Annotated in this window: 58 protein-coding genes, 2 pseudogenes and 1 riboswitch (1 of these 61 only partly in view); of the genes and pseudogenes, 35 read left to right on the top strand and 25 right to left on the bottom strand. The window is 71.1% G+C overall.

Going from position 1 to position 53,415, the window contains the following annotated elements:
• From dhaL to ACIPJI_RS12575, 6 genes are all read left to right on the top strand, one after another.
• Nucleotides 1-510, top strand: partial view of a dihydroxyacetone kinase subunit DhaL gene (gene dhaL, locus ACIPJI_RS12600; protein ID WP_402246052.1) — the 3' portion only. The gene continues 117 nt to the left of window position 1, outside the view; 510 of the gene's 627 nt are visible here — the last part of the coding sequence; its start codon lies off the left edge, out of view; the stop codon is at nt 508-510.
• A complete protein-coding gene (locus tag ACIPJI_RS12595; protein ID WP_402246050.1) occupies nt 507-914 on the top strand; it encodes a PTS-dependent dihydroxyacetone kinase phosphotransferase subunit DhaM in 408 nt (135 codons plus the stop codon). Before dhaL ends, ACIPJI_RS12595 begins: the two co-directional genes overlap by 4 nt.
• A 94-nt stretch (nt 915-1,008) precedes the next feature.
• A riboswitch (cobalamin riboswitch) is annotated at nt 1,009-1,205 on the top strand.
• Between the two features lie 29 nt (nt 1,206-1,234).
• Nucleotides 1,235-1,924, top strand: coding sequence for an energy-coupling factor ABC transporter permease (locus tag ACIPJI_RS12590; protein ID WP_307710240.1), 690 nt, complete (start codon nt 1,235-1,237; stop codon nt 1,922-1,924).
• Nucleotides 1,921-2,328, top strand: a complete 408-nt coding sequence (locus tag ACIPJI_RS12585; RefSeq protein ID WP_307704724.1) for an energy-coupling factor ABC transporter substrate-binding protein — start codon at nt 1,921-1,923, stop codon at nt 2,326-2,328. Before ACIPJI_RS12590 ends, ACIPJI_RS12585 begins: the two co-directional genes overlap by 4 nt.
• Before the next feature lie 5 nt (nt 2,329-2,333).
• Nucleotides 2,334-3,083, top strand: a complete 750-nt coding sequence (gene cbiQ, locus ACIPJI_RS12580) for a cobalt ECF transporter T component CbiQ (protein WP_356624625.1) — start codon at nt 2,334-2,336, stop codon at nt 3,081-3,083.
• Complete coding sequence (locus ACIPJI_RS12575; protein WP_356624626.1) at nt 3,080-3,955, top strand: ATP-binding cassette domain-containing protein; 876 nt, start codon at nt 3,080-3,082, stop codon at nt 3,953-3,955. The genes cbiQ and ACIPJI_RS12575 overlap by 4 nt, the downstream gene beginning before the upstream one ends.
• A gap of 76 nt (nt 3,956-4,031) precedes the next feature.
• Here ACIPJI_RS12575 and ACIPJI_RS12570 read toward each other — a convergent pair whose 3' ends face one another.
• Complete coding sequence (locus ACIPJI_RS12570) at nt 4,032-5,210, bottom strand: Cmx/CmrA family chloramphenicol efflux MFS transporter (protein WP_402246048.1); 1,179 nt, start codon at nt 5,208-5,210, stop codon at nt 4,032-4,034.
• A 310-nt stretch (nt 5,211-5,520) separates the two neighbouring features.
• Here ACIPJI_RS12570 and ACIPJI_RS12565 point away from each other — a divergent pair, with 310 nt between their 5' ends.
• The 5 genes from ACIPJI_RS12565 (at nt 5,521) to ACIPJI_RS12545 (ending at nt 10,410) form a co-directional block, all read left to right on the top strand.
• Nucleotides 5,521-6,549 carry an aminoglycoside phosphotransferase family protein gene (locus ACIPJI_RS12565; RefSeq protein WP_402246046.1) on the top strand — a complete coding sequence of 343 codons (1,029 nt, stop codon included), beginning with the start codon at nt 5,521-5,523 and terminating at the stop codon, nt 6,547-6,549.
• A 105-nt stretch (nt 6,550-6,654) separates the two neighbouring features.
• A complete protein-coding gene (locus ACIPJI_RS12560) occupies nt 6,655-6,939 on the top strand; it encodes an antibiotic biosynthesis monooxygenase (protein ID WP_402246044.1) in 285 nt (94 codons plus the stop codon).
• Between the two features lie 286 nt (nt 6,940-7,225).
• Complete coding sequence (locus tag ACIPJI_RS12555) at nt 7,226-8,920, top strand: multicopper oxidase family protein (protein WP_402246042.1); 1,695 nt, start codon at nt 7,226-7,228, stop codon at nt 8,918-8,920.
• 268 nt (nt 8,921-9,188) lie between these two features.
• Nucleotides 9,189-9,626: a nitroreductase/quinone reductase family protein gene (locus tag ACIPJI_RS12550; protein ID WP_402246040.1), complete on the top strand. Its 438-nt coding sequence runs from the start codon at nt 9,189-9,191 to the stop codon at nt 9,624-9,626.
• A 238-nt stretch (nt 9,627-9,864) separates the two neighbouring features.
• Complete coding sequence (locus ACIPJI_RS12545) at nt 9,865-10,410, top strand: DUF6328 family protein (protein ID WP_356624632.1); 546 nt, start codon at nt 9,865-9,867, stop codon at nt 10,408-10,410.
• A gap of 132 nt (nt 10,411-10,542) precedes the next feature.
• Here the strand turns inward: ACIPJI_RS12545 and ACIPJI_RS12540 are convergent, their stop codons facing one another.
• A complete protein-coding gene (locus ACIPJI_RS12540) occupies nt 10,543-11,274 on the bottom strand; it encodes a TetR/AcrR family transcriptional regulator (RefSeq protein WP_402246038.1) in 732 nt (243 codons plus the stop codon).
• A 111-nt stretch (nt 11,275-11,385) separates the two neighbouring features.
• On the opposite strand from ACIPJI_RS12540, the gene ACIPJI_RS12535 reads away from it, so the two are divergent.
• Nucleotides 11,386-12,597, top strand: coding sequence for a saccharopine dehydrogenase family protein (locus tag ACIPJI_RS12535; protein ID WP_402246035.1), 1,212 nt, complete (start codon nt 11,386-11,388; stop codon nt 12,595-12,597).
• Between the two features lie 22 nt (nt 12,598-12,619).
• Here ACIPJI_RS12535 and ACIPJI_RS12530 read toward each other — a convergent pair whose 3' ends face one another.
• The 3 genes from ACIPJI_RS12530 to ACIPJI_RS12520 form a co-directional block, all read right to left on the bottom strand.
• Nucleotides 12,620-13,012: a VOC family protein gene (locus ACIPJI_RS12530; protein WP_307704735.1), complete on the bottom strand. Its 393-nt coding sequence runs from the start codon at nt 13,010-13,012 to the stop codon at nt 12,620-12,622.
• Nucleotides 13,009-13,311, bottom strand: a complete 303-nt coding sequence (locus ACIPJI_RS12525; RefSeq protein ID WP_307704736.1) for a helix-turn-helix transcriptional regulator — start codon at nt 13,309-13,311, stop codon at nt 13,009-13,011. The genes ACIPJI_RS12530 and ACIPJI_RS12525 overlap by 4 nt, the downstream gene beginning before the upstream one ends.
• Nucleotides 13,312-13,396: 85 nt before the next feature.
• A complete protein-coding gene (locus tag ACIPJI_RS12520) occupies nt 13,397-14,320 on the bottom strand; it encodes a helix-turn-helix transcriptional regulator (protein WP_402246033.1) in 924 nt (307 codons plus the stop codon).
• Nucleotides 14,321-14,492: 172 nt separating this feature from the next.
• Here ACIPJI_RS12520 and ACIPJI_RS12515 point away from each other — a divergent pair.
• Nucleotides 14,493-15,515, top strand: a pseudogene (locus tag ACIPJI_RS12515) (zinc-dependent alcohol dehydrogenase family protein).
• 212 nt (nt 15,516-15,727) lie between these two features.
• Complete coding sequence (locus ACIPJI_RS12510) at nt 15,728-16,120, top strand: VOC family protein (RefSeq protein ID WP_356624639.1); 393 nt, start codon at nt 15,728-15,730, stop codon at nt 16,118-16,120.
• A gap of 141 nt (nt 16,121-16,261) precedes the next feature.
• On the opposite strand, the gene ACIPJI_RS12505 is transcribed toward ACIPJI_RS12510, so the two are convergent.
• The 3 genes from ACIPJI_RS12505 to ACIPJI_RS12495 all read right to left on the bottom strand — a co-directional run bounded on the left by ACIPJI_RS12505 (nt 16,262) and on the right by ACIPJI_RS12495 (nt 18,544).
• Entirely contained in the window at nt 16,262-17,542 is a 1,281-nt protein-coding gene (locus tag ACIPJI_RS12505) for a wax ester/triacylglycerol synthase domain-containing protein (RefSeq protein ID WP_402246031.1), read from the bottom strand.
• 173 nt (nt 17,543-17,715) lie between these two features.
• Nucleotides 17,716-18,174, bottom strand: a complete 459-nt coding sequence (locus ACIPJI_RS12500) for a LysR substrate-binding domain-containing protein (RefSeq protein WP_402246029.1) — start codon at nt 18,172-18,174, stop codon at nt 17,716-17,718.
• Nucleotides 18,110-18,544: a VOC family protein gene (locus ACIPJI_RS12495; protein WP_356624644.1), complete on the bottom strand. Its 435-nt coding sequence runs from the start codon at nt 18,542-18,544 to the stop codon at nt 18,110-18,112. The genes ACIPJI_RS12500 and ACIPJI_RS12495 overlap by 65 nt, the downstream gene beginning before the upstream one ends.
• 241 nt (nt 18,545-18,785) lie before the next feature.
• Between ACIPJI_RS12495 and ACIPJI_RS12490 the strand changes: the two genes are divergently transcribed.
• The gene (locus ACIPJI_RS12490) at nt 18,786-19,181 is read left to right on the top strand and encodes a hypothetical protein (RefSeq protein WP_402246027.1); all 396 of its coding nucleotides are present in this window, start codon (nt 18,786-18,788) and stop codon (nt 19,179-19,181) included.
• Between the two features lie 199 nt (nt 19,182-19,380).
• Here the strand turns inward: ACIPJI_RS12490 and ACIPJI_RS12485 are convergent, their stop codons facing one another.
• The 7 genes and pseudogenes from ACIPJI_RS12485 to ACIPJI_RS12455 form a co-directional block, all read right to left on the bottom strand.
• A complete protein-coding gene (locus ACIPJI_RS12485) occupies nt 19,381-19,578 on the bottom strand; it encodes a DUF1272 domain-containing protein (protein ID WP_356624646.1) in 198 nt (65 codons plus the stop codon).
• A gap of 335 nt (nt 19,579-19,913) precedes the next feature.
• Nucleotides 19,914-20,173, bottom strand: a pseudogene (locus tag ACIPJI_RS12480) (ABC transporter permease); the annotation flags it as partial.
• Between the two features lie 70 nt (nt 20,174-20,243).
• Nucleotides 20,244-21,284 carry an SPFH domain-containing protein gene (locus tag ACIPJI_RS12475; protein ID WP_402246025.1) on the bottom strand — a complete coding sequence of 347 codons (1,041 nt, stop codon included), beginning with the start codon at nt 21,282-21,284 and terminating at the stop codon, nt 20,244-20,246.
• A gap of 3 nt (nt 21,285-21,287) precedes the next feature.
• Nucleotides 21,288-21,719 carry an NfeD family protein gene (locus ACIPJI_RS12470; RefSeq protein ID WP_356624648.1) on the bottom strand — a complete coding sequence of 144 codons (432 nt, stop codon included), beginning with the start codon at nt 21,717-21,719 and terminating at the stop codon, nt 21,288-21,290.
• Nucleotides 21,720-21,987: 268 nt separating this feature from the next.
• Nucleotides 21,988-22,395 carry a hypothetical protein gene (locus ACIPJI_RS12465; RefSeq protein ID WP_402246023.1) on the bottom strand — a complete coding sequence of 136 codons (408 nt, stop codon included), beginning with the start codon at nt 22,393-22,395 and terminating at the stop codon, nt 21,988-21,990.
• Nucleotides 22,396-22,641: 246 nt separating this feature from the next.
• Nucleotides 22,642-23,556 carry an SDR family oxidoreductase gene (locus ACIPJI_RS12460; protein WP_402246022.1) on the bottom strand — a complete coding sequence of 305 codons (915 nt, stop codon included), beginning with the start codon at nt 23,554-23,556 and terminating at the stop codon, nt 22,642-22,644.
• Nucleotides 23,557-23,668: 112 nt separating this feature from the next.
• Nucleotides 23,669-24,445, bottom strand: coding sequence for an SDR family oxidoreductase (locus ACIPJI_RS12455; RefSeq protein ID WP_307704753.1), 777 nt, complete (start codon nt 24,443-24,445; stop codon nt 23,669-23,671).
• Nucleotides 24,446-24,520: 75 nt separating this feature from the next.
• Here ACIPJI_RS12455 and ACIPJI_RS12450 point away from each other — a divergent pair, with 75 nt between their 5' ends.
• The 4 genes from ACIPJI_RS12450 to ACIPJI_RS12435 are packed head-to-tail and all read left to right on the top strand — an operon-like array spanning nt 24,521 to nt 27,964.
• A complete protein-coding gene (locus tag ACIPJI_RS12450; RefSeq protein WP_402246019.1) occupies nt 24,521-25,276 on the top strand; it encodes an enoyl-CoA hydratase family protein in 756 nt (251 codons plus the stop codon).
• A complete protein-coding gene (locus ACIPJI_RS12445; RefSeq protein WP_307704755.1) occupies nt 25,273-26,136 on the top strand; it encodes a CoA transferase subunit A in 864 nt (287 codons plus the stop codon). The genes ACIPJI_RS12450 and ACIPJI_RS12445 overlap by 4 nt, the downstream gene beginning before the upstream one ends.
• Entirely contained in the window at nt 26,133-26,903 is a 771-nt protein-coding gene (locus tag ACIPJI_RS12440; protein ID WP_356624658.1) for a CoA-transferase, read from the top strand. The genes ACIPJI_RS12445 and ACIPJI_RS12440 overlap by 4 nt, the downstream gene beginning before the upstream one ends.
• Nucleotides 26,900-27,964, top strand: a complete 1,065-nt coding sequence (locus ACIPJI_RS12435) for an NAD(P)H-dependent flavin oxidoreductase (RefSeq protein WP_402246017.1) — start codon at nt 26,900-26,902, stop codon at nt 27,962-27,964. The genes ACIPJI_RS12440 and ACIPJI_RS12435 overlap by 4 nt, the downstream gene beginning before the upstream one ends.
• 202 nt (nt 27,965-28,166) lie before the next feature.
• Here ACIPJI_RS12435 and ACIPJI_RS12430 read toward each other — a convergent pair whose 3' ends face one another.
• The 4 genes from ACIPJI_RS12430 to ACIPJI_RS12415 are packed head-to-tail and all read right to left on the bottom strand — an operon-like array spanning nt 28,167 to nt 31,938.
• Nucleotides 28,167-29,324, bottom strand: a complete 1,158-nt coding sequence (locus ACIPJI_RS12430; RefSeq protein WP_356624661.1) for an acetyl-CoA C-acetyltransferase — start codon at nt 29,322-29,324, stop codon at nt 28,167-28,169.
• Between the two features lie 29 nt (nt 29,325-29,353).
• Nucleotides 29,354-29,941: a TetR/AcrR family transcriptional regulator gene (locus ACIPJI_RS12425; protein WP_307704759.1), complete on the bottom strand. Its 588-nt coding sequence runs from the start codon at nt 29,939-29,941 to the stop codon at nt 29,354-29,356.
• A 42-nt stretch (nt 29,942-29,983) separates the two neighbouring features.
• Entirely contained in the window at nt 29,984-30,775 is a 792-nt protein-coding gene (locus ACIPJI_RS12420; protein ID WP_402246014.1) for an SDR family oxidoreductase, read from the bottom strand.
• A complete protein-coding gene (locus tag ACIPJI_RS12415) occupies nt 30,772-31,938 on the bottom strand; it encodes an acyl-CoA dehydrogenase family protein (RefSeq protein ID WP_402246012.1) in 1,167 nt (388 codons plus the stop codon). The genes ACIPJI_RS12420 and ACIPJI_RS12415 overlap by 4 nt, the downstream gene beginning before the upstream one ends.
• A 101-nt stretch (nt 31,939-32,039) precedes the next feature.
• On the opposite strand from ACIPJI_RS12415, the gene ACIPJI_RS12410 reads away from it, so the two are divergent.
• From ACIPJI_RS12410 to ACIPJI_RS12395, 4 genes are read left to right on the top strand one after another with little or no spacing between them, the layout of a single operon-like run.
• On the top strand, nt 32,040-32,897 hold the full coding sequence (locus ACIPJI_RS12410) for an enoyl-CoA hydratase (protein ID WP_402246010.1): 858 nt from the start codon (nt 32,040-32,042) through the stop codon (nt 32,895-32,897).
• Nucleotides 32,897-34,075: an acyl-CoA dehydrogenase family protein gene (locus tag ACIPJI_RS12405; RefSeq protein WP_402246008.1), complete on the top strand. Its 1,179-nt coding sequence runs from the start codon at nt 32,897-32,899 to the stop codon at nt 34,073-34,075. The genes ACIPJI_RS12410 and ACIPJI_RS12405 overlap by 1 nt, the downstream gene beginning before the upstream one ends.
• Entirely contained in the window at nt 34,075-35,064 is a 990-nt protein-coding gene (locus ACIPJI_RS12400; RefSeq protein ID WP_402246589.1) for an acyl-CoA dehydrogenase family protein, read from the top strand. Before ACIPJI_RS12405 ends, ACIPJI_RS12400 begins: the two co-directional genes overlap by 1 nt.
• 39 nt (nt 35,065-35,103) lie before the next feature.
• Nucleotides 35,104-36,177 (top strand): acyl-CoA dehydrogenase family protein, encoded by a 1,074-nt coding sequence (locus ACIPJI_RS12395; RefSeq protein WP_402246006.1) that lies wholly within the window; start codon nt 35,104-35,106, stop codon nt 36,175-36,177.
• A gap of 132 nt (nt 36,178-36,309) precedes the next feature.
• Here ACIPJI_RS12395 and ACIPJI_RS12390 read toward each other — a convergent pair whose 3' ends face one another.
• The 5 genes from ACIPJI_RS12390 to ACIPJI_RS12370 form a co-directional block, all read right to left on the bottom strand.
• Nucleotides 36,310-36,783 (bottom strand): hypothetical protein, encoded by a 474-nt coding sequence (locus tag ACIPJI_RS12390; RefSeq protein WP_356624673.1) that lies wholly within the window; start codon nt 36,781-36,783, stop codon nt 36,310-36,312.
• On the bottom strand, nt 36,780-38,633 hold the full coding sequence (locus tag ACIPJI_RS12385; RefSeq protein WP_402246004.1) for a glycoside hydrolase family 15 protein: 1,854 nt from the start codon (nt 38,631-38,633) through the stop codon (nt 36,780-36,782). Before ACIPJI_RS12385 ends, ACIPJI_RS12390 begins: the two co-directional genes overlap by 4 nt.
• Nucleotides 38,634-38,658: 25 nt before the next feature.
• Nucleotides 38,659-39,909 (bottom strand): FAD-dependent oxidoreductase, encoded by a 1,251-nt coding sequence (locus ACIPJI_RS12380; RefSeq protein ID WP_356624677.1) that lies wholly within the window; start codon nt 39,907-39,909, stop codon nt 38,659-38,661.
• A gap of 206 nt (nt 39,910-40,115) precedes the next feature.
• Nucleotides 40,116-40,238: a hypothetical protein gene (locus tag ACIPJI_RS12375; RefSeq protein ID WP_402246002.1), complete on the bottom strand. Its 123-nt coding sequence runs from the start codon at nt 40,236-40,238 to the stop codon at nt 40,116-40,118.
• Between the two features lie 182 nt (nt 40,239-40,420).
• Nucleotides 40,421-41,236: a helix-turn-helix transcriptional regulator gene (locus ACIPJI_RS12370; RefSeq protein ID WP_402246000.1), complete on the bottom strand. Its 816-nt coding sequence runs from the start codon at nt 41,234-41,236 to the stop codon at nt 40,421-40,423.
• Nucleotides 41,237-41,361: 125 nt separating this feature from the next.
• Here ACIPJI_RS12370 and ACIPJI_RS12365 point away from each other — a divergent pair, with 125 nt between their 5' ends.
• The 5 genes from ACIPJI_RS12365 (at nt 41,362) to ACIPJI_RS12345 (ending at nt 46,508) form a co-directional block, all read left to right on the top strand.
• Nucleotides 41,362-41,502 (top strand): hypothetical protein, encoded by a 141-nt coding sequence (locus ACIPJI_RS12365; RefSeq protein WP_402245998.1) that lies wholly within the window; start codon nt 41,362-41,364, stop codon nt 41,500-41,502.
• A gap of 31 nt (nt 41,503-41,533) precedes the next feature.
• On the top strand, nt 41,534-42,163 hold the full coding sequence (folE, locus tag ACIPJI_RS12360) for a GTP cyclohydrolase I FolE (RefSeq protein WP_402246587.1): 630 nt from the start codon (nt 41,534-41,536) through the stop codon (nt 42,161-42,163).
• A gap of 173 nt (nt 42,164-42,336) precedes the next feature.
• Nucleotides 42,337-42,948 (top strand): hypothetical protein, encoded by a 612-nt coding sequence (locus ACIPJI_RS12355; RefSeq protein ID WP_402245996.1) that lies wholly within the window; start codon nt 42,337-42,339, stop codon nt 42,946-42,948.
• A gap of 108 nt (nt 42,949-43,056) precedes the next feature.
• Complete coding sequence (locus tag ACIPJI_RS12350; RefSeq protein WP_402245994.1) at nt 43,057-44,373, top strand: acetyl-CoA carboxylase biotin carboxylase subunit family protein; 1,317 nt, start codon at nt 43,057-43,059, stop codon at nt 44,371-44,373.
• A gap of 107 nt (nt 44,374-44,480) precedes the next feature.
• On the top strand, nt 44,481-46,508 hold the full coding sequence (locus ACIPJI_RS12345; protein ID WP_356624687.1) for a CocE/NonD family hydrolase: 2,028 nt from the start codon (nt 44,481-44,483) through the stop codon (nt 46,506-46,508).
• A gap of 229 nt (nt 46,509-46,737) precedes the next feature.
• Here ACIPJI_RS12345 and ACIPJI_RS12340 read toward each other — a convergent pair whose 3' ends face one another.
• Nucleotides 46,738-48,723, bottom strand: coding sequence for a heavy metal translocating P-type ATPase (locus ACIPJI_RS12340; protein WP_402245992.1), 1,986 nt, complete (start codon nt 48,721-48,723; stop codon nt 46,738-46,740).
• 121 nt (nt 48,724-48,844) lie between these two features.
• On the opposite strand from ACIPJI_RS12340, the gene ACIPJI_RS12335 reads away from it, so the two are divergent.
• The 7 genes from ACIPJI_RS12335 to ACIPJI_RS12305 all read left to right on the top strand — a co-directional run bounded on the left by ACIPJI_RS12335 (nt 48,845) and on the right by ACIPJI_RS12305 (nt 53,265).
• Nucleotides 48,845-49,213 (top strand): metalloregulator ArsR/SmtB family transcription factor, encoded by a 369-nt coding sequence (locus ACIPJI_RS12335; RefSeq protein WP_356624690.1) that lies wholly within the window; start codon nt 48,845-48,847, stop codon nt 49,211-49,213.
• A 194-nt stretch (nt 49,214-49,407) separates the two neighbouring features.
• The gene (locus ACIPJI_RS12330) at nt 49,408-49,923 is read left to right on the top strand and encodes a hypothetical protein (protein ID WP_402245991.1); all 516 of its coding nucleotides are present in this window, start codon (nt 49,408-49,410) and stop codon (nt 49,921-49,923) included.
• Between the two features lie 14 nt (nt 49,924-49,937).
• Entirely contained in the window at nt 49,938-50,636 is a 699-nt protein-coding gene (locus ACIPJI_RS12325; RefSeq protein ID WP_402245990.1) for a class F sortase, read from the top strand.
• A 226-nt stretch (nt 50,637-50,862) separates the two neighbouring features.
• Nucleotides 50,863-51,270: a phage holin family protein gene (locus ACIPJI_RS12320; RefSeq protein WP_402245989.1), complete on the top strand. Its 408-nt coding sequence runs from the start codon at nt 50,863-50,865 to the stop codon at nt 51,268-51,270.
• Nucleotides 51,267-51,656, top strand: coding sequence for a DUF3618 domain-containing protein (locus ACIPJI_RS12315; protein ID WP_402245988.1), 390 nt, complete (start codon nt 51,267-51,269; stop codon nt 51,654-51,656). Before ACIPJI_RS12320 ends, ACIPJI_RS12315 begins: the two co-directional genes overlap by 4 nt.
• Nucleotides 51,653-51,919, top strand: a complete 267-nt coding sequence (locus ACIPJI_RS12310; protein WP_307704780.1) for a DUF4235 domain-containing protein — start codon at nt 51,653-51,655, stop codon at nt 51,917-51,919. Before ACIPJI_RS12315 ends, ACIPJI_RS12310 begins: the two co-directional genes overlap by 4 nt.
• Nucleotides 51,920-52,182: 263 nt before the next feature.
• Entirely contained in the window at nt 52,183-53,265 is a 1,083-nt protein-coding gene (locus ACIPJI_RS12305) for a YihY/virulence factor BrkB family protein (RefSeq protein ID WP_402245987.1), read from the top strand.
• The last annotated feature ends 150 nt before the right edge of the window (nt 53,266-53,415 follow it).

Raw genomic sequence — 53,415 nt, 5'->3', positions numbered from 1 at the left:
AACCTCAGGCGGGGGTTCACAGCCGTCGTGGAGGTCCTGGAGAAGGAGGCCCCGGCGACGCCGGGCGCCGTGCTCATGCTGGCCGGACGGCAGCTGGTGTCGACGGTCGGCGGGGCGTCGGGCCCGCTGTACGGGACGCTTCTGCGGCGCACCGGCAAGGCGCTGGGAGACGACGCCGAGGTGACACCGGGGCAGTTGGCCGAAGCGCTGCAGGCAGGCGTCGCCGCTGTGGCCCAGCTCGGCGGGGCGAAGGCCGGTGACAAGACGATGCTGGACGCCCTCGAGCCGGCGGTGGCGGCGCTCGGCGACTCCACCCGGACGTTCGCGGCGGCCCGTGAGGCTGCGGAGAGTGGGGCGACGGCCACGGTGCCGTTGCAGGCGCGCAAGGGCAGGGCGAGCTATCTCGGTGAACGGAGCATCGGCCACCAGGACCCGGGCGCCACATCGTCGGCATTGCTGCTGGCGGCGCTCGCCGAGACGGCGGACGCGGCGGAGAGGGCGGCCGGATGAGCGGCGGCAAGCAGGTGGGCATCGTGCTGGTCTCGCACAGCGGGGACGTCGCCACCGCGGTCGCCGAACTGGCCAAGGGGCTCGCCGGCGGCGGTACGGCCCCGGTGGCCGCGGCGGGCGGCACGCCCGACGGGGGCCTCGGCACCAGCTCCGAACTGATCACGGCCGCGGCGGAGCAGGTCGACGGCGGCGCGGGCGTCGCCGTCCTCGTCGACCTGGGCAGCGCCGTCCTGACGGTCAAGGCGCTGCTGGCCGAGGGCGACGAACTTCCGGCCGGTACCCGCCTGGTGGACGCGCCGTTCGTGGAGGGCGCTGTCGCGGCCGTGGTGACGGCCTCCGCCGGTGCCGACCTGGACGCGGTGGAGGCCGCGGCGTCGGAGGCGTACGGCTACCGCAAGCAGTGACGGACGGGCGGTGCGGCGGCGGGTGTGGCGAACGGCTCACCCGGCCGCCCGCCGGTGCGCCCGTGCGCGGCTTGTGATGTCGCTGGTCGGCGCATTACTGTCACGGGGCCTTGGTGTTCGGGAAACCGGTGCGGTACCGGTGCGGCCCTCGCCACTGTGATCGGGAAGTCCGGCTCCACCCCCTCACGGGGAGCCACTGGGACACCGCGTGAACGCGCGGTGCCCGGGAAGGCGGAGTCCGGGCGGCATGACCCGTCAGCCAGGAGACCGGCCAGGGTGCGTTGTCCATCCACGAGGTGCTGGAGAGGGTCTCCCACATCATGCATATAGCCGAGGGGTATCTGCCCCCGCTGCACGCGGTCGCCTGGGGCGTCGCGTCGGCCCCGTTCGTCGTCCACGGCGTACGGGCCCTGGACCGCGAGGTCAGGTCCAATCCGGAATCGACGTTGCTGCTCGGCGCGTCCGGGGCGTTCACGTTCGTCCTGTCGGCGCTGAAGATCCCGTCGGTGACGGGCAGCTGCTCGCACCCGACCGGCACGGGCCTCGGGGCCATTCTGTTCAGACCGCCGATCATGGCGGTGCTCGGCACCATCACCCTGCTGTTCCAGGCACTGTTGCTGGCCCACGGCGGGCTCACCACGCTGGGCGCGAACGTCTTCTCCATGGCGGTCGTCGGACCGTGGGCGGGATACGGGGTGTACCGGCTGCTGCGCCGCTTCGACGTGCCGCTGATGGTGAGCGTGTTCTTCGGCGCCTTCGTCGCCGACCTGTCCACGTACTGCGTCACCAGCGTGCAGTTGGCGCTGGCCTTCCCCGACCCGGGCAGCGGCATCCCGGGCTCGCTGGCGAAGTTCGGCGGCATCTTCGCCGTCACGCAGCTTCCGCTGGCGGTCAGCGAGGGGCTGCTCACCGTGCTGGTGATGCGGCTGCTCAGCCGGTCCAGCAAGGGCGAACTGACCAGGCTCGGTGTGCTGGGCACGGCTGCGAAGAAGGAGGCGTCGGCCCGATGAGCCGTAACGCGAGGATCAACACCCTGCTGCTGCTCGTCGTCGCGGCGCTGGCCGTACTGCCGCTCGTCCTGGGGCTCGGGGACCACAAGGAGGAGCCGTTCACCGGCGCCGACGGCGAGGCGGAGGCGGCGATCACGGAACTCGAGCCGGACTACGAGCCGTGGTTCACCCCGTTGTACGAGCCGCCGTCCGGCGAGATCGAGTCGGCGCTGTTCTCCCTCCAGGCGGCGCTCGGCGCCGGCGTCCTGGCGTACTACTTCGGGCTGCGCAAGGGCCGCCGGCAGGGCGAGGAGCGGGCGGCGGCCGAGCGGGCCGGTGACAGGGAACCGGACGACCCGGCACCCGACCCCTCGGTCACCGGCTCGCGGAGCGAGGGCACCGACGCCACCACGACGGCGCCCTAGCGCCGATGCTGCCGATCGACGCGGCGGCGCACAGCAGTCGCTGGCGCCGCCGCCACCCCTGCGAAAAGGCCGTCCTCGGCCTCGGTCTGACCGTCACCGCCGTCTGTCTGCCGCCCTGGCCGGGCGCCGTCCTCGTCGCCGCCGCGACGGTCGCGATCCTGCTCGGCCCGGCCGGCGTGGCACCGCGCCAACTGTGGCGGGCGTTCCGCATCCCGCTCGGGTTCTGTGTCACCGGAGCCGTACCGTTGCTGTTCTCGGTGGGAGGTCCGGACGGCTTGGTGGCCTTCGCACCCGACGGGCCCGGGGACGCCGCGCGGCTGCTGCTGCGCACCTCCGCCGCGTCGCTCGGCGTGCTGCTGTTCGCCTTCACGACACCCGTGTCGGACGTGCTGCCCCGGCTGGTACGCGCGGGAGTGCCGCCGGCCGTGGTCGACGTGGCGCTCGTGATGTACCGGATCAGCTTTCTGCTGCTGGACGCCGTCGCCAACATCCGCCAGGCGCAGGCCGCCCGTCTCGGCCATGCGAGCAGGGCGGCCGCCTGGCGGTCGCTGGCCGGCCTCGGCGCGACCGCTTTCGTGCGCGCCTTCGACCGGGCCGGCCGGCTGCAGGACGGGCTCGCCGGCCGCGGATACGACGGCACGCTGCGGGTGCTGGTGCCGCCGGCGACGGTGTCGCGACCGTTCCTCGCCATGGTCGCCGCGCTGCTGTCCGGGATCGTCGCCCTCACTCTCGTGCTCGAAAGGTCTCTGCCATGAACCACTCCCCCGGCCCCGCCGTCGTGGAGCTCGTCGACGCGGGTTACGCGTACGAGGACGGGCCCGCCGTGCTCAGCGGCATCGGTCTCGGCCTCGCGGAGGGCCGTTCCACCGCACTGCTGGGGCGCAACGGCAGCGGCAAGACGACCCTGCTGCGGCTCCTGAGCGGCGGGCTGCGGCCCGCGACCGGCCGGCTGCGCCTGCACGGTGAGCCGGTGACCTACGACCGGGCCGGTCTGACCCGGCTCCGTACGACGGTGCAGCTGGTCGTGCAGGACCCGGACGACCAGCTCTTCGCGGCGTCGGTCGAGCAGGACGTGTCGTTCGGTCCGATGAACCTCGGGCTCTCCGAGGACGCGGTACGGGCCCGGGTGGACGAGGCGCTGGCCGCGATGGACATCGTGGCGCTGCGCGACCGGCCTACACATCTCCTCTCGTACGGCCAGCGCAAACGGGCCGCGATCGCGGGCGCCGTGGCGATGCGGCCGAGGGTGCTCATCCTGGACGAACCGACCGCCGGACTCGACCCGCACGGCCAGGAGCGGCTGCTCGAGGTCCTCGGCCGGCTGCGGGCCTCCGGGACGACGGTCGTGATGGCGACGCACGACGTCGACCTGGCGCTGCGCTGGGCCGACGACGCGGCCGTGCTCTCACCGGACGGCCTGCGCACCGGTCCGGTCGGGGAACTCCTTGCCGATCAGGCCCTGCTGGACTCGGCACGGCTGCGCAGACCGTGGGGCACGGCGGTCTCGGAGGTGCTCCGCGCCCATGGACTGCTGGGCCCCTCCGACGAGGGGCCGCGCACGCCGGAGGCCCTGGCGGCGTGGACACGGCGGGCCACGACGCCGGGGCACGACGGGGTGCAGGTCTGATCGAGGTCTGATGCGGAAGCCATGGAGTCGCCTCCATGGCGGCATACTCCCTGATGCTCAGGGGGTTTCGCGTGTGTCAGTGGAGCACCTCGCCGCTCCCGGCGGCTGCGATCACACCGCGCAGGGGGAACGCGACGAGCAGCGCGACCAGGACGAGGAATCCGCTCACCCACAGCGGCCCGAGGTCCCCGGCCGCCGTACTGAGGGCGGCCGCGGCGACCAGGGGGCCCGCGGCAGCGCCGACGTTGAGTGCGGCGGTCGCGTAGGAGCCGGCCATGGTGGGGGCTCCCGCGGCCTCGTACAGGACCCGCGTGATCAGCGTGCTGCCCAGCGCGAACGACAGCGCGCCCTGGACGAACACGAGGGTGAGCAGAGCGACCGGCTTGTCGGCGAGCACGGCCAGGGCCGGCCAGCCGATGAGCAGCAACGGACCGCCGACCGCGACGACCGGTCCGGGGTGATGGTCGGACAGCCGTCCGGCGACGGTGACCCCGGCGAACGCGCCGGCGCCGAAGAGCACCAGGACGACGGAGACCCACAGCTTTCCCAGCCGGGCGGTGTCGGTGACGACGGGGGCGAGGAAGGTGAAGCTTGCGAAGGTTGCCGCGTTGACCAGCGCGCCGAGCAGCATGACCAGGAGCAGCCGCGGACTGCTCAGCTGCGCGAGCTCCGATCGCAGGGCCGGCCCGCCGGCCGCGCCCTTGCGCACACGGCGCGCCGGGATCCTTGTGAGGATGCCGATGGCTGCGGGGAGGCAAAGAGCGGCGACGGCCCAGAAGGTGGCCCGCCAGCCGAGCAGTGTGCCGAGCACCGATCCGCCTGGGACACCGGCGATCGTGGCGACCGTGGAGCCCGACAACAGCACCGCGAGTGCGCGCCCCTTCTTGTCGGGAGACACCAACGTCGCCGCGGTGGTCAGAGCCACGGCGAGGAACCCGGCGTTCGCGAGCGCCGCCACCAACCGGGTCGCGAACAGGACCGGGAAGCTGGAGGTGGCAGCGCCCACCGCGTGGGCTGCGGAGAACACGAGGAGGAACCCGAGAAGACCGGACCGTGCGGGCCGGTTGCGGGCGAGTGAGGCCATGAGCGGGGCCCCGACGACCATTCCGATCGCGAAAGCCGTGGTGAGGGTGCCTGCTGCCCCGACGGTGACGCCGAGGTCCGAGGCGATGTCCGGCAGGAGGCCGGCGAGCATGAACTCCGAGGTGCCCATGGCGAAGGCGGCCATGGCAAGCAGGTACAACGGGAGAGGCATCGAGTGGCTCCGAGGTGAGGAGAAGCACGAGAAGGTCGTCTCGTCACCGCGGTCAGCACCCAAGGGCGCACTCGTCCGGCAGCGGAACGCGGCGGGACGGCATGACTACGGACTCAGTGGCTCAGGGGGCTGACGGCGTGACCGAAAGCCCCCACCTCGGCCGACTCAGGGCTCGACATGGCCCGCACGGTACCCGACCGATACCTGTCGAGGCACTTCGATTTCACAGCTGACGGCGCCTGCCACCCACGTCGGAACGGCCGGTGCGCAGTAGCCGCATGCTCGTTCGCCTGCGTGGAAGGATGAGCCCATGTGGTCGCGACTGCCGTTCGGGGACGAGTTACGGGCCGAGCTGGGATCGCCCGGACGCTCTCGCAGGCTGGACAGCAGCCCTCGTTCGCGCGTGTGGCGCGTCGAGTTGCCGGCGGCGACGGCGGTGGTGAAGCAGATCGTCGACGGCCCTGACGCCGACGAGCGATACGCCCGCGAGGTGGCCGCCCTGCGGCTCGCCACCCGGGCCGAACCTCCCGTGGTGCCCGCTTTGCTGGCCACCGATCCCGGTGCGCGGGTCCTGGTGCTCGAGCATCTGGACCACCGGCGCCCGGCCGGCGACTGGATCGTCGGCTACGCAGCCGCCTTGGCACGGCTGCACGCCACCGCCCGTGCGGAGGACGTCGGGGTACTCCCCCGGTGGCAGGGCCCGGGCCAGGCCGACATCGCGTCCTTCCTAGGGCTGGCCGAGGCGCTGGAGGTCCCTGTCACGCCTGGCGTGTCCGGCGAACTCGACGACCTCGTGAACCGGCTCGACCAGGCATCCGGGCACGCCCTTCTCCACGGGGATCCCTGTCCCGGTAATGATCTCCACACTCCCGCGGGGGTCAGATTCATCGACTTCGAGCAGGCGTCCCTGGGCAGCGGCTTGATGGAACTCGCCTACCTGCGCATCGGCTTCCCGACCTGCTGGTGCGTCACTTCTGCGGCGGAACCGCTGCTGGAACGGGCGGAGGGCGCGTACCGCGAGGAGTGGCGCGCCGCGACCGGCTCCGAAACCCAGGACGGGCTCGTCGACGCGTGCGCCGGCTGGCTGCTCCGCGGCGACGCGCTGGTCGAGCGGGCACACCGTGACAGCACCGATCACCTGGCCCGCGTTCCGCACCAGGACTGGACGTGGGGCACCGCTACCGCCCGGCAACGACTCGTCCACCGGCTCGGGGTCGTCAGCCGGATGACGGCCGGCCACCGGTCTCTCAGCGGCGTGAGCAGCCTCTGTACCGCCATGCGCCGACGAATGCTCGCTCGGTGGCCCGCCCTTGGGCCCGTACCGGCAAAGCGCCCATAGGACACGCCGGCGTCGTCCGGCGAGGCCGCCGTCGTCGGGCGAGGCCGGCCGAGGCATTGTCGTCCGGTCCGCCGGTGTGCCACTCTGCCGGTCATGATCGTCAGGGTGAGTGAGGCACACGTACGTCCTGAACGCTTCGAAGCATTCCGCGACATGATCGTGTCCGCGGTGCGCGAGTTCCCCGGCCGCTACCCTGGGCTGGTGGACCACGAGGTACTGCTCGCGCCGCCTGGCTCACTGCTGTACGTCAGTCGCTGGCGCAGCGAGGACGACTTGGTCGCCTACGCGGGCGAGCACTGGCGTGACCGGCCCGTGGTCCTGCCGGGCGAGGACGAGTACCTGGTTGCACCGCTTCAGGTGCGGCACTTCACGCTTGCGTCTTTGAGCTGACTCCTGCCGCGAGAACCGCGGCTGGTGGCACCTGCCACAGCCACCCGGCCCGAAGGCGCGCCCCCGGGTCCTCGCCGGTGACGCCACGCACGTGCGCCGACCGTCCGCGGTGCGGCCCGCCGCCACCAGCGGTATTCCGGCAGCACCACAGAGACGACATACACGGACTTACCGCATGTTTTCGGCATGATGCTCCATGCTGGTTCGTGCCGCGTCAGGCCCCGCCCGGGGCGCCGCCCCCCTCGGCCGGGGCGGGACCCCTCGCGGATCCGACCGACGGAGGACCATGTTCAGCCAGGACCACACCCGTCCGGCCTCTCCCACCCGGCGTGCCGTGCTCGGCGCCGGGATCGCCGCGGCGGGTTCCGCGCTGTCCACTGCCTGTTCGGGCAGCGGCGCGGACCACGCGGGCGGCGCCGGACGGGAGGCCACGAACGTCGGCGCCGAAGGCTCCGTCGCCGACGGCAAGAAGCTCCGGCCCACATGGACACCCAGCCCCGAGGGCAAGCTCCGCGGTCTCACTCTCACGGCCACACCGGCCACGGTCGGGATCGGCGGCGGACGCACCGTCAGGACCTCGACGTACGACGGCGAACTGCCGGGCAAAGAGGTGCGCATCACCGCCGGCGACACACTCGAGCTGACGCTCGCCAACCATCTGCCGGAACCCACCACGGTGCACTGGCACGGGATCGCCCTGCGCAACGACATGGACGGCGTGCCCGAGGTGACGCAGCCGCCCATCAAGCCGGGCGGCTCGTTCACCTACCGCTTCCGGACGCCGCACCCCGGCACGTACTGGTTCCACCCGCACCTGGGCCTGCAGATCGACCGCGGGATGTACGCGCCGCTGATCGTGGACGACCCCAACGAGCCTCTCGCATACGACGTGGAATGGATCGTCCTGCTGGACGACTGGATCGACGGGGTCGGCGGCTCCAGCCCCGAGGACGTCTTCGACCAGCTCCGCAAGGGCAAGCCCGCCATGGGGCACGGCTCCGCCCACAAGCGTGGGGGCGGCCACGGAGCCGGGCCCGTATCGTCCAAACCCTCAGGGGGAATTGCGGCCGGGTACGGTCCGCCGGCGGCCCGCGTGCCGGAGCGGGACGACGCGTCACCCGCCCCGAAGCGCGGGAAGGGACCCGGCCGGCTGATGACGGGTGCCAACAGCCCGCTGCTCGGGGGCCACGCCGGCGACGTCGCCTACCCGCACTACCTGATCAACGGACGCACACCCGACGACCCGGCCCAGTTCAGGGCCAGAGCCGGCGACCGGATCCGGCTGCGCATCATCAACGCGGGCGCCGAGACGCCGTTCCGTGTGGCCCTCGGCGGCCACCGGATGACGATCACCCACAGCGACGGCTTCCCGGTGCGCCACCACCGGACCGACTCCCTGCTCCTCGGCATGGGCGAACGGTACGACGTACTGATCACCGCGAAGGACGGCGTCTTCCCGCTGACCGCACTCGCGGAAGGCAAGAACGGCGCCGCCATGGCCGTCCTGCGCACGGCAAAAGGCGCACTGCCCGGCCCCACCGCCCGCCCTGCCGAACTGTGGCGGGACGTTCTTCCCTCGGCGCGCCGGCTCAGGCCCCAGGAATCCGTCGAACTCGACCGGCGCAGACCCGACCGGATCCTCAAACTCACCTTCACCGGCGGCATGAAGGACTACGACTGGGGCATCGACCACCGCCCCTACTCACCCGACCGCGTCCATCGCGTCGAACGCGGCGAACGCGTACGCCTCGTCGTCGTCAACGCGACCGACATGTGGCACCCCGTCCATCTCCACGGCCACACCTTCGCCCTCGCCGGTATCGATTCCCTAGGGGCCCGCAAAGACACCGCCATCGTCCTGCCCCACAACAAACTCGTCCTCGACTTCGACGCCGACAATCCCGGTCTGTGGATGCTCCACTGCCACAACATCTACCACTCGGAATCCGGCATGATGACCACCCTGACCTACCGCCCGTGACCAGTCCGTGGCGCAGGTCGCACCCAACGCCACCTCGACACCGGGTCGTCGCTGTTCTTCGACCACCGCGACCCGGCCATGGTCGACCGGCTCGCCAAGCGCCCGCGTCGACGCCTGGCCCGGCGAGGAACGGGCATGGCACGGGCGGGACTTGCGCCACATCGCCCTGTGCGATCCTTGATCCGCAGCCGCGTGGCTGCGGGGCCTCGGGCAGCGCGGGTCGCGCGAGGGGGCGGGACGAGTGCGGCGGCGGAGGCGAGGAACGGCGATGGCGAAGACCTACCGGATCGGTGCGGGCACGAAGGCAGTGAACGCCGTGTTCCGCGCGATGACGCGCCTGGGCATGGGGAAGGGATACCGGCACGTCCTGACCGTGGTGGGCAGGACGACCGGCCGTCCGTACTCGATTCCGGTCGACGTCATGGCGGCCGACGGGCAACGCCGGCTGGTGGCGGCCTACGGAGTCACGAGCTGGGTACGCAATGTGCGGGTGAACGGCGACGTCACCCTCAGCCGGGGTGGCCGCTCCGAGCGTCTGCGGGTCGTGGAGCTGGATGCGCAGCAGAGCGTCCCGGTGCTGAGGCAGTACCTTCGCGAGGTCCCGGTGACCCGTCCGTACTTCGATGTGGACGCCACGTCCACGGACGAGGAGTTCGCCGCCGAGTCCAGGCGCCATCCGGTCTTCCTGCTGCTTCCGCCTGTGTGAGCCGTGTGGGCCGTGTGGGCCGTGTGGGCCGTGTGGGCCGTGCCTGCCATGGCCGGCACGGCTCGGGTTCGGCCCCGTTCCGGCCGTTCCGGATGCCGAATCGGCCGCGAGGCCGGACCATCCAATCAGTGGCTGTGTGTGCAGGACAGAAGCGGCACCGGGCGTGGCTACCCGCCATGTGTGCAGGTCGGCGTACCACGCGGACTTGCGGGTACACGCGCACCACCGAGGAGGTTCTATGGCCATGCTGGAACGGTCCGCGACCATCACGAGCCGAACGGCGGACGCGCCCGACGAAACCGCTGACATCGGCTGCCCGCCAGAGAGTTCGCGCGAGCGGGTCAATCGCCGGTGGAACGAGATCCTTCAGGAGACCAGGGTCGCACAGACCGGAGTCCAGATTCTGTTCGGCTTCCTGCTGAGTCTGGCCTTCACACCGGCCTTCCGGGACCTCGCCACCTTCGACCGCAGTGTCTACGTCGTCACCGTGGTGCTCGGCGCCTCGGCGACGGGGGCGCTGATAGCGCCGGTGTCGATCCATCGCTTCCTGTCCGGACTGCGGATGAAGCACGAGGTCGTGGAGGCCGCAAGTCGGCTGATGGTCTGCGGCATGGTCCTGCTCGCCCTCACCATCGGCTGCACCCTGCTGTTGATCCTCCACGTCGTACTGCCGAGCCTCCTGGCGGAACTGCTCGTCGGCGGCGTCATGTTGTGGTTCGTGCTGTGCTGGTACGTGCTGCCCCTCCGCCTTCGCCGCAAGGCTGTGCGGCGGGACAGGACCTGAACTCCGGCGGCCGGAGACGTAGCGTCCAGGGCCTGTCCGACTGCGATGTCGGACAGGCCCTCGGCTCAGGTGGAGCGTTCACACGACCGGCGGGCCGGCGGAATCGTCGTCACGTCAAGGTGAAGTCAGCGCTCAGCCATGGGCTTTCGGGCCGTGACGCCGCCGGACCGCCGTGAGCGTCGCCTCGGCGCTGTCCAGAAGCATGTCCAGCGCGTTCGGGTACGCGCTCTCGTTCATGCGGTCGACCAGCAGCGGCGCAGTGGCGGCGATGTTCGGGTGGGTGTCGGCCGGCAGCCGGGCATAGGTCGCCTGCCAGACCGTCTCGTCGGCGGTCCGGGCCGTGTCCGGAAGAGCGAGGCTCGCGGCGTCGAGCGCCGCGAAGGCGAGCGTCTGGTCGATGAAGGCCTGGTAGATCCGCACCGCGTCCGGATCGGGGAATCCGGCGGAGCGCAGCACGCCGAGGATCGTCTCGTCGGCGGCGATCTCGTTCGCACGGCCACTGACCCGACTCGCCGTGAGGACAGCGGCCTGCGGGTGCGCGAGATAGGCGGAATGGATCCGCAGCCCGAGCTCTCGCAGATCGCCCCGCCAATCGCCCACGGACCGCCGTCCCCTCATCGCGCGGCCCATCAGCTCGTCAGCGATCGCCAGCGTCAGATCGTCGGTCCCGCGGAAGTACCGGTACAGGCTGCTCGGGTCGGCTCCCAGCGCCGTGCCGAGGCGCCGCACCGTCAACCCTTCCCGGCCGTGCTCCTTCAGCATCCGCAGCGCCGTTTCGACGATCAGCTGCTCCGAGAGAACGACGCCTTTCTTGGTCGGCCGCCTGCGCCGGCGCGCCGATTCCGTCACCACCTGCTTCGCCATGAGGGCTCCCTCCGTCCCCGTCGAGCTTATGCCAACACGATTGACGTGTTGCGACGACGGCCCGTTTCATGGCGGCACAGGGCTCTTGGCCCCCGACGAAAGGCGTTCCTCATGCGAGTACTGCTGGTCGGCGCGGGCGGTGTGGGTACCGCGATCACCCGGATCGCCGCCCGCCGCCCCTTCTTCGACCACATCGTCGTCGCCGACTACGACCTGTCGCGCGCCGAGGCGGCGGTCACCGCGCTCGGCGAGGACGGAACCCGTTTCAGCGCGGTCCGGGTCGATGCCGGCGACCGGGAGGCGGTCACCGCGCTGCTCGTGGCCGAAGGGTGCGACGTGCTGCTGAACGCCACCGATCCGCGCTTCGTGATGACGCTCTTCGAGGCGTCGCTCGAGGCACGGGCCCACTACATCGACATGGCGATGTCACTGTCGCACCCGCACCGCGAGCGCCCCTACGAGGAGTGCGGGGTCAAGCTCGGCGACGCGCAGTTCGAGCGTGCCGCGGACTGGGAGAAGGCCGGGCGGCTGGCGCTCGTCGGCATGGGGGTCGAGCCGGGGCTCTCGGACGTGTTCGCCCGGTACGCGGCGGACGAACTGTTCGACACGATCGAGGAGATCGGCGTCCGCGACGGTGCGAACCTCACCGTCGACGGCTACGACTTCGCCCCTTCCTTCTCCATCTGGACCACCATCGAGGAATGCCTCAATCCGCCGGTCGTCTGGGAGAAGGGCCGGGGCTGGTTCACCACGGCACCCTTCAGCGAGCCCGAGTTCTTCGACTTCCCCGAGGGCATCGGCCCGGTCGAGTGCGTCAACGTCGAGCACGAGGAGGTTCTGCTGATCCCGCGCTGGGTGGACGCCGGGAGGGTCACATTCAAGTACGGGCTCGGTGACGACTTCATCGAGACTCTGAAAACGCTGCACAAGCTCGGCCTCGACCGCACGGACAAGGTGACCGTCCCGGGTGGGGCGCAGGTGTCCCCACGCGATGTCGTCGCCGCCTGCCTGCCGGACCCGGCCACGCTCGGCGACCGGATGCACGGCAAGACCTGCGCCGGCACATGGGTGAAGGGGACCAAGGACGGCGCTCCGCGCGAGGTGTACCTCTACCACGTGGTCGACAACCAGTGGTCGATGCACGAGTACGGATCGCAGGCGGTCGTCTGGCAAACGGCGATCAACCCGGTCGTCGCCCTGGAGCTCGTCGCGAGCGGCGTGTGGGCGGAGTCCGGCGTCCGCGGCCCGGAGGCCCTCCCGCCGGTGCCCTTCCTCGACCTGCTGAGCGAGTACGGCTCTCCCTGGGGCCTGCGGGAGCAGTGAGAGCAGTGACCCGTACGGCTGCCTACTGCGGCTTGGTCGCGATCTGGATCAGGTTGCCGCAGGTGTCGTCGAAGACGGCCGTGGTGACGGGGCCCATCTCCACGGGCTCCTGGGTGAAGCGGACGCCGAGGCCGCGCAGGCGCTCGTACTCCGCCTTCACGTCGTCGACGGCGAACTGGGCGAGCGGGATGCCGTCCTCGACGAGGGCGTCGCGGTAGGTCTTGACGGCCGGGTGGCCGGCCGGCTCGAGGAGGAGTTCGGTGCCGTCGGGCTCGTCGGGCGACACGACGGTCAGCCACCGGTCCTCCTCGCCCACCGGGACGTCGTGCTTCTTCACGAAGCCGAGGATCTCGGTGTAGAAGTGCTCGGCCTTGGCCTGGTCCTCGACGAAGACGCTGGTCAGATGGATCTTCATGGAGTGCTCTCTTCCGGTCCGGAGGTGTCCGACACGAGCCATCGCTCGGCGATCTGCCGCAGCGGGGCCGTGTTCAGGTCGTGGAACTTGTAGCGGCCCTCCCGCCGGGTCCCGACGAGCCCGGCGGCCTCCAGCACGGCGAGGTGCTGGGAGACCGCCTGACGCGAGATGCCGAGCTGGTGCTTCATGCTCAGCCGGGAGCAGATCTCGAACAGTGTCTGTCCGGACTTCTCCGCGAGCTCGTCGAGGATGGTGCGGCGGGTGGGGTCGGCCAAGGCTTTGAAGATGTCGTCGGCCACGACCACAGCATAGGCAAGTATTCACTTGCCTATCAAGCCCAGGGGCGTCCCACCCCGGGCCGATCCACCGTTCAACCGTTCGATGTCAGGTGTGGGACGAGTCGCGGGAGCCTTCCCGGGGCGTCCGGGGCGAGGCGCCTTGGGTCGCCGCCCAGGAGGCGAGCAGCCGCAGGGCCTCTTCGGAAGGGCTTCCCGGTTCGGCGGCGTAAATGGTCAGGTCGTGCAGGGCACGGTTGGGCAGCGGCAGGTCCAGGGAATGGTAGGTCAGCTCCAGCTCGCCGACCTCGGAGTGCCTGAGCCGCTTGATGCCGTCGTGGCGGATGCGGACGTCGTGCGCGGCCCACTGGGTGCGGAACTCGGAGCTCAGGGTGGACAACTCGCCGATGAGTTCGCGCAGGGCCCGGTCGTTCGGCTCGCGTCCGGCTTCGGCGCGCAGCAGCGCGGCGGTGGAGACCGCGGCGGCATCCCAGTCGACGTAGAAGTGGCGGGCGCCGGGGTCCAGGAAGATGTAGCGGGCGATGTTGGCGCGGCCGTGCTCGTGGGTGGTGCGGCTGTCGAACATCGGCGCATGTACGGAGCGGGCCAGTGCGTTGTGGGCGATGACATCCATGCGGCCGTTGCGCACGAATGCGGAGGCCATCGTCATGGAGTCGAGCAACCACTGGACGCGGGGCGGGACCTGGACGTCCTTGCGGCGCGGCGGAGTGCGGCGGGTGGGCCGGGCGGCTCTGGCCAGGTCGAACAGATAGGTGCGCTCGTCCTCGTCCAGCTCCAGCGCCTGGGCCACCGCGGCGAGGACGTCCTCGGACACCCCGCTGACGTGACCCTTCTCCAGCCGTGTGTACCACTCGGTGCTCACGCCGGCGAGGACCGCGACCTCCTCGCGCCGTAGCCCGGGAACCCGGCGCCGGCCGCTGGTCGGTAGCCCGACCTGCTCCGGGGTGATCCTGGCGCGCCGGCTCGCGAGGAAGTCCCGGATGTCGGAGCGGTTGTCGGGTCGGTGATCCATGCCTTCCACGGTAGCCACGGGGCGGAGCGGAGGGAGGTTGAGCTTGTGCCCCCATAACCTCGACCTTCTCCGCATGCGGCAAGGCGGGTTTCGTGTCTTTGGGCACCGCGCCGGCCCCTGGATCGCCGGCCTGGCCTCGGTGCACCGACCCCAACCCCCAAGGAGAAGCACCATGCGCGCGACCATCCTCCACGCCCCCGGCGATGTCCGGGTGGAAGAGATCGACGACCCGAAGATCACCGCCCCCACTGACGCGATCATCCGGTTGACGGCGACCTGTGTCTGCGGCTCGGACCTGTGGCCCTACAGGGGCATCGAGTCCGTCGACCGGCCGATGCCGATGGGGCACGAGTACGTCGGGATCGTCGAGGAGGTCGGTAGCGGCGTCAAGAACATCAAGCCCGGCCAGTACGTCGTCGGCTCCTTCGTCGCCTCCTGCGGCACCTGTGAGATCTGCCGCTCGGGCTACCCCTCCTCGTGCGTGAACCGCGTCTTCATGGCCCAGGTCGGCACCCAGGCGGAGCGCGCCTTGGTGCCGCACGCCCACGGCACCCTCGTACCGCTGCCGGACACCCCAGACGCGGACCTGATCCCCAGCCTCCTGGCCGCCTCCGACGTGCTGGGCACCGGCTGGTTCGGCGCGGTGGCCGCCGAGGCCGGGCCGGGCAAGACCGTGGCGGTCGTCGGTGACGGCGCGGTCGGCCTGCTCGCCGTCCTGGCCGCTCAGCAGCTCGGCGCGGAGCGGATCATCGCCATGAGCCGCCACGAGCCGCGGCAGAACCTGGCCCGCGAGTTCGGTGCCACCGACATCGTCACCGAGCGCGGCGACGAAGGCGTTGCCCGGATCAAGGAGCTGACCGGCGGGCTGGGCGCCCACTCCGTCATCGAGGCCGTCGGCACCCAGGAGTCGATGCAGCAGGCACTCAGGGCCACCCGGCCGGGCGGTCACATGGGTTTCGTCGGCGTCAACCATGACGTCGCGCTCAGCGGGGAGGAACTCTTCTAATCCCAGGTGCACGTACTCGGCGGCCCTGCTCCGGTGCGACGGTTCCTGCCGGAGCTGCTCGACCTGATCCGGCAGCGGAAGATCAACCCCGGCAAGGTCTTCGACCTCACCCTCCCCCTCGACCAGGCCGCCGAGGCGTACCGAGCCATGGACGAGCGCCGCGCTGTGAAGGCCCTGCTCACCTTCTGATCCACGTCGGCGGGACTACTCATCTTCGGGCCGGCCGAGCAGCTCAACTGAAGGCTGCCAAGGGACCGGTCGCCCAAGGGATCATCCGGGCACCTTCGGCCGGAGGCCGCGCGGGACCGCCGCTCGCGTACGTACCCATCGGCAACGGCAACGCCCCCGCAGCGATTAGCGTGTCCTTCGACGGACCCGCTACTCGACCGGGAGGTCCTTACATGAGCAGTAAGTTCACCGAGCTTGCGATCGACTGTGGCGATCCCGACGGTCTCGCCCGGTTCTGGTGCTCGGTCCTTGACTACGAGGTGCAGGACGAGGACGACGACGGAACTGTCACCATCGGCCCCCCTGCGTCGCCTGAAGGCAAGAGCCAACTTGGCCCGGTGCCACCGGTGTTGACGTTCGCGCGCGTGCCTGAGGGAAAGACCGTCAAGAACAGGCTGCACATCGACGTCAACCCGACCGACAGGGAGCAGGACGAAGAGGTCCGTCGCCTGCTCGATCTAGGGGCTCGGCACGCCGACGTCGGCCAGACGGGCGACGAGAGCTGGGTCATCCTTGCCGACCCGGAGGGGAACGAGTTCTGCGTCCTTTCGAGGCGTCGCCCCTGACGCGGCACAACGCGCGGGCCTACGCGGACGCAAGGGTGTGGACGGACCGCGTGCGACGGGGCACGGCTGCACCACCTCATAGCCCTTGGCCCGGTCAGCCGGTTGCCGGGGTTGATCCTGAGCGACCTCGCCGCGCGGACGCTATCCGATCGCAGCCCGCCGCAGCTCGGCGATCGAGCCGCTGATCGCGTCGGCCAGCCCGGCGATCCCGGGCAGCGCTTCGGGATCGGTGCAGATCCCCACGCCGACCGTTCCCGCGTAGGAGATCGCCGAGACCCGAAGCGCGTGGCGTTGCGCCGGTTCGGCGGCCGAGTAGAGCCTCTCGACCGGCCGGCCGGTCACCGCGAGCGCCGCGCGGGGGCCCGGCACGTTGGAGATCGCGAGGCTGAACTCGTGCGGGCCGGTGGCGATGCGTTCGACGGCGCGCTCGAGCGGCGGACAGCGGGCGAGCGCGTGGAAGAGGTCGTAGAGCTCCTGGGCGTCGCCGGCGACCTTGCGGGCGGCGGTCCCGGCGCTGATCCGATCGAGGCGGGCCAGCGGATCGGCCTCGGCGAGCGGCAGGTCGACGTTCAGGAACGAGTCGCGGTTGCCGAGTTCGGCCGGACCCTCGTCGCGGTGGTGGAGGCTGACCGGCACTTGGGCCCGCAGCCTGCCGACGCGCTCACCCGCCCCCGCCAGCCAGGCACGCAAGCCGCCGGATACCGAGGCGAGCAGCACGTCGTTGACCGTGGCACGGCCGGGTCGCGAAGCACCGATCGCCTTCAGCTCGACCAGCGGCGCGGTGGTGAACGCGAGTTCGCGCGCCGCGCCGATCCTTCGGTCGAGCACCGAGTCCTTCGCCCGGTGCCCGAGCTCGCGCAGGAGCGTCGCCGGAAGCCGGCGCAGTTCGTGGCCGTGCGATCCGCCCGCCGCCGGCACGGCAGCCCCACCACGAAGCGGCGGTGACGGCACGTCGCCGGACGGCTCCCACATGACTTCGTCGAGGAAGCGCAGGCAGCTGATCCCGTCGGCCATCGCGTGGTGGATGCGCGCGACGATCGCCTCGCGGCCGTCGGCGAGCGGACCGAGGACGTCGAGCGCCCACAGCGGGCGGCGGTGGTCGAGGCGCTCGGACATCAGCTCACCCGCCACCGTCCAGGCGCCCCGCTCGTCGATCCCGGCGGTGTCGTCGCGGCGGCGGACGTGGGCGGCGATGTCGAACTCGTCGTCGGTGACCCAGTGGGCGGCGGGGAGCGCCACCCGCTCACGGCCGCGCGATCCGGCCACCAGCCTCGCGTCGACGCTTTCACGCAGTCGATCGAGGTCGAGCGGGACGTCGCTCGGCTCCAGCATGATCATCTTCAGCGTATGCCCGGCGATCGCCGCCGACTCGAGCTCGAGGAGCCGGGCGTCGTCGGCACTGAGTCGATTCGATCCCTCCACGCGCCGAACCCTACGCCCCGGAGCGCCGATTGATCCGGATTGTCGCTGTTTCGGCGGCGACGGGCGGGACGCGCGACAGCATTCGACGCCGCCCGACGTCGCACTGGGACGGGAGGGAACCGGTCCGGGACCGAGTCGAGTCGAAGCGTTCGAACTGGCTCGACGTCCCTGTCCTAGGCCGGCGGGAGGTGCGTGGTGAGGCCTTGCCCCGCGGCTGTGCGCAGCGCTGCGACGACGGCCGTGGTCGTCGGGTTCGCGGCCTCGGTGTGACGGGTCGCGGCAAACAGGAGGCGCAGGATCGGGCGGTCCTCGATGGGCGCCGTGCGGATTCCGGGTACGGTCGGGTCGATTGCCGTCCGGGGGACGAGCGCGGTGGCGAGGCCGGCCCGGGCGAGGGTGAGTTGGGCGGCAATGTCGGCGGTGACGTAGCGGGTGTGGGCGTGAAGCCCGCTTGGTGGCAGGCCCGCAGGATCGCCTGTCCCCAGTCCGTGGCCGTAACTCCCGCCCCCTACGAGACCAGAGAGGCTCAGGGGAGGTGGCTCCTCACCTCCCCGGCTCGGAGAATGTTCAGTCGATACAGAACTCGTTGCCCTCGATGTCCAGCATCGGGATGCACGACTCGTTCTCCTCATCGGCGTACAGCGTTCGCACGTGGGTCGCGCCGAGCGCGACCAGTCGTGCGCACTCGGCTTCGAGCGTGGCGAGGCGCTCGTCCCCCACGAGCCCGGTGCCGACCCGGACGTCGAGATGCACCCGATTCTTGACGATTTTCCCTTCGGGGACGCGCTGGAAGTACAGGCGCGGGCCCACGCCTGAGGGATCACTGCAGGCGAACCATGATCCCTGCTTCTCAGGAGGCAGGGTGCGGTTGAAATCGTCCCAGGTGGTGAACCCCTCCGGTGGCGGCGGTACGACGTACCCCAACACTTCACACCAGAAGCGAGCGAGGCGCTCAGGTTCCGCGCAGTCAAAGGTGACTTGGAACTTCTTGATCACTGACATCGGCGCACCGTACCGCGTACCAGGGGGACCCTGCCGCTCATTTCCCCAGGCGGATCCGCCCGTCACCCGTCGCATCCTGGACCCTCCGCCGCCACGGTCGCGTCGTTCTTGTCGCTCATCGCCCGCCTCCCGCGCCTGTCAGGGCCGCTCCTTGTAGCCAAATCACCCTCACCACCGTCGCCGAGCACTTGCGTCCGGGCGGCGGTGATCTCCTGCACATGGCCTCGTGGATGATGGGGCGATGTTTGTCCGCACGGAGGGACTGCCGCAGACGCCTCAGCAGCACATGAAGGTTGGCGTTCACACCCCCATCGGATCCGCAGTGGTGCTCTGGGGCGGTGATCCGCGTGAGGCTGACGGCCAACACCTCGTTGAATGGACCGTCGACGAGGACATCCACTGGGGCCAGAACACCCACCCGGCCTCTCCTTCCCAGCCGGAACTCCGACAGGAAGGCGACCAGGTGATCATGCGCGGCCTCCTCCACGTCACGGAAGACGGAGCTGCCTGTCTCCAGATGGGCCACTGGTCCGTGCTGTTCGATCTGGCATCACCGATCCGCGTCAACATGGACGACTCCTGGGTGCAGATCAGCGCCAGATCAGACAGCATCACCCTGTACCCCTACCAGGTCTGACATCACGAGACCGGCAGCGGCACAGTTCACCGGCACCCGCGAGCCCTCTCCTTCAGCTGCACGGCAATGCTTGACTGCCAAAAGGGGCATCATTCTCGTCGCGCGGGCCTCCGACAACGAGGATGCCGTCCGCGAAGCGAGGTGTCACAGGTGCTCTGCTTCGCGCTCCGATGCGGTGACGCCTGACACGAGTGATTGCCTACGGTGCGGCAGGGGTGGGCCTACGGCGGGGGCGTGCCACAAGTTCGCCGCCGCAGTTGGGGCAGGTGTCCTGCATCGCACGGCTGCAAGAGACGCAAAATGTGCACTCGTACGAGCAGATGCGGGCGGTGGTCGAGTCCGGCGGCAGCATCGTGCTCTCGCATCGTTCGCAGCGGTCGCGCATCTCCAGGGCCATGGCTTTCCTGACGTGTTCGGGAATCCACTGCCCAATGGGGCACGGACGAGGCCGATTGTCCGCACAGGGATCTTGACCTGCCAGCATCGACAGGGCCAACTTCCCATGGGATCCGGCCACGGCGGCCCCTCCCGACCGCGGAAGGTGATGTGCCTCGGCACCCCGCTCCGGCACAGAGACAGCCACTTGAAGCTGCCTGCACCTACGACCGGGACATCCGGAGCCGGCACACGCTTGTGCGTCGGCCGAACGGCCCGGCGTGCTACGGGAGTTCCGTCTGATGACGCCGACGGGGCGGGGCGAGGTGCGGGAGGTGGCCCGCGCTGTCATGGCGGTTACGTGGGGTCGCTGTTGAACTTGGAGGCCGACCAGAGGTAGCCGAGCACGGTCAGGGCCAGGCACCAGGCGAGGGCGAGCCATCCGTTGTGGCCGATCCCGGTGCCGAGGAGCAGTCCGCGGAGGGTTCGACGGCGGGGGTGAAGGGCTGGTACTCGGCGATCGGCTGGAACCAGCCCGGCATCGCGTCGATGGGGACGAACGTGCTGGAGATGAGTGGCAGGAAGATCAGCGGCATGGCGTTGTTACCGGCGGCCTCGGGACCCAGGCGCGGACAGACCGTCGGTGCGCGTTGACGGTCGCGGCCCGTTGGGTGGTTCTGTCGACCGTCAGCGAGGGCCGCGTGGGCGGAGGGCGTCGGAGGCGACACCATCCGCCTTCGCTGCGTCGGCGAGGGCCTCGGCAGCGGCCTCCGCGGCCTGTGCCGCGTCGTCGGCGGCATCGCCGGCGGCCTTGTCGTCGGAGGTCTTCTCCCGGGTGGCCGGCGACTGGGGCAGCGCTTCGCCGAAGGCACGGGATACACCTTGGAGCGCGGAGGTGACCTCGCTGGGGATCATCCAGAAGGTGCTGCCCGGGCCCTGCGCGAGCTGGGGCAGCGTCTGGAGGTACTGATAGGCCAGCAGCTTGGGGTCAGGATCGTTGCGGTGCACGGCCTGGAACACCTCGTCGATGGCTCGCGACTGGCCCTCGGCCTTGAGGATCTCGGCGGTACGGTTGCCCTCCGCGCGAAGGACGGCGGACTGTTTGTCGCCCTCAGCGGTGAGGATCTGTGCCTGGCGTTGTCCCTCGGCGCCGAGGATCGCGGCCCTCTTGTCACGCTCGGCCCGCATCTGCTTCTCCATGGCGTCCTTGATGGACTGCGGGGGGTCGATGGCCTTGATCTCCACCCGGTTGACCCTCAGCCCCCACTTGCCGGTGGCCTCGTCCAGCACGCCACGGAGCTGGCTGTTGATGGTGTCACGCGAGGTGAGGGTCTTCTCCAGGTCCATCGACCCGACCACGTTGCGCAAAGTGGTGACGGTGAGCTGCTCGACCGCCTGCAGGAAGTTGGCGATCTCATAGGCAGCCGCCCGAGGGTCGGTGACCTGGAAGTAGATGACAGTGTCGATCTCGACGACCAGGTTGTCCTCGGTGATGACCGGTTGCGGCCTGAAGGACACCACCTGTTCCCGCAGGTCGATCGGTGGATGGACGCGGTCGATGTAGGGGACCACGACGTTGAGGCCGGGCTGCAGGGTGCGGTGGTAGCGGCCGAGCCGTTCGACATTGCGTGCGCGTGCCTGGGGCACTATGCGCACCGCCCGCATCACGGTGAAGACGGCGAAGACGGCGACGATCAGGCCGGCGATGAGGAGCGCCGAGACTTCCATGGTTCACTCCCGGGGGTGGACGAGGGCGGTGGCGCCGCTGATCTCGATGACGTCGACGGTCGTTCCGGGAGGGATCACCAGCGTCTCGTCATAGGGGCGGGCCGTCCATTCCTCGCCGCCGATGCGCACCCTGCCACCCAGGGCTGTCACCTCCGAGACCACATAGGCAGCCCTTCCGACCAGAGCGTCCACGCCGAACCGCTCCGCCTGAGGCCGGCGCACGTGGCGCAATGCGACGGGGCGCAGGAACAGCAGGCTGACTGTGGCGACGACGGTGAAGACCAGCAACTGCCAGGGCAGCGGAGGTCCTACCGCGGCGAATCCCGCCGTGACCAATGCCGCCCCACCCAGCATTCCGAGCGCGGCGGTGAGAGTGAAGATCTCCGCCACAGCCAGTGCCGCTCCGATGATCAACCAGATCAGCCACGGATCCACCAGCAGCCCTCCTGACGAGTGCGGGTGTGCGAATGGACGGTCCTTGCCCCTTGGTCACGTCATTGCCGTGAAGCGAGCGGCACTCGGATCAAAATTGGAGCTTTGTGATGATTTTACCCGTTCTGGGAATCCGGCTTCTCCCGTGCACATTCGGCGATCCAGCCCTCGGAGGCCATGGGGTCGGCGAGAGCACGATCGGCGTAGCGCACGTTGCCCGGTGGCGAGGTGGAGTGACGTTCACGGCTCCATGCGGGATCGAGGCCCGACGTCAGTCCGCCTCCAGACCATAGGCCCCGTCGCGGAACGTGAAGATCGACGGCTTGGCGTCCCCCTCCTCGCGCATGTATCCGCCGTATCCGGGGTCTTCGACGTGGGGCGCCAGCAGGTTCAGGACCGTGACGAGTTCGCCGATGTCGTCGTCCAGCCAGAGGTTACGGGTGAACAGCCCCCACGCATCCCAGCTTCCGCGGGACTGGCGCTGCAGGAAAGCGAATTCACCGCCCGGCAGACAGCTGTCGGGGCTCGCGGCGAGCAGCGGGTACGGGTGCTCGTTCGCATCGAGGTGCGGCGGACGGTCCGCGCTTGCGCCTGTGTGCCACCGCAGCGCGGCCAGGACCGGCTCAGGTGTCGCATCCCGGAGAAAACAGGCGAAGACCACTTCGTAGTACAGGCTCACGCATGCATTGTCCGACGGGGCTCTGACAACTCTGCTCTCGCGTCAACGCCCAGGAACCTTCACCGGCGGAGAGCTCGCTGCGCTTCGGCCTCCTGCCTGGGACTGTGAGGCCGAGGCGCCCGGCCGTCCCCCGTCCCAGGGCTCGGCCGGACCGTGATGCCGAGCGGCCCCGAGGGCCGCGGCCTGCGGCCCTCGGGGCCGTTGAGGAACTCCGCCCTGACGGCGGGCCGGCAAGGACGGCGGCAGCTACCGCGTCCCGTACACCGGCTGGGGCGTCCCGGCCGCGGCCAGGAGTTTCAGGGCGGTCCCGCCCGCCTCGGCCGGGGTCCAGCGGGCGCCCTTGTCCGCGGTGGGACCCGGCTGCCAGCCCTCCATGACGGTGATCCGGCCGGCCTCGGCCTCGAAGACCCGGCCGGTGACCCCCGCAGAGGCGCAGGAGCCCAGCCAGACGACGAGCGGGGAGACGTTCTCCGGGGCCATCGCGTCGAACGCGCCGTCCTCGGGGGCGGCCATGGTGTCGGCGAAGGTCTGCTCGGTCATCCGGGTGCGGGCGGCCGGGGCGATCGCGTTGACCTGGACGCCGTAGCGCGCCATCTCCGCCGAGGCGACGAGCGTCAGGCCGATGATCCCGGCCTTGGCGGCGGCGTAGTTGCCCTGGCCGACACTGCCCATCAGGCCGGCGCCGGAGCTGGTGTTGATCACGCGGGCGTCGGGTCCACGGCCGGCCTTCGTCTCGGCGCGCCAGTGCGCGGCGGCGTGCTTGAGCGGCAGGAAGTGGCCCTTGAGGTGGACGCGCATGACGGCGTCCCAGTCGTCCTCGTCCAGGTTGACGAGCATGCGGTCGCGCAGGAACCCGGCGTTGTTGACCAGGGTGTCGAGGCGGCCGAAGGTGTCCACCGCGAGGGAGATGAGCGAGGTCGCGCCGTCGGCGGTGGTGATGTCCCCGTCATGGGCGACCGCCTCCCCGCCGAGCGCGCGGATCTCGTCGACGACCTGCTGGGCGGGCCCCGAGGCCGCTCCCGTGCCGTCGAGGCCGACCCCGAGGTCGTTGACGACGACTTTCGCTCCCTCGGCGGCGAAGGCGAGGGCGTGCGCACGTCCGAGCCCGCGGCCGGCCCCGGTGACGACGACGACGCGCCCGGCGCAGATTCCGGTGGTCATGGCTGTGTCCTTTCGGTGAGCTTGTCCTCAGGCGGTCGCCCGGGTCCGGCGCCCCGGGCCACGCGACGAGGGCGGCGGACGTGCGGACGCACGCGTCGCCCTGCCGGGGCGGTCAGTTGTTGACGGTGGCGGCGTCGAGGAACGCTGGGCGTTCGCCTCCGCCGTGGACGTGCAGGGCGGCGCCGCTGATGTAGGCGGCGCGGTCGGAAGCGAGGAAGACGCAGGCGTCGCCGACGTCGGCAGGATCGGCGAGCCGGCCGAGCGGCACGGTGCGGCCGACGGCGGCGATGCCTTCCTCGTCCCCGTAGTGCAGATGGGACAGTTCGGTGCGGACCATGCCGAGGACGAGCGTGTTGACCCGGACGAGGGGCGCCCATTCGACGGCCATGGAGCGGGCGAGGTTCTCCAGGCCCGCCTTGGCGGCTCCGTACGCGGCGGTCCCCGGGGACGGGCGGGTCCCGCTGACGCTGCCGACCATCACGATCGATCCGCCCCCGCTCTGACGGCGCATCACCTGGTAGGCGGCGAGCGAGGCGGTCAGCGGCGCGAGGAGGTTCAACTCGAGGACGCGGGAATGGTGTTCGGCCCCGCCTTCGTCGAGCATCCGGAACGGAGTGCCCCCGGCGTTGTTGACCAGGGTGTCGAGCCGCCCGTAGTCGCTCCGTACCCGTTCGAAGAATCCACCGATCGCCTCCGGTTCGCGGACGTCGACCGGGAGGAAGCGGGCTGTGCGCCCGGCGGCCTCGACGGGCTTGTCCGGGGCCCGTCGCGCGCAGGTCACGACCTGCGCACCGGCTTCGAGCAGGGCGCGGGTGATGCCCGCGCCGACGCCCCGGGTCCCGCCGGTGACGACGGTGACGGAGCCGGACAGGTCGGTGATCGCTGCCAATTGGCACCTCCCGTAGCGAGGGATCCACTGCTACCTTCGCCTAACAAACGTTTGGTGGGAAGGTCTTATGTGCTCATGGGTGTCTCCACCTCCGCCCCGCAAGAGGGCATCACCGTCGTCACCGTGGACTTCCCGCCGGTCAACGCCCTTCCCGTACAGGGTTGGTACGACCTGGCCGCCGCGGTGCGCGCCGCGGGTGCCGACCCGACGGTGCGCTGCGTGGTGCTCACGGCCGCGGGCCGCGGTTTCAACGCCGGTGTGGACATCAAGGAGTTGCAGCGCACGGCCGGGTACGACGCCCTGATCGGGGCCAATCGCGGCTGCTACGAGGCGTTCGCCGCGGTCTACGACTGCGAGGTCCCGGTGGTCGCCGCCGTGCACGGGTTCTGCCTGGGCGGCGGCATCGGCCTCGTCGGCAACGCCGACGCCATCGTCGCCGCCGACGACGCGACCTTCGGACTGCCCGAACTGGACCGGGGCGCGCTCGGCGCGGCGACCCACCTCTCCCGGCTGGTCCCCCAGCATCTGATGCGGGCGCTGTACTACACCTCCCGCACCGCCACCGCCCACGAGTTGCACCGGCACGGCTCGGTGTGGCGGGTCGTCCCCCGCGAGCATCTCCACGACGCCGCACTGGAACTGGCCCAGGAGATCGCCGCCAAGGACGGCTCTCTGATCCGCCTCGCCAAGGCCGCGATCAACGGGATCGACCCGGTGGACGTCCGCCGCAGCTACCGCTTCGAGCAGGGCTTCACCTTCGAGGCCAACCTCGGCGGCGTCGCCGACAGACACCGCGACGCGTTCGTCTCGTCCAAGGAGGAGGAACGGTGAGCGACAAGACGATGACCGCCGAGGAAGTGGCCGGCCGCCTCGAGAGCGGGATGACGATCGGCATCGGTGGCTGGGGCTCGCGGCGCAAGCCGATGGCGCTCGTGCGCGCGCTGCTGCGCTCGGACGTCACCGATCTGACCGTCGTGTCCTACGGCGGCCCGGACGTCGGGTTGCTCGCCGCCGCAGGGAAGATCCGCAAGCTGGTCGCGGCGTTCGCGACACTCGACTCCATCCCCCTCGAACCGCACTTCGGGGCGGCCCGGCAGCGCGCCGCCTTCGAGATGGTGGAGCTGGACGAGGCCATGGTCATGTGGGGCCTCACCGCAGCAGCTCAGCGGCTGCCGTTCATGCCGGTCCGGGCCGGTCTCGCCTCGGACGTGATGAGTGTCAACCCGTCGCTGCGCACGGTCACTTCCCCGTACGAGGACGGTGAGGAACTGGTCGCGGTCCCGGCCCTGCGGCTGGACGCCGCTCTCGTCCACCTGAACCGGGCCGACGTGCAGGGCAACGCCCAGTACCTGGGACCGGACCCGTACTTCGACGATCTGTTCTGCGAGGCCGCCGACGCGGCGTACGTCTCCTGCGAGCGGATCGTGGACACCGCCGACCTGCGGGGGGACTCCGGTCCACAGTCCCTGCTGGTCAAGCGCGCGTTCGTGAACGGCGTCGTCGAGGCCCCGAACGGCGCGCACTTCACCTCCTGCGCCCCCGACCACGACCGCGACGAGGTGTTCCAGCGCGCCTACGCCCACGCGGCGCGCGACCCCGAGGCCTGGCGGGCCTTCGGCGAGCGGTTCCTGTCGGGCGACGAGGACACGTACCGGGCCGCGGTGGCGGCGTTCCACGAGGAGGAAGCATGAGCGGCGGCACGACGCAGGCGACGCGGGCCGAACACTGCGTGGTGGCGTGCGCCGAGGCCTGGCGTCGCGCGGGCGAGGTCCTGGCCGCCCCGATGGGCACCGTCCCCACGATCGGGGCCCGGCTGGCGAAGCTCACCTTCTCCCCCGACCTGCTGCTGACGGACGGCGAAGCGCTGCTCATCGGCGACGTACCGGCGGTCGGCACCACGGCACAGGTGATCGAGGGCTGGTTGCCCTACCGGCAGCACCTGGCCCTGGTCGCCACCGGGCGACGCCACGTGATGATGGGCGCGAGCCAGCTCGACCGGCACGGCAACCAGAACATCTCCTGCGTCGGCGAGTGGAGCCGGCCGAAGAGACAGCTGCTGGGCGTGCGCGGCGCCCCGGTCAACACCCTCAACAATCCGACGAGTTACTGGGTGCCCCGGCACTCCCCCCGGGTCTTCGTCGAGCGGGTCGACATGGTGTGCGGGGTCGGCTTCGACCGTGCCGCCGCGGCCGGCCTCTCCGCGACCCGCTTCCACCGCGTCCCGGACGTCATCACCGACCTGGGCGTGTTCGACTTCGAGACCCCGGACCGGACGATGCGCCTGCGCTCGCTGCATCCCGGAGTCACGGTCGAGCAGGTCGTCGCGGCCACCGGCTTCACGCTCACTGTCCCCGACGACGTTCCGCCCACGCGCGAGCCCACCGCCGAGGAGCTGCGGCTGATCCGGGAGGTCGTCGACCCGGCGGCGCTGCGCGACCGCGAGGTACCGGCCGCATGAGCGACGTCACGATCAGGACCCCGCTCACCGAACTGGCCGGTGTCCGGCACCCCGTCGTGCAGACCGGCATGGGCTGGGTGGCCGGACCTCGCCTGGTCGCGGCCGCCGCCGACGCGGGTGCGCTGGGGATCCTCGGCTCCGCCACCATGACCACGGACCGGCTCCGCTCGGCCGTGCGCGAGGTCAGGTCCCGTACGGACGCGCCGTTCGGCGTCAATCTCCGTGCGGACGCGGCGGACGCTGCCGAGCGGGTACGGATCATCGTCGACGAGGGCGTCAAGGTCGCCTCGTTCGCGCTCGCGCCCTCCCGGGAGCTGATCGCGCGACTGAAGGACGCCGGGGTCGTCGTCATCCCGTCCGTCGGCGCCCGGCGGCACGCGGAGAAGGTCGCCGCCTGGGGCGCCGACGCGGTGGTGGTGCAGGGCGGCGAGGGCGGCGGGCACACCGGTACCGTCGCCACCACCGTCCTGCTCCCCCAGGTCGTGGACGCGGTCGACATCCCGGTGATCGCCGCCGGCGGCTTCCGTGACGGGCGCGGTCTCGTCGCGGCACTGGCCTTCGGCGCCGCCGGAATCGCCATGGGCACCCGCTTCCTGCTGACCTCCGACAGCACCGTCCCCGACGCGGTCAAGGCCAGGTATCTGGCCGCGACCGTCCAGGACGTCACCGTCACCACCAAGGTGGACGGCCTGCCCCACCGGATGCTGCGCACCGAGCTGGTCGACGCGCTGGAACGCTCGGGCCGGGCCGCCTCGCTGCTGCGGGCGGTCCGCCACGCCGCGGCCTTCCGGCGCGAGAGCGGCATGGGCTGGGCGCAGATGGTGCGTGACGGCCTGGCGATGAGACACGGCAAGGAGCTGTCCTGGAGTCAGGTACTGCTGGCCGCCAACACCCCGATGATGCTGAAGGCCTCGATGGTCGAAGGGCGCGCCGACGCCGGTGTGATGGCGGCCGGCCAGGTCGCGGGGCTGATCGACGACCTGCCGTCCTGCGCCGAGCTCGTGGACTCCGTGATGGCCGAAGCACACGCCACCCTCCGCTCACTTCTCCCCCCGCATTGAAGGACCGCGGCCCGTTCCGTATCCGGACACGCCCCGGGATCGTGGCACCGGGGCCGGTCCAGGTCTTCCGCCGGAGCGACGGGCCCGTAGTGGCGCCGGGCTGAGACCGTCGGCGGATCGGAGCCCGTGGGCGACACGGGCGCCTCGCCACGCATGTCCCGTCGGTCGACGAGACCGGCGGGCCGTACGGCGCTGTGGCAGGTCAGAGCCGTTCGATGATCGTGACGTTCGCCTGGCCGCCGCCCTCGCACATCGTCTGGAGGCCGTAGCGGCCGCCCGTGCGCTCCAGCTCGTGCAACAGGGTGGTCATCAGCTTGGTGCCGGTGGCGCCGAGCGGGTGGCCGAGGGCGATGGCTCCGCCGTTGGCGTTGACCTTCTCCGGGTCGGCCCCGGTCTCCTTCAGCCACGCCAGCACCACGGACGCGAACGCCTCGTTGATCTCGACCAGGTCGATGTCGTCGAGCGTCATCCCGGCCTTCTTCAGTGCGTACGCCGTGGCCGGGATCGGCGCCGTCAGCATGCGGATGGGGTCCTCGCCGCGCACCGAGAGGTGGTGGATGCGGGCGCGCGGGGTCAGCCCGTGCTCCCGTACGGCTCGTTCGCTCGCCAGCAGCATGGCGGACGCGCCGTCGGAGACCTGGGAGGAGCAGGCCGCGGTGATGCTGCCGCCGTCGATGACCGGCCTCAGGCCGGCCATCTTCTCCAGGCTGGTGTCGCGGCGCGGGCCCTCGTCGGTCGTCACGTCACCGTACGGGACGAGCTCGCGCTCGAAGCGGCCCTCGTCGACGGCGCGGATCGCCCGCTGGTGGGAGCGCAGCGCGAACTCCTCCATGTCCCGGCGGGAGATGCCCCACTTGGCGGCGATCATCTCGGCGCCCGCGAACTGGTTGACCGGCCGGTCGCCGTAGCGGGCCCGCCAGCCCTGCGAGCCGGCGAAGGGGCCCTGGGTCAGGCCGAGTGGCTCGGCGGCCTGACGGGTCGCGAAGGCGATGGGGACCATCGACATGTTCTGCACGCCGCCCGCGACCACCAGGTCCTGCGTGCCCGACAGCACCGCCTGGGCCGCGAAGTGCACGGCCTGCTGCGAGGAGCCGCACTGGCGGTCCACGGTCACACCGGGCACCTCCTCCGGCAGTCCCGCGGCCAGCCAACAGGTGCGGGCTATGTCGCCGGCCTGGGGACCGACGGTGTCCAGGCAGCCGAGGACGACGTCCTCGACGGCCGCCGGATCGGCGCCCGAGCGCGCCATCAGCGCCTTGAGGACGTGCGCGCCGAGGTCGGCCGGGTGGACGGCGGACAGTCCGCCGTTCCGCCTCCCGACGGGGGTACGGACCGCTTCGACGATGTATGCCTCGGCCATGGCCGACTCCTTCTCCGATGTCTGCGATGTCAGGCGCGGAGGGCGATCCCCTCCAGCACCATCGACAGGTACTGGCGGGCGATCTCCTCCGGGCTGTGCTGTCCCTCCGGCCGGTACCAGGACGCGGCGACCCATACGGTGTCGCGCACGAAGCGGTAGGTGAGCCGGACGTCGAGATCGGCGCGGAAGACGCGCTCGGCGACGCCGCGCTCCAGCGTCCCGAGCCACGCCTTCTCGAACTTCTGTTGCGAGTCGGCGAGATAGCCGAAGCGCGGCTGGGTCAGGAGGTGCTTGGACTCCTTCTGGTAGATGGCGACCGCGGCACGGTGGCGGTCGATCTCCCGGAAGGACTCGGTGACGAGGGCCTCGATCGTCTCCTTCGGTCCGATTCCGGCGGCGAGGACGGCGTCGTACCGGGCCCACAGGTCGTCCAGGAAGGTGGAGAGGATCTCGTCGAGCATCGACTCCTTGGAGTCGAAGTGGTAGTAGAGGCTGCCCGCGAGCATCCCCGCCGCGTCCGCGATCTTGCGGACGGTGGTGGCGTTGTACCCCTGTGCGGCGAACACCTCGGCCGCGGTGGCGAGGAGTTCCTCGCGCCGATCGGGCGATGGGCTCATCGTGGTCTTCCTGCTGCTTTTCGGCACGCAACCATTCTCGCCTCACGGGTGCTGGCTGCTGACGGCCAGGATCTCGCCGGTCATGTACGAGGAGTAGCCGCTGGCCAGGAACACGATGACGTTGGCCACTTCCCACGGCTCTGCGTAGCGGCCGAACGCCTCGCGGGAGGTCAGCTCCTCCAGCAGTTCGGGGGTGGTGACCTTCACCAGGTGCGGATGCATGGCGAGGCTGGGCGAGACGGCGTTGACGCGTACGCCGTATTCGGCGGCCTCCAGCGCGGCGCAGCGGGTGAGCGCCATGACCCCGGCCTTGGCGGCGGCGTAGTGCGACTGGCCCTTCTGCGCCCGCCAGCCGATCACCGAGGCGTTGTTGACGATGACGCCTCCGCCACCCGCGGCCTTCATGCGGCGCAGAGCGGCGCGGGTGCAGCGGAACGTGCCGTTCAAGGTGACGTCGAGGACCTTGTCCCACTGCTCGTCGGGCATGTCGACGAGATCGGCCGTGCCACCGAGTCCGGCGTTGTTGACCACGATGTCGAGGCTCCCGTGCCGCTCCTCGGCGTGGTCGAAGAGTGCCGTGACCTGCCTCTCTTCGGTCACGTCGCAGGGCAGCGACGACACGCGGTCCGCACCGAAGCGGGCGGCAAGCTCCGCCTCCGACCGCTTCAGTCTGCGGGCGTGCGCGTCGGAGACGACGACGCTCGCCCCCTCCTCCAGGAGCCGCCTGGCGGTCGCGCCGCCGATCCCCGCGCCCGCTGCGGCGGTGACGACGGCGGTACGGCCGGCGAGCAGGCGGTGGCCCGGCACGTACGGCGGGGGCGGCGCCGAGGTCATGGGCGAGCCTCCTTGGGCAGGCCGAGCACCCGCTCGGCGATGATGTTGCGCTGGATCTCGTTCGATCCGGCGTAGATGGTGTCGGAGCGGGAGAAGAGGAACAGCCGCTGGAAGTCGTCGAGGTCGTAGGGCGGGCCGGCCGCCAGCATGCCGTCGGCGCCGCAGACGTCCATGGCCAGCTCACCCAGCTCCCGGTGCCAGGTCGCCCAGAAGATCTTGCCGATGGACGCCTCGGGTCCCGGCGCGCCGGCCGCGACGCCGTCGAGCATCCGCAGCGCATTGCCCCGGATGATCTCCAGTCCGATCCAGGCCTGGGTGATCCGGTCGCGGATCAGCGGATCCTCTGCCGCGCCGTTGCGCTTGGCCAGGTCGATGACGGCCTCCAGCTCGCAGCGGAAGCCGACCTGCTGGCCGAGGGTGGACACTCCGCGCTCGAAGCCGAGCGTGGCCATGGCGACCTTCCAGCCCTCGCCCGGCGCTCCGACGACGTTCCCCGCCGGCGTCCGGGCGCCGTCGAAGAACACCTCGCTGAACTCGCAGGTGCCGGTCAGCTGCGTGATCGGCCGCACCTCCACACCGGGCTGGTCCAGCGGCACCAGGAGATAGGACAGGCCATGGTGGCGGGTGGAACCGGGTTCGGTGCGGGCGACGACGAAGCACCAGTCGGACGCGTGCGCGAGTGAGGTCCAGATCTTCTGGCCGGTGACCACCCACTCCTCGCCGTCGAGCTCGGCCCGCGTCCGTACGCCTGCCAGGTCCGACCCGGCGTCCGGCTCGCTGTACCCCTGGCACCACAGCTCCTCGACCGCGACGATCCGGGGGAGGAAACGCTCGCGCTGCCCAGGCGTACCGAAGGCGATCAGGGTGGGGCCGAGCAGCTGCTCCCCGATGTGGCCCACGCGGGCGGGGGCGTCCGCGAGGGCGTATTCCTCGTGGAAGGCGACCTGCTGCTCGAGGGTGGCGCCCCGGCCGCCGTACTCCTTCGGCCAGCCGACGCAGGTCCAGCCCGCGGCGGCCATGTGCCGCTCCCAGGCGAGGCGTTCGGCGAAGGCCTCGTGTTCCCGGCCGGGTCCGCCGCGTCCTCGCAGGGTCGCGAACTCCCCCGTGAGGTCGGCTCGCAGCCAGTCGCGGAACTCGGCGCGGAACTCCTCGACGCTGCTCATGGGCGGCTCCGGACGGCTCTCGACGAATGGGCGATCCGACTTCTCGACGGCCGATGACCCGTACGTTAACCTACCAAACACTTGTTAGGGAAGGAGGGCGGATGTCCGCTGCCCGCACCGCACCCGCCGAGCCGGTCCGTTACGAACGCCACGGTGCCGTCGCCGCGGTCACCATGGACCGGCCCGATTACCGCAACGCCCAGAACTCCGCGATGACCTACGCCCTGGACCGCGCCCTCTACCGCGCGGCCGACGACAACGAGGTGAAGGTCGTGGTCCTCGCGGGAGCGGGGAAGCACTTCTCGGCCGGCCACGACATCGGCACCCCGGAGCGGGACGCGCATCTGCCGTTCGACCGTAAGGCGGGCCTGTGGTGGGACCACTCGGACAAACAGGGAGCGGACAGCCGTTACGCCCGCGAGTCCGAGGTCTACCTGGGCATGTGCCGCCGCTGGCGCGAACTGCCCAAGCCGTTGATCGCCTCCGTGCAGGGCGCGTGCGTCGCGGGCGGCCTGATGCTGGCCTGGGTCTGCGACCTGATCGTCGCCTCCGAGGACGCCTTCTTCGCCGACCCGGTGGTGCGCATGGGCATCCCCGGCGTGGAGTACTTCGCCCACCCATGGGTGATGCCGCCGCGCATCGCCAAGGAGTTCCTCTACACCGGCGACCGGATGAGCGCGCAGCGCGCGTACGAGGTGGGAATGGTCAACCGGGTCGTGCCCCGCGCCGAACTGGCCGACCGGACCATGGAGTTGGCCATCCGGATCGCCGACATGCCCCGTCTGGGGCTGGCGCTGACCAAGCGGGCCGTCAACCAGGCCGAGGACCTTCAGGGCTTGCACGCCGGACTGGACTCCGCCTTCGGGCTGCACCATCTGGCGCACGCGCACAACTCCGAGACCGCCAAGGACTCGCTCGGCGGCATGGACGTCCGCGCGATGAAGGAGGCCTCCTCCTGATGGACCTCGACTTCACCGCCGAGGAGGAGGCGTTCCGCGCCGAGGCCCGCGCCTGGCTCGCCACCCGTGTCCCGGCCGCGCCCCTGCCTTCCCTGGAGACCGCCGAGGGCTTCGCCGCCCACCGCGCGTGGGAGCGCACATTGTCCGCGGACCGCTGGTCGGTGGTCTCCTGGCCCGAGGAGTACGGCGGCCGGGGCGCCTCGATCCTCGAGTGGCTGATCTTCGAGGAGGAGTACTACGCCGCCGGCGCACCCGGCCGGGTCAGTCAGAACGGCATCAATCTTCTCGCCCCCACCCTCTTCGAGTACGGCACGGTCGAGCAACTGGCCCGGGTCCTGCCGTCGATGGCGAGCGGTGAGGTGATCTGGGCGCAGGCCTGGTCCGAGCCGGAGTCCGGTTCGGACCTCGCGAGCCTGCGCTCCACGGCCGTACGCACCGACGGGGGCTGGCTCTTGAGCGGTCAGAAGACCTGGTCGTCGCGGGCGGCCTTCGCCGACCGCGCGTTCGGCCTCTTCCTAAGTGAGCGGGGCGACACCAAGCAGGCAAAGCCCCACCACGGCCTGACGTACCTCATGTTCCCGCTGGACGCGGACGGCGTGACCGTGCGCCCCATCGGCCGGCTCGACGGCAAGCCCGCCTTCGCCGAACTCTTCCTCGACAACGTCTTCGTCCCGGACCGGGACGTGATCGGCGAGCCGGGTCAGGGGTGGCGGGTCGCCATGAGCACCGCGGGCAACGAGCGCGGGCTGACCCTGCGCAGCCCCGGACGGTTCACCGCGGCGGCCGACCGTCTGATGGCGCTGTGGCGCTCGTGCGCGGACCCGAGCGACACCGCCCTGCGCGACCGGGTCGCCGACGCGGTCATCGGCGCACGCGCGTACCGGCTCTTCACCTACGCGGGCGCCTCGCGGATCGCCGCCGGAGGGGCGATCGGCGCCGAGTCGAGCCTCAACAAGGTCTTCTGGTCCGAGCTGGACATCGCCCTCCACGAGACCGCGCTGGACCTGCTGGGCCCGTACGGCGAACTGTCGGACACGGCCGGGGAAGCGCCGGCGCACGGGAGCTGGGCCGAGGGGTACACCTTCTCCCTCGCCGGCCCCATCTACGCGGGCACCAACGAGATCCAGCGCGACATCATCGCCGAGCGGCTGCTCGGCCTGCCGAAGGGGCGCCGGTGATGCGGTTCCTCCTCGACGACGAGCAGCAGGTGTTCGCCCGCTCCCTGGACGGCATGCTCACGGCGGCCGGCACCCCCTTGGTCGTACGGGCCTGGGCCGCCGGGGACACCGCGCCCGGCCGCGCGCTCTGGTCCCGGCTCGCGGAGGCCGGGGTCTTCGCCCTCGCCGTGCCGGAGCAGCACGACGGCCTCGGCCCGCTGCCCGTCGAACTCTGTGTCGCCTTCACGGAAATGGGCCGTCACGCGGTGCCGGGCCCGCTGGTGGAGACGGTGGCCGTGGCGGCATTCCTCGACCGCTTGGGCGACGACGCGGTGGCCGCCGCGTGGCTGCCTGCCATCGCGTCCGGTAAGACGGCCGCCTCCCTCTGTCTGCTGTGCGAGAGCAGCCCGTACGCCCTGGACGCCCACGCCGCCGACGCTGTCTTCGTCGTGGAAGGCGACGCCGTACGCCTGGCAGCGGCGGCCGGGCCCGTCCAGCCGTCCGCCGACCCGGCGCGCCGGCTGGCCCGCCCGCTCGGCGGAACAGTCCTGGCGCGGGGGCCGGAGGTGGCCGTCGCGGCCGCGCACGCCGCCGATGTCGCGGCGCTGGTGACGGCGGCCCAGGCCCTCGGCCTGGGCCGCACCCTGCTGGCACGAACCGTCGAACACGCGCGGCGGCGCATCCAGTTCGGGGTGACGATCGGCTCGTTCCAGTCGGTGAAGCACCGGCTGGCCGACACGTTGATCGCCCTGGAGTTCGCCCGACCCTTGGTCCACGCCGCGGCCGTGGCCCTGACCACGCACGATCCGGCGTCCGGCCGCGAGATCGCGGCGGCGAAGGTCACGGCGTGCGAGGCGGCCTGCGCCGCTGCCCGTACCGCCCTGCAGATCCACGGTGCCCTCGGCTACACCGAGGAGTTCGACCTCTCCCTGTGGATCCGCAAGGCCCGCGTGCTGCGGTCCGCCTGGGGCACACCGGCCGCCTGCCGCGCCCGCGTGCTGGCTCCCTGAACCCGACCCGGACCGAGCGACGCAGAAGGGAGCCGACGGGTGAGGCCGACGGAAGAGCAGAAGGAACTGCGGACCGCCGTGCGGGCATCGCTCGCACGGCACGAAGGTGCGGCGGCCTGGCTGCCGTTGACCGCACAGATCGGCGTCGCCGGACTCCTCGTCCCCGAGGAGTACGGCGGTGCGGGATGCGGTGCACGCGAAGTGCACGTCGTCATGGAGGAGTTGGGCCGGAGCCTGAGCCCCGTCCCCTACCTCGGCTCCGCGGTGCTCACGGTGCGGGCCCTGCTCGCCTCCGGCGACGCGAAGGCATGCGCCCGGCTGCTGCCGGGACTCGCCGAGGGCCGGACTGTGGGGGCACTCGCCTGGGCCGAACGCGGTTCCTGGAACCCGGCGGCCGTCCGGGCCGACGCCGCCCGCGGCCCGGGCGGCACCTGGCGGCTCACCGGGGCCAAGGAGTTCGTACTGCACGGGGCCCAGGCCGACGTGCTGCTCGTGGCGGCCCGAACGGCGGCCGGGGTCTGTCTCTTCCAGGTCCCCGTCGACGGCGCGGGTGTGCGCCGCGAAGCGGCGGTCACCATGGATCAGACCCGGCCGCAGGCGCGCATCGCGCTCGACGCGGCCGAGGGCCGACTCATCGGCTCGGAGGGCGACGGCGGCCGGGTCCTGCGGCACGTACTGGACCTGGCCTGCACTGCGCTCGCCGCAGAGCAGACCGGCGCGGCCGAGCGCTGCCTGGAGCTCACCGTGGCCTACGCCAAGCAACGCATCCAGTTCGGCCGGCCGATCGGCTCCTTCCAGGCGCTCAAGCACCGACTCGCGGACGCGTACGTGCTGGTGGAAGCGGCGCGGTCGGCCGCCCTCTGCGCGGCCTTCGCAGCCGCCGCCGGCTCATCGGAGCTGACGCGCTGTGCGGCCGTCGCCAAATCCGCCTGCTCGGAGGCCTTTTCGACGGTGGCGGGCGAGACGATCCAGCTGCACGGCGGCATCGGCATCACCTGGGAGCACGATGCCCACCGCTACTTCAAGCGCGCCCACGGCTCGGCCCAGCTGTTCGGGCCACCGGCGTGGCACCGGCGCCGGCTCGCCAAGGACCTCGGACTGGCCGCGGCCTGACCGGCCCTGCGCGTCCGTCGACGCTCACACACTCCGTGGTCGGCTCCCGGACCGGCAGGTTGCACCTGGGGAATCCGGGGGGAGACCGATGCGGGGCGGGGGCAGGCGCGTGACGGGTGGCGCTCAGCGTGGTCAGGTGAGGAAGCCTCCCACGATGGTGCCGTAGCCGAGGTGTGCGGCGAGGGTGACGGTGGGCGTGCCGGGGCCGTAGTTGAGCATGAGGAAGCCGGGTGGTTCCAGCAGCGCCACGTGGGGGGCGCTGGTCTCGGGTGTGCCCATGCGCGGGTGGACGAGGGGCAGCAGGATGTTGACCAGGGCGGTGGCGGCGAACAGGCCGTGGACGAGGCCGAGGAGACATCCCAGCCACCAGTTGCTGTGGCCGAGGGCGACGAAGACCGCGTAGTAGACGAGGGCGAAGATCTGGCCGTTGACGAAGTGTGCCCCGTAGCCGAGGGCCTTGGCGCGGGTCCGGTTGCTGCTGAAGGCGGTGCCGAGCAGGAACGGCAGGTCGATGCGGGTGAGGTTGAAGGCGTTGGCGGCGCGCAGGGCCGTCGTCAGGACCAGGGTGCCGACGAACCCGCCCGCCAGAGCGGCCCAGATGCTCATCGTGTGGCCTGCCCGACGGCGCATGCGGCGCTGATGAGGGCCAGGTGGGACAGGCCCTGGGGCAGGTTGCCGAGGAAGGCGCCGGTGGTGGGATCGATCTCCTCGCTGTAGAGGCCGACGTCGTTGCCGAGACTCACGAGCTGGTCCATGAGGGACACGGCTTCGTCGGTGCGGCCGCACCGGGCGAGGGCTTCGACGAGCCAGAAGGAGCAGGCGAGGAAGGCACCCTCGCCGCCCGGGACTCCGTCGGCACCGAGATAGCGGCTGACGTAGGGGCCGTTCTGCAGGGCCTTCTGGACGGCGGCGACGGTCGCACACATGCGGGGGTCGTCGGGCGGCAGGTAGCCGTGGAGCAGACCGAGGAGGAGGCCGGCATCCATGGCGTCGCTGTCCGTGGAACGTACATAGCTGTTGCGGTGCGGGCTGAAGCAGCGTTTGTCGACGAAGTCGGCGACGGCCTGTCGTTCGCGCCGCCAACGGGGCGCGTGCCGGTCGGGGATCAGATGGCGTGCGGCGAGGCGAAGGGCGCGGTCGAGGGCGATCCAGCACATCATCTTGGACTGGGTGAAGTGCTCGGGTGCGCTGCGCACCTCCCAGATGCCCGCGTCCGGCTGCTGCCATGTGGTGCAGATGAAGTCGGCGGTCTCGGCCAGTCGGCGGGCGATGTCGGCGTCGAGCCGGTGGCCTGCCGCGGTGTAGAGCCAGGCGGTCTGCAGCAGTTCCCCGTAGGTGTCGAGCTGAAGCTGGCCGGCGGCAGCGTTGCCTGCCCGCACGGGCACCGAGCCCTGGTAGCCCGACAGGGGCACGATGTGCTCGGGTGCGCGGGTGCCTCCGTCGAGGCGGTACAGCACATGGAGGCGCGGGTGGGTGAGTTGGGAGGCGTGCATGAGCCACCAGAAGTAGCTGGTGGCCTCCGGCGCGCAGCCCAGCTGCAGGAAGGCGTCCAGGGTGAAGGCGGAATCCCGGATCCAGCTGAAGCGGTAGTCCCAATTCCGCTCCCCGCCCAGTTCCTCGGGCAGCGAGGTGGTCGCAGCCGCGGCGACTGCGCCCGAGGGGGCGAACACGAGCAGCTTGAGGGCGAGGGCACTGCGCAGGACCGCCTCGCGCCATGGTCCGGCGCAGGTGCGCTCATCGCTCCATCGGCGCCAGGTGGCGATGGTGCGGTCGAGGCGGGCCTCGCACTCCGCGCGGGTGGGCAGGACCAGGGGTTCTTGATGTGCGTACGCCAGCGCGATGACGGCCGGGGTACCGGCCCCGGTCCGGAAGCCGGATGCGAAGGCATCGCCGGTGAGCTGCGGCTTTCCCGCGTTCCAGGCGCAGACGGCGAGGGCATCGGGTCCGGAGGTGGCCACCGGCACGCCGCCACGGTGGGTCAGGTGCGGTGCCCGGGTGCCGTAGCCGAAGCGCGGCTCGACGCTCCAGCGCATGGGGACACTGCCGGCGAGGCCCTCGACCCGCCGGACCAGTTCCCGGCCCGGCGCCAGGGAAGTGTCGTCGGGGAGGGACAGCGCATCGGTCAGCCGGACCGTGCCGTGCGCGGTGGTGAACGTCGTCTCCAGCACGTTGGTGCCGGGCAGGTAGCGGCGGTTTACGGTGTACGGCACGTCGGGCCGGAGCAGGAACCGGCCGCCGCGGGCCGGGTCGAGCACGGCGGCGAACAGGCTCGGCGAGTCCAGGTCCGGCCAGGCCAGCCAGTCCACCGAACCGTCGCGGGCGACGAGCGCGGCGCATCGCCCGTCCCCGATCACGGCATAGTCCCGCAACGGCGCGTACCCGTCCGCCCGTACCGGCTGCGCCGCGTCCGGGACGGCCTGAGGCGTGCGGCCGGACAGGGGATGCCTGGCTGTCACCGTCGAACCACCCTCTCCGGGAGGTTCACCCGGCCGAGGCCGGGCGGTCGAGCAGGTCGCCCAGCGGGACGTCGGAGTCGGCGAGCCTCGTCGCGTCGACCTGGCGCCGGGATGTCACGAGGGCGCGGATCGGGTCGGTGACGTCCCAGACGTTGACGTTCATGCCGGCCAGCACCCGGCCCTCGGCGAGCCAGAAGGCGATGAACTCGCGGGTGTCCCTCCGGCCACGGAAGACGACCTCGTCGTACCCGCCCGGTTCGACGTAGCCGGTGTACTCCATGCCCAGGTCGTACTGGTCGGTGAAGAAGTACGGAACGCGGTCGTAGGCCACGTCCTGGCCGAGCATCGCCTTGGCCGCGGCTTGCGGCTGATTGACGGCGTTCGCCCAGTGCTCGACACGGATGTGCTTGCCGAGCATCGGATGAAAGGCGTTGGCGACGTCGCCGGCGGCGTGGACGTCCGGGTGCGAGGTACGCAAGTGGGAGTCGACGAGGACGCCGTTGTCGACCTCCAGGCCGGCAGCGTCGGCAAGTTGGACGTTGGGAGTGATGCCGACCCCGACGACGACCGCGTCGGCAGTGATGCGGCTGCCGTCGGCCAGCAGCACACCGTTCGCCCGGCCGCCGTCCCCCGTGATCTCGGCGACCTGCACACCGAAGCGCAGGTCGACCCCGTGACCGGTGTGCAATTCGGCGAAGATCTGGGAGACCTCGCGGCCCAGCACGCGCAGCAGGGGCAGCTCCGCCGTCTCCAGCACGGTGACCTCCGCACCGGCCGCTCGGGCGGCGGCCGTGGTCTCCAGTCCGATCCAGCCGGCGCCGATCACCACGACGCGGGATGCGGACTCGAAGGCTTCCTTCATGCGGTCGCTGTCGGCGAGCCGGCGCAGGTAGTGGACGCCGTCGAGATCGGCTCCGGGCACGGGCAGGCGGCGCGGCGAGGAGCCGGTGGTCAGGAGCAGTTTCTCGTAGCCGATGCGGCTGCCGTCAGCGAGCGTCACCTCGTGTCCGGCCGGGTCGATCGCGGTGACGGCGACGCCCAGGCGCAGGTCGACGCCGTGCTCGGCATACCACCGGGGAGGATGGACGTAGACGGTGTCACGCTCGTCCTTGCCCAGCAGATAGCCCTTCGACAGCGGCGGGCGTTCATAGGGGTGCTCGCTTTCCTCCCCGAGCAGCACTACGGGGCCGTCGAAGCCCTCTTCCCGGAGGGTCTGTGCCGCCTTCGCACCGGCCAGGCCGGCTCCGACGATCACGAATCCTGTGTTCGCGGCCATGTTCTCTCCTCTGCTGCGTCGGCCCGGCCCGCGGGCGGATGGCGATCCGCTACCTGCCCGCGTCGCACGTGGCCAGGCCATCGTCGTCGACAGCCGTGCGCTGTCATCGGTTGATCTGTTCCCGGGTGTGTCTGCCGACAGGTCGATCGACGGAGGCTGTGGACGCTGGAGCGTTCGTCGGCGGTCGGCGGACGGGGCCGGCTGCATCAGGCAGCGGTGTGCTCGGCCTGCAATGCGGCCTCCAGTTGCTCGAAGAGCTCATTGCCCGAGGTTGTGAACCTGGCTGTGCCCTCGGCCTCCGGCACACCCACCACGTCGTCGGCGGACACTCCGACAGTCTCCAGGTCATCCAGTACCTGCTGGATGCCCGCTGCTCGCGAACCAGGTCGGCCGGTCCGCCGCCGACGAGCCGCTCCCGGCTCGGATCATCGAGCCGAACCGCTACGCCTTGGGCGGCCGGCCGGTCGAGGTTCTCACTCATGGCGTTCTCCCATGCGTCGCGCGACGCCGTCTACGGCGTGGTGCCCTCATCGGGTGCGGGCCGGCGGGCGCCGGTCTCCTTCGCGCAGGTGCCGTCGGCGGAGCCGGATGCTCCGGGGCCGTCAGCTGCGGCGCGCAGCTCCACACAGCACCGTCCCGGGTGGGGGGCGAGGACCGCGTCTATCCCGCCGGCCTGCAGTCCCGTGAGGAAACCGCCGAGGAAGGCGTGGTTGATGCCGCAGACCAACTGGGGCGAGCGGGCAGCGAGGGGATGGAAGGGGCAGTTGAGCAGCCGCAGTTCGTCAGGGGCCTGACGGTCGGGTTCGAAGCCGAACTCCTCCAGCACGGACGCCGTCAGGCTGACGGACCGCTCAGGGCCGAGGCGTCCGGGGCGGCTGTCGGAGCGTGTCACGGCTCCCAGCTCCTCACCCCGCCTGCGGGCCGTGCGCAGTGCGGCGGACCGCGCGTCTTCGCCCTGTTCCTGTTCGAGGACTGCGTCGACGAGGATCTCCGCGAGGACGTCGGGACGGCGCTCCGGGATGCTGATGCGGATGTCGGTCTCGGCCGGCTCGTACACCTTGGGCTTGCGGCCCACCCTGCGGACGCCCCCCGGACTGTCGTAGCGGGAGTGCAGCAGCCCGGCCGCGACAAGCTTGTCCAGGTGGAAGGCGGCCAGCTTGGCGGAGATGCCGGCATCCGAGGCTGCCTCCTCCCGCGTCACGGGCCGGTGGGCCCGCCGGGTGAAGTTGTACAGGGTGCGGCGCACATCGTCCGCGAGCACCGAGACCGCCTCCACGCCCGCCGCGGCGCGGGGATGAGGCGAAGACGGAGTCAGTCCTGAGGTCACACCTTCACGATAACTCCAATGCGTGCTGGTGGAACCAGAGACACATGGCTTTTCCCCGGGGCGCTTGACCAGCCTTCCGAATAAGTCCAATACTGATTGGTGAAACTATGGATGAGGAGCCCGCCATGTCCATGGAACTGCACAAGCAGGCGAAACAGCCGGTCAGCGCCGCTCTCGCGGACTCGTACGGGCACCCGTTCGTTCCGATCGTGGTCACCGTGCCGGTCGGTGCGTGGGCGGGCAGTGCTCTCGGGACGGGTGAGTGACATGACCCGGGAACTCCACTCCGCCTTGCACATGGCCCCCGGCCCGACTCCCTCTCCTGAGCCGGTCTCGGCGCCCGCTGCCCTGCGTGTGGTCCACGACGTGGAAGGGGTGGACCTGACAGCCGCCGAACTCGCAGCGGGGCAGTTCCTTCAGGCGCTGGGTATCGACACCGATACCGAGAGCCTGCGCGGCACCCCGGGCCGCATGGCCCGCGCCTACGCCGAACTGTTCAGCCCCCGCCCGTTCGACCTGACCACGTTCCCCAACGACGAGGACTACGACGAATTGGTCCTCGCCCGGAGCATCCCGCTCCGGAGCGTCTGCGAGCACCATCTTCTGCCGTTCGTCGGGACGGCCCACATCGGCTACCTCCCTGGGCAGCGGATCCTAGGCCTGTCCAAACTCGCGCGGATCCTTGAGCACTTCGCCTGCCGTCCTCAGGTGCAGGAGCGGCTCACCAAGCAGGTCGCCGACTGGCTCCAGACCCACCTGGAGCCGAAAGGCGTCGGCGTCGTCATCCAGGCCGAACACACCTGCATGACGCTGCGCGGCGTCCAGGCCACCGGGGCGACGACGATGACCTCCACGCTCCTCGGCCTGCTGCGCAGCGATGCGCGATCCCGCAGCGAGTTCCTGGCCCTGACCGGCCTGCCCCACTGACCACAGCCCCGGCGGGGCGGGAGGGGCGGTGCCGGCCGGTGGCCCCGCCCGGCCGCGCTGATTTCACCGCTGCCGCCCGCGCCGTCCTGTGTGCCGGTCCCGGTGCCCCCGGCAACGGGGCCCGTGACCCGGCCGTCCCTCCCTGTTCCTCGCCCTGCTCGCCCTGCTCGGCCTTGTCCTTGGCCGACCACTTCGCGGGGGACGCCGCATCCGAATGGCTCCCGCCCGTCGTCGGCGGCGGCGGGTCGGCCGGCGCGGAGACCGATGCGGACGGAGTGGCCTGCGCCTCGGCCTGCGGCGAGGAGGTGAAGGGCAGGTGCTGGAGGGCGAGGGTCGTACCGCCCACGACGACGACGGGCACCACGGCGAGGAGCACGCGGGTACGGCGGCGGCGCTCAAGCCGCCGCTCGGGTCGTTCCGGACGGGCCCCGGCCCCGGGCTCCGGCCCGGGCGAGGGCTTCGGGTCCGGCCCGGGCCTCGGCTTCGGGTCCGTCTCCGGCTCCGGGGCGCGGCCCGTCTTCGGTTCCGGGTCCTGCGCAGGCACCGTCCGGGGAAACGAGCTCCGCGACACCCAGGAGGCACGGCTCTCGGCCATCGCCCAGTGGATCCAGCCCCGTATCGAGTCGGGCGAACTGGCCCCGCTGCCGCTGCCGTTGATCGAGTCCCTGGCCCTCGGTCCGGTCGTCGGTGTCGCCCGGCGCCGGCTCTCCGGCATCGACGACGTGGACCTCGACGAGGCCGCCCGGCTCCTGCCGGACCGGATCCGGCGGTCGCTGGCCGCCTGACGCGCGACCGGGTCGGGTCCGGCAGGTGGGGCATGTCGCGCGGGGCGGTGGGTAGCCGGGCGGCATCCCCGATATGCAGCGGCCTTTCGCCCGACCCAAGGAGAATCAGTGCCCAAGAAGAACATTTTCGTGATCGGCCTCGACGACGCCAACGTGGACACCTTGCACAGCGTGCCCGACGCCGGTGAATACCGCTTCCACCCACTCCTGACCACGCAGGAACTGCAGGTCGGCGAGGTTTCCGTGCCCGCGCTGCTGGAGAAGGCAGAGGGGATCCTGGACGCGTTCGACGGAAGTATCGACGCCATCGTCGGGTACTGGGACTTCCCCGTGAGCACGCTCGTGCCGATCCTGAGCGAGCGCTACGGCACGCGCAGCACCTCTCTGGAGTCGGTCGTCAAGTGCGAGCACAAGTACTGGAGCCGGCTGGAGCAGCAGAAGGTCGTGGACGAGCACCCGCGCTTCGGCACGGTCGACCTGGAGACACAGGATCCGCGCCCGCCCGAGGGCGTCCGTTTCCCGATGTGGCTCAAGCCCGCCCTGTCGTACTCGTCGGAGCTCGCCTTCGGCGTGAAGAACGAGGAGGAGTTCCGCGCGGCGGTGGACGAGATCCGCGAGGGCGTCGCCCGCGTCGGCCGCCCGTTCCAGTACATCCTCGACCGGCTGGACCTGCCGCCGGAGATGCAGGGCGTCGGAGGCCAGGTGTGTCTGGCGGAGGAAGCGCTCTCCGGCATCCAGGTCGCGGTCGAGGGCTACGTCCACCACGGCGAGGTCACCGTCTACGGTGCACTGGACTCCATCAACTACCCCGACAGCTCTTCCTTTCTGCGCCACCAGTACCCCTCCACGCTCCCCGAGCCCGTCGTGCGGCGTCTGCACGACGTCTCCGAGCGCGTGATACGGCAGATAGGTATGGACACGGCGACATTCAGCATCGAGTACTTCTACGACCCGCGGACCGACGCGATCAACCTGCTGGAGATCAATCCCCGGCACTCCCAGTCGCACGCCGAACTGTTCGAGTACGTCGACGGCGTGCCCAACCACCACTGCATGGTCAGCCTCGCCCTCGGCAAGAACCCTGAACTGCCCGACGGCGCGGGTCGCTACAAGATGGCGGCGAAGTGGTACTACCGGTGGTTCGCCGACGGTGTGGTGCACGACGCGCCCTCGGACGAGGACCTGAGGCGCATCGAGCGGGAGATCCCGGGTGTGCGGGTCGACATGGTGCCCGAGGAGGGGCAGCGGCTGTCGCAGATGCCCGAGCAGGACAGCTACAGCTTCGAACTGGCCCACATCTTCACCGGGGGTGACAGCGAAGAGGACCTGCGCGAAAAGTACGACCGCTGCGTGGCCGCCTTGAACCTCACCTTCGACCGGGCCGCGCCCGGCGGCACCGACGACCCCGACGGTGAGAACGCCTGAGGCAGACAGGCAGACCGGTCCGGCCGGACCGGCCGGACCGGTGTGCCGGACAGGATCCTGGGCAGCCGCCCAGCCGACCCGAAATGAGGAGGGAGAGGGCCGGCCGTATGCGATATGTGAGCAACCTGCCCTACGCGACAACAGAAGAGGAGCACGTCGCCGTCCCCATGTCCGACGGCGTCTGTCTGTCGGCCCGGATCTGGCGTCCCGTCTCCTCCGACGCGGAACCGGTGCCGGCCGTGCTGGAGTACATCCCGTACCGCAAGCGCGACCTGTCCTCGGTACGCGACTCCGTCCATCACCCCTACATCGCCGGCCACGGCTACGCCTGCGTCCGTGTCGACCTGCGGGGCACCGGCGAGTCGGAAGGGGTCCTGGCGGACGAGTACCTGGAACGGGAACAGAGCGACGCCGAGGAGATCCTCGCGTGGCTGTCGGAACAGCCATGGTGCGACGGGAACACCGGAATGATGGGCATCTCCTGGGGCGCGTTCGCCGCCCTCCAGGTCGCCGCCCGTCAACCCCCGAGCCTGCGCGCCATCGTCATCGCGTCCTTCACGGACGACCGGTACGCCGACGACATGCACTACATGGGCGGTGCGCTGCTGTCGGACAACCTGGCCGAAGCCGGCACCATGTTCGCCTACGCCACCTGCCCGCCCGACCCCGCCGTCGTCGGCGAGCGCTGGCGCGAGATGTGGCAGGAACGCCTGGAGAACACCCGCCCGTGGGCGCTGGAGTGGCTGCGCCACCAGCGCCGCGACGCATACTGGCGGCACGCCTCGGTCTGCGAGGACTACCAGGCCGTACGCTGCCCCGTCCTGGCCTCCAGCGGCTGGGCGGACGGCTATTCCAACGCGGTCACGCGACTGCTGGGGAACCTGGACGTACCGCGCAAGGGCCTGATCGGCCCGTGGTCGCACAAGTATCCCCACCTCGGCGAGCCGGGCCCGGCCATCGGCTATCTCCAAGAGGTCGTCGCCTGGTGGGACCACTGGCTCAAGGGCGTCGACAACGGGGTCATGGACGGGCCGATGCTCCAAACCTGGATGCAGGACAGTGTGCCGCCCTCCACCTCTTACGAGTCCCGGCCCGGCCGCTGGGTGGGCGAACCTTCCTGGCCCTCACCCAATGTCCGGCCGACCGCCCATCCCCTCAGCCGTCACCGCATCGGCGCCCCTGGTGAGGCGACGCCGAGCAAGGACGCCCTGACCGTGCAGTCGCCGCTGTCCGTCGGGCAGTTCGCCGGCAAGTGGGCCTCCTACAACGCCCCGCCCGACCTTCCCTACGACCAGCGGGAGGAGGACGGCGGCTCCCTGGTCTTCGAGACCGACGCGCTCACCGAGCGCGTCGAGATCCTGGGCTCCCCCAGCGTCGAACTGGACCTGTCGGTCAGCGAACCGGTCGCCATGGTCGCCGCGCGGCTGTCGGACGTGGCCCCTGACGGCAGCGCCACCCGCGTCACTTACGGCCTGCTCAACCTCACCCATCGCGAGGGGACGGGCGTGCCGGAGCCACTGGAACCGGGGGCCCGGTACCGGGCCACCGTCCAACTCAACGGCGTGGCGCAGGCCTTCCCGCCCGGGCACCGCATCCGGCTGTCGCTGTCCACCTCCTACTGGCCGCTCGCCTGGGCACCACCCCGACCGGCGCTGCTGAGCGTCTACGAAGGCACCAGCAGCCTGACGCTGCCGCTGCGACCGGAAGAGGCGCCCGACGACCTTCCCCAGCGTCCGTTCGGCGAGCCCGAGGGCACAGCGCCCCTCAGCACCACCCGGCTGACACCCCCTGAGCAGCGCTGGGAGGTCACACGGGACCTGGTCGGCTACCGGTCCGCGCTCGAGATCGTCAAGGACCGCGGCATGGTCCGCTACGACGACATCGGCCTCGACGTGGGCCTGCGGGCGTACGAGAAGTACAGCGCGGTCGCCGACGACTTCACGTCGGTCAGCGGGGAAAGCGCCTGGACCATGCGCTTCCGCCGGGACGACTGGGACGTCCGCGTGGAGACCCGCACCGCGCTGACGTCGAGCGAGACCGAGTTCTTCATCGACGCCACCCTGGACGGCTTCGAGAACGACCGCCGGGTCTTCTCCCGTACGTGGAACGAGACACTGCCCCGCGACCACTTGTGAGGGAGCCGGGCGGAGGAACGCCCTCTGGTCCGGGCGAGGCTCCGGGGTCGGTGCGGGCGGGGGCATCTGGCGGGCGGGGCCGGGCGGGCGGGAGAGCGCTCGCCCGTCCCCCTCGCCCCCGCGGTCATGCCTGCGCGGCCCGCCGCCACGCCGACCGCAGGGCGGTGCGCAGCCGCCGCCGGGCGCGGGCGTCCGGGAGAGCGCTCCGCCGGACGCCCGCCCGCCCCGGTCAGGCCTGCGCCGCCCGCCGCCATGCCGACTCGCGCAGGAGCCGCAGGCCGTTGAGGCCCACCAGCACGGTGGAGCCCTCGTGGCCCGCGACTCCGAGCGGCAACGGCAGGTGCCAAGCCAGGTCCCAGACCACCAGCACGCCGATGCAGACGGACGCGATCACGAGGTTCTGCACGACGAGCCGGCGGGCGCGCCGCGACAGCGCCACGACGGCGGGGACCGCGGCCGCCTCGTCGCGCACCACCACGGCGTCCGCGCTCTCCAGCGCCAGGTCGGAGCCCGCCCGGCCCATCGCGACCCCCGCGGTCGCGGCGGCCAGCGCGGGCGCGTCGTTGACGCCGTCGCCGACGACGAGCACCCTGTCACCCGCCCGTTCCCACTCCTGTACCGCCGCGACCTTGTCCTGCGGCAGCAGCGCGGCCCGTACGTCGGTGATGCCGACCTCGCCCGCCACCCGGGCCGCCGCCCGCGGGTTGTCGCCCGTGAGCAGGGTCGGTCCCGCACCGGTGAGACGGGCGAGGGCCGCGACGGCCTCCGGGGCGCCGTGCCTGAGCCGGTCCTCGACGGCCAGCACGGCTACCGGTTCTCCGTCCACCTCCACCACGACGGCCGTCCGGCCGTCGGCCTCCATCGCCGTCGCCTCCGCGCTTTCGCCGGTGAGCAGAGCGGCGGGGCTGCCGACGCGCACCGCACGGCCACAGACATGCGCGGACACGCCTCGCCCGGGAGCCGACTCGAACTGCCGCGCCTGTGGCAGTCGCAGGCCGCGTTCGCGTGCCGCGGTGACCACGGCACGGCCCAACGGGTGCTCGCTGTGGTGTTCGGCCGCCGCCGCGAGCGTCAGCACCGTGTCCTCGTCGAGGCCACCGGCAGGCAGCAGACGTACCTCCGCGACCCGGGGAGCGCCTTCGGTGAGGGTGCCGGTCTTGTCGAGCGCGACGCGGGTGACGGAGGCCAACGACTCCATGGCTACGGCGGATTTGACGAGGACTCCGTGGCGTCCGGCGTTGGCGATCGCGGACAGCAGCGGCGGCATGGTGGCCAGCACGACGGCGCACGGCGAAGCGACGATCATGAACGTCATGGCCCGCAGCAGGGTGCTGGTGAAGTCGGCGCCGAAGGCGAGCGGCACGGCCAGCAGCGCGAGGGTGGCGACCACGACCCCTGTGGAGTACCGCTGTTCGATCTTCTCGATGAACAACTGGGTCGGCGCCTTGGTGGCACTGGCCTCCTCGACCATCGCCACGATCCGCGCGATCACGGACCCGGCCGCGTCCGCGTCGACGCGGACGCGCAGCGAGCCGGTGCCGTTGAGGGTGCCGGCGAAGACGGTGTGGCCGGCGAAGCGGTCGACGGGGAGCGGCTCGCCGGTGATGGTCGCCTGGTCGACCTCGCTCACGCCCTCGAGCACGGTCCCGTCGGCGGGCAAGCGTTCTCCGGGCCGCACCAGAACGGTGTCCCCCACCCGCAGGTCGGACACGGGGACGATCTCCTCCGCGCCGTCAGTCAGGCGCAGGGCCTGCGCGGGCGCGAGGTCGAGCAGGCCGCTGACCGAGTCGGCGGTGCGGCGGGTCGCGAGTGCCTCGAGCGCGCCCGACACGGCGAAGATGACGATCAGCAGCCCGCCGTCGAGGAACTGCCCGATGGCCGCGGCCCCGACGGCTGCCACGACCATGAGCAGGTCCACGTCGAGGGTCTTCTCGCGCAGGGCCCGTAGCCCTTCCAGACCGGGCTCCCAGCCGCCGGCCACGTAGCAGAGGGCGTAGAACGGGCCCCACGCCCAGGCGGGTGCGCCACCGAGGTCGAGCGGGAGGGCGCACAGGAACGCGGCGGCGGACAGTGCCGCCCAGCGGACCTCGGGGAGCGCGAACAGCCGGGTGCGCCGTCTGTCCGGTGCCGTCCCGGGCGTCGCGGCGGGCCGCGCGGTGGTGGCGTCGCGCACCGGCGTGGCGGTCGGGGACGTCGGCGACGTCGGAGGAACCATCGGGAGCACACCTCTTCTTCGGGTTCCGGGGCACGGGGTGTAGGCGGAACCCGACCACCATAGCGGAACACATGAAGAGGTCTTCATCCATTGCTTCTGTCGCGCGGCTACGATGTGCACCATGGGACACGGAGTCAGCGGCGGGACCACCCCGGCCGCGCATCTGGACGCGGACTCCGCGGCGACCATCGCCGCCACCCTCCAGGCCCTCGCGACGCCCTCCCGCCTCATGATCCTCACGCGACTGCGCCAAGGTCCGTGCGGAGTGACCGAACTCGCGGAGGCGGTCGAGATGGAGCAGTCCGCCGTCTCCCACCAGCTGCGGCTGCTGCGGGCGCTCAGCCTGGTCTCCGGCACCCGCCAGGGCCGGCGGATCGAGTACAGCCTGTACGACAACCACGTCGCCCAACTGCTCGACGAGGCCGTCTACCACATCGAGCACCTTCGGCTGGGCACCCGCGACATGCCGGAGCCGGCGGGCAGCGAGTAGGCGGCACGGCGCGCCCGTCGCCATGTCCGGCGCCATGCTGACACTCGTTCACGGCCGGACCGCGGTCCGGCCCATCGGCCCCCTTGAAGTGGCAGGGCCCAAGGGCCGCTCCTAGCGTCGTTCCCGTCGAGGTGCACGTCCCGACATCCGCGGAACCTCCGCGTGACTGCCCTCGGGAACCCGGAGAACCGACCATGCGCGCCACACCGCTCGCATCCCTGTCCCTCGCCGGTGCCGTCGCGCTCCTCGCCCCCGCCGCGGCGGCCCACGCCGAGGAGGGCGGCATCACCTCGTTCGCCTTCTCCGTCTCCCCCTCGACGGTCGAGCCGGGCGGCACGGTCACCCTCACCGCCACCAAGTGCCCGGCGAAGAAGGTGACCGTGTCGTCCGAGGTCTTCGAAACGGTCACCGTCCACGACGGGCGCCCCGCCACGGCGAAGGTCGACGAGGACGCCAGGCCGGGCGCGGAGTACGAGGTCACCTTCGACTGCGAGGGCGAGAAGGGTCATGCGCCGCTCACCATCGCGGCGGGCTCCGGCGGGACCCACGGGCCCGGGACCGTGAAGCCGGGCGGCGGAGCCCATGCCGGTACCGGCGGCAGTGTCTTCGACCTCGGCCCCGCAAGGTCGGTCGCCGGCTGGACACTGGTCGCCTGCGCGCTCGGCGGGGGCGTGTACCTGCTGCGCCGCCGTTCGGGCGAGGGCGTCTGAGGGGTAGGGGACCCATGCCGCCGCCCTCGAAACGCGGCCCCTGGTGCACGCTGTTGTGTGTCCTGCTCTTCGGCGTGTTCCTCGTGGGCAACGGGACCGGGGGGCCGTACGGCGGCCCGCCCCAGCCGTCCTCGTCCGCCACTGCCGCCGCGCCCCTCGGGCCGGCCGAGTCCCGCGGGTCCCCGGAGTCGGCCGTATCCGCCGCGTCTGCGGCGCGGCGGGCCTCGGCGGCGCTGCCACCCGCTCCGGGGCCGCTGCCGCGTTCAGCGCCGCGCCGTGTCTCCGTACCCGCGGCAGGCATCGACGCGCCGCTGACGCCCGTCGGGCTCGACCGGAACGGCTGGGTGGGCGTGCCCCCGGCGGCGCAGGCGGACGTGGCCGGCTGGTACTCCGGCGCTGCGACGCCCGGGGAGCGCGGCACGTCGGTCGTCGTCGGCCATGTCGACAACGAGGCAGGGCCGGCCGTCTTCTATCCGCTCGGCTCGCTCACGCGCGGTACGCGGGTGGAGGTGCTGCGCGACGACGGGCGCACGGCGGTGTTCGCGGTGTACGCGGTCGAGGTGTTCGACCTGCGGGACTTCCCCGCCGAGGAGGTGTACGCGGACACGGCGGAGGCGGAGATCCGGCTGATCACCTGCGGCGGAAGGTACTCGCAGGACCGCGGTTACGAGGGGAACGTGGTCGCCTTCGGGCGGCTGGTGGCCGTTCGCTGATCCGCCGTCCGGAACGGGCCGTGCCAGAGCGTCACTGTCTGTGACCTGCTGCGGCGCGACGGCCTGACGCCAATACGGCTCCGCAATTCCGGACTGCCGTGTCGCCACGGCAGCCTTCATGGAGCCGCCTCTGGCGGGGCATGTCCGTCGGCACGGGCCCCGCTCGTTGTGTGCGCGGCGTCTTCTCGGGTAACCGGAGCCCGTGGACCCGTCAGGAGGTGGACCGATGAGCAATTCGCATCGCACGGCCACGGACGAGCCGGTCGGTGAGCTGGTCAGCCGTGCCTCGCAGCAGATCTCCCAGCTGGTGCGGGAAGAGATGCAGCTGGCCAGAGCCGAGATGAGCGAGAAGGGCAAACGGTTCGGCATGGGCGGCGGGCTGTTCGGGGGCGCCGGCCTGGTGGCGGTTCTGGGGCTGCAGGCACTGGTCGCCACCGCGATCATCGCGCTCGCACTGGTACTGCCGTGGTGGGCGGCGGCACTGATCGTCACCGGGGTGCTGTTCCTGATCGCCGCGATCCTCGGCGCGGCCGGGAAGAAGAACATTCGGCGGGCGGGCCCGCCGAAGCCTCAGGAAACGATCAGCAGCGTGCAGCGCGACGTCCGCGAGATCAAGGAAAGGGCACACCGATGACCACTTCCCCGCAAGGCAGCAGCAGGGATCCGAGCGCCCTCTCGGCCGATGAACTTCGCACCCAGATCCAGCACACCCGCGACGAGCTCGGCGAAACGGTGGAAGCGCTCGCGGCCAAGGCCGACGTCAAGAGCCGGGCCAAGGAGACCGCCGCGGGCGTGAAGGACCAGGTGGGCCTCAAGGCCACCCGCGCAAAGGAGCAGGTGGCCGCCACCGCGCATGCGTTGGGCGACACGATCCGCGACAAGGCCCCTCACCCTCGTCACGAGCCCCACGCCGCACACGCGGCACGCGACACCAACACGAAGCTCCTCGCCGGCGCGGGAGCGGGAGTCGCCGTGGCCCTTGTTCTCCTGATGCTGGTCAGGCACAGGAGGCGCCGATGAAGGTCTCGAAGATCCTCTACAAACCCGTCGGTCTGGCGATCGGTGCCACGAGCGGCGCCGTGGCGGGGGCGGTGTTCGGCCAGGTATGGAAGAAGCTGGGCCACGACGAGGACGCGCCGGACGCGACCGATGAGCACCGCAGCTGGCGGGAGGTGCTGCTCGCCGCTGCCCTGCAGGGCGCGATCTTCGCTGTCGTCAAGGCTACCGTTGACCGCAGCGGTGCCGTCGCCCTGAAACGCCTCACCGGTACCTGGCCCGGCTGACACGCCGTGGTCGACCTCGTTCCCACTCCCCCTCCGGGCACCGGCCCGGGCACCGCGGACATCGGTGCCCGGGCCGGTGAGCTCTGTTCGCGTCCCCAGGAGGGCACGTCGTCGGGCGGGCCTTGCCGCCACGACGGAGCACAGGACGCAGACACGGGCCCGGCGAGGGCGCCGAGCATGCCGAAGAGGACGCCCGCACAAAGGCGTTCCGCTGTGAAAGCAATCGGCTGATTGTCTTCCGCGAATGCGGATACACGGGGAATATGACCCGTTTTGCGAATCTGCGGCATCGCCACGAAGAAGCCTCTCGTCACGAGGCCCACCGTGCCACCGACACGGGACCGCAGCCCGATGCCGGCACGGATCAGAACCCCGGCCCCGGGCCGGAGGTGGAGCGCAACGCCCCGGACAAGCCGACCGACATGCCCAAGAAGTCTTTCGGACAGGTGTTGCGGGGAACGCTCAAGGAGTTCAAGGACGACGAGCTCACCGACCGTGCAGCCGCTCTGACGTACTACGGCATTCTGGCGCTGTTCCCTGCCCTGCTGGTGCTCGTCTCGCTGCTCGGCATCATGGGCGAGAGCACGACGCAGAAGGTGCTCGACAACATCCAGCAACTCGCCCCGGGGCCGGCCCGTGACGTCATCACCAACGCCGTCACCCAGCTCCAGGGCAGCTCCAGCACCGGTTCGATCCTGGCGATCGTCGGCCTGCTCGGCGCTCTGTGGTCCGCGTCCGGCTACGTGGCCGCGTTCATCCGCTCCTCGAACGCCATTTACGACGTGCCGGAAGGCCGGCCCGCGTGGAAGGTGCTGCCGGTCCGCCTCGGCGTGACCGTCGCCCTGATGATCATGGCCTGTGTGAGCGCCCTCATCGTCGTCCTCTCCGGAGGCATCGCTCAGCAGCTCGGTACGGCACTCGGCGTCGGCGAGACAGCCATGACGGTCTGGACGTACGCCAAGTGGCCGGTGCTCGTGGTCCTGGTCACCCTCATGGTGGCGCTGCTGTACTGGGCCACACCCAACGCCAAGGTCCGAGGCTTCAAATGGATCACCCCCGGCAGCTTCATCGCCGTGGTGATCTGGCTCGTCGCGTCGGCCGGCTTCGCCTTCTACGTGGCGAACTTCGGTTCCTACAACAAGACGTACGGCACCCTCGCCGGCGTCATCATCTTCCTCGTCTGGCTGTGGATCACCAACCTGGCGATCCTGCTGGGCCTCGAGTTCGACGCGGAACTCGCCCGGGAACGCGCGCTCGTCGGGGGCCACCCGAAGGACGCCGAGCCCTACGTCGAGCCCCGCGACACGCGCAAGTGGACCGACGAGGACCGACGGCGAATGAGCTGACCGGGCACGCCGGCGGACGGCGTCCACGGCAAGGGCCGGCATCGACGAGGGCCGCGGGACATCCCCGGGGCACCGCGGTGCCCGCCCCCCAAAGCCCCCGTGGTGGGGTGGGGGGCCCCCCCCCGGCGGGCAATATCACTCGGGCTCCAC

Origin of the sequence: Streptomyces sp. NPDC086835 (assembly GCF_044745705.1) — a bacterium.
Taxonomy (GTDB): Bacteria; Actinomycetota; Actinomycetes; order Streptomycetales; family Streptomycetaceae; genus Streptomyces.
Note: the sequence above shows the minus strand (reverse complement) of the source record. Positions and strands in the feature narration are given on the sequence as shown.

What these genes read in the sequence shown, in the direction of transcription:
- ACIPJI_RS12345 (WP_356624687.1), top strand. Translation starts at nt 44,481, where the DNA reads ATGCGATATGTGAGCAACCTGCCCTACGCGACAACAGAAGAGGAGCAC.
- ACIPJI_RS12340 (WP_402245992.1), bottom strand. Translation starts at nt 48,723, where the DNA reads ATGGTTCCTCCGACGTCGCCGACGTCCCCGACCGCCACGCCGGTGCGC.
- ACIPJI_RS12305 (WP_402245987.1), top strand. Translation starts at nt 52,183, where the DNA reads ATGACCCGTTTTGCGAATCTGCGGCATCGCCACGAAGAAGCCTCTCGT.
- ACIPJI_RS12315 (WP_402245988.1), top strand. Translation starts at nt 51,267, where the DNA reads ATGACCACTTCCCCGCAAGGCAGCAGCAGGGATCCGAGCGCCCTCTCG.
- ACIPJI_RS12565 (WP_402246046.1), top strand. Translation starts at nt 5,521, where the DNA reads ATGTGGTCGCGACTGCCGTTCGGGGACGAGTTACGGGCCGAGCTGGGA.
- ACIPJI_RS12410 (WP_402246010.1), top strand. Translation starts at nt 32,040, where the DNA reads ATGTCCGCTGCCCGCACCGCACCCGCCGAGCCGGTCCGTTACGAACGC.
- ACIPJI_RS12435 (WP_402246017.1), top strand. Translation starts at nt 26,900, where the DNA reads ATGAGCGACGTCACGATCAGGACCCCGCTCACCGAACTGGCCGGTGTC.
- ACIPJI_RS12475 (WP_402246025.1), bottom strand. Translation starts at nt 21,284, where the DNA reads ATGGAAGTCTCGGCGCTCCTCATCGCCGGCCTGATCGTCGCCGTCTTC.
- ACIPJI_RS12500 (WP_402246029.1), bottom strand. Translation starts at nt 18,174, where the DNA reads ATGAGGAGAACGAGTCGTGCATCCCGATGCTGGACATCGAGGGCAACG.
- ACIPJI_RS12595 (WP_402246050.1), top strand. Translation starts at nt 507, where the DNA reads ATGAGCGGCGGCAAGCAGGTGGGCATCGTGCTGGTCTCGCACAGCGGG.
- ACIPJI_RS12545 (WP_356624632.1), top strand. Translation starts at nt 9,865, where the DNA reads ATGGCCATGCTGGAACGGTCCGCGACCATCACGAGCCGAACGGCGGAC.
- ACIPJI_RS12520 (WP_402246033.1), bottom strand. Translation starts at nt 14,320, where the DNA reads ATGGATCACCGACCCGACAACCGCTCCGACATCCGGGACTTCCTCGCG.
- ACIPJI_RS12575 (WP_356624626.1), top strand. Translation starts at nt 3,080, where the DNA reads ATGAACCACTCCCCCGGCCCCGCCGTCGTGGAGCTCGTCGACGCGGGT.
- ACIPJI_RS12310 (WP_307704780.1), top strand. Translation starts at nt 51,653, where the DNA reads ATGAAGGTCTCGAAGATCCTCTACAAACCCGTCGGTCTGGCGATCGGT.
- ACIPJI_RS12415 (WP_402246012.1), bottom strand. Translation starts at nt 31,938, where the DNA reads ATGAGCAGCGTCGAGGAGTTCCGCGCCGAGTTCCGCGACTGGCTGCGA.
- ACIPJI_RS12365 (WP_402245998.1), top strand. Translation starts at nt 41,362, where the DNA reads ATGTCCATGGAACTGCACAAGCAGGCGAAACAGCCGGTCAGCGCCGCT.
- ACIPJI_RS12570 (WP_402246048.1), bottom strand. Translation starts at nt 5,210, where the DNA reads ATGCCTCTCCCGTTGTACCTGCTTGCCATGGCCGCCTTCGCCATGGGC.
- ACIPJI_RS12430 (WP_356624661.1), bottom strand. Translation starts at nt 29,324, where the DNA reads ATGGCCGAGGCATACATCGTCGAAGCGGTCCGTACCCCCGTCGGGAGG.
- ACIPJI_RS12325 (WP_402245990.1), top strand. Translation starts at nt 49,938, where the DNA reads ATGCCGCCGCCCTCGAAACGCGGCCCCTGGTGCACGCTGTTGTGTGTC.
- ACIPJI_RS12400 (WP_402246589.1), top strand. Translation starts at nt 34,075, where the DNA reads ATGCGGTTCCTCCTCGACGACGAGCAGCAGGTGTTCGCCCGCTCCCTG.
- ACIPJI_RS12330 (WP_402245991.1), top strand. Translation starts at nt 49,408, where the DNA reads ATGCGCGCCACACCGCTCGCATCCCTGTCCCTCGCCGGTGCCGTCGCG.
- ACIPJI_RS12450 (WP_402246019.1), top strand. Translation starts at nt 24,521, where the DNA reads ATGGGTGTCTCCACCTCCGCCCCGCAAGAGGGCATCACCGTCGTCACC.
- ACIPJI_RS12390 (WP_356624673.1), bottom strand. Translation starts at nt 36,783, where the DNA reads ATGAGCATCTGGGCCGCTCTGGCGGGCGGGTTCGTCGGCACCCTGGTC.
- ACIPJI_RS12585 (WP_307704724.1), top strand. Translation starts at nt 1,921, where the DNA reads ATGAGCCGTAACGCGAGGATCAACACCCTGCTGCTGCTCGTCGTCGCG.
- ACIPJI_RS12555 (WP_402246042.1), top strand. Translation starts at nt 7,226, where the DNA reads ATGTTCAGCCAGGACCACACCCGTCCGGCCTCTCCCACCCGGCGTGCC.
- ACIPJI_RS12420 (WP_402246014.1), bottom strand. Translation starts at nt 30,775, where the DNA reads ATGACCTCGGCGCCGCCCCCGCCGTACGTGCCGGGCCACCGCCTGCTC.
- ACIPJI_RS12530 (WP_307704735.1), bottom strand. Translation starts at nt 13,012, where the DNA reads ATGAAGATCCATCTGACCAGCGTCTTCGTCGAGGACCAGGCCAAGGCC.
- ACIPJI_RS12320 (WP_402245989.1), top strand. Translation starts at nt 50,863, where the DNA reads ATGAGCAATTCGCATCGCACGGCCACGGACGAGCCGGTCGGTGAGCTG.
- ACIPJI_RS12405 (WP_402246008.1), top strand. Translation starts at nt 32,897, where the DNA reads ATGGACCTCGACTTCACCGCCGAGGAGGAGGCGTTCCGCGCCGAGGCC.
- ACIPJI_RS12495 (WP_356624644.1), bottom strand. Translation starts at nt 18,544, where the DNA reads ATGTCAGTGATCAAGAAGTTCCAAGTCACCTTTGACTGCGCGGAACCT.
- ACIPJI_RS12535 (WP_402246035.1), top strand. Translation starts at nt 11,386, where the DNA reads ATGCGAGTACTGCTGGTCGGCGCGGGCGGTGTGGGTACCGCGATCACC.
- ACIPJI_RS12490 (WP_402246027.1), top strand. Translation starts at nt 18,786, where the DNA reads ATGTTTGTCCGCACGGAGGGACTGCCGCAGACGCCTCAGCAGCACATG.
- ACIPJI_RS12590 (WP_307710240.1), top strand. Translation starts at nt 1,235, where the DNA reads ATGCATATAGCCGAGGGGTATCTGCCCCCGCTGCACGCGGTCGCCTGG.
- ACIPJI_RS12540 (WP_402246038.1), bottom strand. Translation starts at nt 11,274, where the DNA reads ATGGCGAAGCAGGTGGTGACGGAATCGGCGCGCCGGCGCAGGCGGCCG.
- ACIPJI_RS12440 (WP_356624658.1), top strand. Translation starts at nt 26,133, where the DNA reads ATGAGCGGCGGCACGACGCAGGCGACGCGGGCCGAACACTGCGTGGTG.
- folE (WP_402246587.1), top strand. Translation starts at nt 41,534, where the DNA reads ATGGCCCCCGGCCCGACTCCCTCTCCTGAGCCGGTCTCGGCGCCCGCT.
- ACIPJI_RS12485 (WP_356624646.1), bottom strand. Translation starts at nt 19,578, where the DNA reads ATGGCCCTGGAGATGCGCGACCGCTGCGAACGATGCGAGAGCACGATG.
- ACIPJI_RS12380 (WP_356624677.1), bottom strand. Translation starts at nt 39,909, where the DNA reads ATGGCCGCGAACACAGGATTCGTGATCGTCGGAGCCGGCCTGGCCGGT.
- ACIPJI_RS12460 (WP_402246022.1), bottom strand. Translation starts at nt 23,556, where the DNA reads ATGACCACCGGAATCTGCGCCGGGCGCGTCGTCGTCGTCACCGGGGCC.
- cbiQ (WP_356624625.1), top strand. Translation starts at nt 2,334, where the DNA reads ATGCTGCCGATCGACGCGGCGGCGCACAGCAGTCGCTGGCGCCGCCGC.
- ACIPJI_RS12335 (WP_356624690.1), top strand. Translation starts at nt 48,845, where the DNA reads ATGGGACACGGAGTCAGCGGCGGGACCACCCCGGCCGCGCATCTGGAC.
- ACIPJI_RS12550 (WP_402246040.1), top strand. Translation starts at nt 9,189, where the DNA reads ATGGCGAAGACCTACCGGATCGGTGCGGGCACGAAGGCAGTGAACGCC.
- ACIPJI_RS12425 (WP_307704759.1), bottom strand. Translation starts at nt 29,941, where the DNA reads ATGAGCCCATCGCCCGATCGGCGCGAGGAACTCCTCGCCACCGCGGCC.
- ACIPJI_RS12510 (WP_356624639.1), top strand. Translation starts at nt 15,728, where the DNA reads ATGAGCAGTAAGTTCACCGAGCTTGCGATCGACTGTGGCGATCCCGAC.